Here is a 57,671-nt window from a genome sequence, read left to right on the forward strand (position 1 = left end):
CTCAGGATGACAAATTATGGGTTAAGTTGACGCCTATGATTTCACTGTTTGAATAAGGGGAGGTAGAGCTTTTATGAAAATAACAGGAGCACAGGCGATAGTAACCTGTCTAAAGGAAAATAATGTAGAAGTCGTCTTCGGGTATCCGGGAGGGGCAATCCTCCCTGTATATGACAGTTTGATCACATCCGGAATCCGTCATGTATTGGTAAGAAATGAGCAGGGTGCTGCCCACAATGCCAGTGGATACGCCAGGGCCACAGGAAAGGTAGGGGTGTGCATTGCCACCTCCGGCCCTGGTGCCACCAATCTGATAACGGGAATTGCCACCGCCTATATGGATTCCATACCCATTATCGCCATTACCGGGCAGGTGCCTTTGCAGATGATCGGCAGAGATGTTTTTCAAGAGGTAGATATTACTGGCGCCATAGAACCATTCTGCAAACACAGCTATCTGGTAAAGGATGCCGGGGAGATTCCACGGATCATGGCAGAGGCCTTCTATATTGCTAAAAGCGGAAGACCGGGACCGGTGCTAATAGACATACCGAAGGATGTAGCCCAGCAGTCCATCCAATATAAATATCCTGAGAAAGTAGAGTTAAGGGGTTATAAGCCTACGATTGCAGGTCATCCTCTTCAAATAAAAAAGGTAGTGCAGGCTATTAGCGAATGTACAAGACCGGTGATCTGCGTAGGCGGCGGAGTGATTTCTGCCAATGCAGGGGAAGAGGTATTAACACTGTCTGAGATGATTCAAGCGCCTGTTGTAAATACCTTGATGGGCAAAGGCGCTTTTCCGGAAAATCATTTTCTGTATAGCGGAATGGTAGGGCAACATGGCAGTGCAGCAGCCAACAAGGCGGTTAGTCAGTCGGATCTGCTGATTATTTTAGGAGCACGATTGGGTGACCGGGCTACGGGGAATGTGGATCATTTTGCTACCAAAGCAAAGATTATTCACATTGATGTAGATCCTGCAGAAATCGGAAAGAATGTATCCACAAAAATCCCTATCGTAGGTGATATTAAGCATACCCTGGGTCTGTTAATCAGGCATCAGCCGACCCGCATGGAGAATGATTGGGGAAATCAGGTCAACCAGTGGAAGAAAAAGTGGGCATATCCTTATGCGAAGGGACTGTCTTTAAATCCAAGAGATATACTTCATAGATTGTCTGCCATGATTGATTCGCAAAACAGCATATTGGCAACTGATGTAGGTCAGCACCAGATGTGGGCAGGGGGTCACTATCGTGTAGAGCGGCCTAGATCCTTCATCACTTCTGGGGGGTTGGGGACAATGGGATATGGATTGCCTGCAGCAATAGGTGCAAAGCTGGGGGATCCGGAAAAAGAGGTAATTCTTTTAACAGGAGATGGCAGCTTTCAAATGAGTCTTCAAGAATTGGCGGTTCTGGTTCAGGAGGATATTGCTGTTAAGATCATACTGTTTAACAATAACGCCCTGGGCATGGTTCGAGAGCTGCAGCGGCATTACTGCGAAGGAAGGTATTATCAAGTGCATATGAAAGGGAATCCTGATTTCGGCATCCTAGTCAGTGCTTATGGCATTCCCTATTTAAAGGTTGACAGTCCAGAGGCATTGGAAAAGGGCCTAAAAGGACTGCTGGAGAGCAGTACTTCAATGCTGTTGGAAATAGCTGTTGATGCTGAGGATTATGTAGTAGCCCCTAGTAACAAATAGTCCTTGAAAGGAGAAATGAGCGATGCGCCATACCATATCTGTGTTGGTAGAAAATCATCCCGGTGTATTATCCAGAGTGTCTGGACTTTTCAGCCGCCGGGGATTTAATATAGAAAGTCTGGCAGTAAGCACCACCGAGGACCCTACGATCTCCCGCATGACCATTATGGTAGATGGAGATGATGCGGTGGTAGAGCAGGTGACAAAACAATTGAACAAACTGATAGATGTCATTAAGGTTTTCGATATATCTAAGGATTCTGTGATGCGGGAATTGGCTTTGATCAAAGTAAGTGCCGGCCCCGCAGACAGAAATGAAATCATTCAAATTATGAATATCTTCCGGGCAAAGGTAGTAGATTTGAGCAAAAGCTCTATTACCATTGAAATCACGGGAGACAGTGAAAAAATATCAGCCCTGGAGGAGCTGCTCAGACCCTTCGGCATCAAGGAAATGGTCCGGACGGGAGCCATTGGTATTGAGAGAGGAAACAAAAACGGCAAGCAGCAAAACGGCAGCTCCGAGGATTCGAATAAATTGGAGGGATAAGGATGGCAGGTAAAATTCATATATTTGATACAACCCTAAGAGATGGAGAGCAGTCCCCAGGGGTCAGCCTCAATATCCAGGAAAAACTTCAGATTGCAGCCCAACTGGCAAAATTAAACGTAGACGTAATAGAGGCAGGCTTTCCCATTGCCTCTAAAGGTGACTTTGAAGCAGTTAGAGCAATCGCCCAGAAAATAGAGGGCCCTATTATTGCGGGTTTGGCGCGGGCGGAAAAAAAGGATATTGACCGAGCCTGGGAAGCACTGCAGTATGCAAAAAGGCCTAGGATTCATACCTTTATAGCTACTTCTGAAATTCACATGCAGCACAAATTAAGGATGTCCAGAGAAGAGGTTCTGAATCGGGCCATCGAGATGGTTAAGTATGCACGGAGTCTATGTGAGGATATCGAATTTTCAGCAGAGGATGCCTTCCGCAGTGACCCAGCCTTTTTATATCAGGTTTTCGAAGGGGTTATTGCTGCAGGGGCCAGGGTCATCAACATCCCGGATACTGTAGGCTATGCAACCCCTGTGGAGTTCGGAAGATTGATCAGGAATATCAAAGAAAATGTAAGCAATATAGATCAGGCCATGGTCAGCGTACACTGTCACAATGATTTAGGGATGGCAGTGGCCAATACCTTAGCTGCCTTAGAAAATGGGGCCCAACAGCTGGAGTGTACTATTAACGGCTTGGGAGAGCGGGCAGGCAATGCGGCCCTAGAAGAGATTGTGATGGCACTGCATACCAGAAAGGACTGGTTCAACGGAGCCACTGGAATCATCACGGAACAAATTCACCGAACCAGTACCCTCGTCAGCAAGCTGACAGGGGTTTCTGTACAGCCCAATAAGGCTATTGTAGGAAACAATGCCTTTGCCCATGAATCAGGCATCCACCAGCACGGGGTATTGAATGAAAGGACCACCTATGAGATTATGACACCTGAATCTGTGGGGTTGAAGGAAAACCAAATGGTTCTTGGAAAGCACTCCGGTCGGCATGCCTTTGAAGAGCGGCTGAAGGAGTTGGGCTTCTCTTTGAACAAAGAGGAAATTGAAGAGTGTTTTGTAAAGTTTAAAGACTTGGCAGATAAGAAGAAAATAGTTTCCGATCAGGATTTGGAAGCCTTGCTGTCGGAAAAAATTACGGAGATTCCGGAGACCTATGTGATGGATTACTTTCACATCTCCAGTGGAAACAAGACCGTATCCACCTCAACCGTCAAGCTGCTGAAGGAGGATATACTGATTGAGGAAGCCTCCACTGGGGACGGGCCTGTAGATGCAATCTTTAAGGCTATAGAAAAGGCCGTGGGCATGGAAATCATTCTGGCCGAGTATTTCTTAAAGGCGGTTACCAGCGGAAAGGATGCACTAGGGGAAGTGACCGTGAAGATACGGAAGAATGGTACCCTGTATCTGGGCAGAGGAATTAGCACCGATATTATTGAGGCCAGTGCCAAGGCCTATATCAATGCAATCAATAAGATGATCTATACGGAGCAAGAAAATTAGCAAAGTGAAATTAAGGATTCCTTCCAGGAAAGGTAAGAAGATGGAATATTTATGGAGGTACAGGAAATGAAAAAGATAGCCATCTATGATACAACCTTGAGGGATGGAGCACAAGCAGAAGGAATTTCTTTCTCTGTAAAAGACAAAATAAAAATCGTCGAAAAGTTGGATGCTTTAGGAGTAGATTATATCGAAGCAGGAAATCCAGGCTCCAATCCAAAGGATTTAGAATTCTTCAAGTCAATTGCCCCCATGGAATTGAAGCATTCAAAATTGGCGGCCTTTGGCAGCACCAGGCGCACCAATAAGCCTGTGGAAGAGGATGCAAACATACAGGCCTTACTGAGAGCAAATACGCCTGTAGTAGCCATATTCGGAAAAAGTTGGGACTTTCATGTTACTGAGATCATCCACACCACCCTTCAGGAAAATCTCAATATGATCCAAGATACCCTTCAATATCTGAAGGATAAAGGGAAAGAAGTGATCTATGATGCGGAGCACTTCTTCGATGGGTATAAGCATAATCCGGACTATGCAGTGGAAACTTTGAGAGCAGCCGCAGCCGGAGGTGCATCCTGGCTGGTACTCTGTGATACGAATGGAGGGACCCTGCCCCTTGAGATCAAAGAGATTACAAGGAAAATAGTTAAGGAATTTCAGGTTCCTATCGGCATTCACTGTCACAATGACACGGGGATGGCGGTTGCCAATTCCTTTATTGCTATACAGGAGGGGGCACGACAGCTGCAGGGAACCCTCAACGGCTATGGAGAGCGCTGCGGAAATGCGAATCTGTGTGTATTGATCCCAAATTTACAATTAAAAGCCGATTATTACTGTATTGAGGATAAAAAGCTGAAAGAGCTTACGGGAATTTCAAGATGGGTTAGTGAGCTTGCCAATATGGCCCATGATGAAAAAATGCCTTATGTAGGAAACAGTGCCTTCGCCCATAAAGGAGGAATGCATATTGATGCAGTTCATAAGAATCCACTTTCCTTCGAGCATATACCTCCTGAAGTTGTAGGAAATGAACGGAGAGTGCTGATGTCAGAAGTGGCGGGTAGGAGTACGATTCTATCCAAGATCAGAGGAATAGATGGCCGCATTCATAAGGAGTCACCGGAAACAAAAGAAATTATAGAACGATTAAAAAGTTTGGAGAATGAAGGATATCAGTTTGAGGGAGCAGAGAGCTCTGTTGAGTTGATGATACGAAGAAAAATTGGAGCCCATAAGCGCTTTTTTGAGATTAAGGATTTCCGGGTACTCTCTGAAAAGCCTTGGAAGGACGATAATAGTGCCACTGCTATGATTAAGGTGGCAGTGGGAGATCAAGAAGCAGTAACAGCAGCAGAAGGAAACGGCCCGGTAAATGCGCTGGATAAAGCCATTCGAAAGGCATTGGAAGTTTTTTACCCCCAATTAAAAAACAACCGTCTAACGGACTATAAGGTACGGGTGCTCGATACAAATGCTGCTACAGGTGCAAAGGTAAGAGTTCATATCGAATCCACTGACGGAGAAAATGTTTGGGGAACAGTAGGCGTATCTACAGATATTATTGAAGCAAGCTTTGAAGCTCTGGTGGATTCAATCGAATACTTTTTATTTAGAGAAATGGAACAGGAGGAATAGGAAATGGGTATGACAATGACGCAAAAAATACTGGCGCAACATGCCGGTTTGAAAGAAGTAAAACCAGGACAGCTGATTCAGGCAGATTTGGATATGGTGCTGGGAAATGATATTACTGCTCCGGTAGCAGTTGAGGAGTTTAATAAGATTGGATGGGACAGCGTATTTCATAAGGAAAAGATTGCAATTGTACCGGATCACTTTACGCCTAATAAGGATATAAAATCAGCAGAGCAGTGTAAAACAATTCGGGAATTTGCCAGAAAGCATGAGATTAAGCATTACTTTGAAATCGGACAGATGGGTATTGAGCATGCGCTGCTTCCGGAGAAAGGTTTGGTAGTACCGGGTGATCTGGTGATTGGTGCAGACTCACATACCTGTACCTACGGTGCACTGGGAGCATTTTCCACAGGTATTGGCAGTACCGATATGGCAGCGGGTATGGCTACCGGTAAGGCCTGGTTTAAAGTACCGGAGGCTATTAAATTTGAACTGACGGGAACCTTGGGTGAATGGGTAAGCGGCAAGGATGTGATTCTTCATATTATTGGAAAAATCGGCGTTGAAGGAGCCCTGTACAAATCCATGGAATTCACAGGAGAAGGATTGAAGGCATTATCCATAGATGACCGCTTTGCCATGGCCAATATGGCTATCGAAGCGGGTGCAAAAAATGGAATTTTTGATGTAGATGAAGTCACACTGCAGTATGTAAAGGAACATTCCACAAAACCTTACACAGTATATCAGGCTGATGAAGATGCAGTCTACAGTGAGGTTTATCCCATCGATCTATCTCAGATTAAGCCGACAGTAGCATTTCCCCACTTGCCGGAGAACACAAGAACCATCGACGAGGTAGGGGATGTTGCTATCGATCAGGTGGTAATCGGTTCCTGTACGAATGGACGTATAGAAGACATGCGCATTGCAGCAAAAATATTGGAAGGAAAACAAGTACATCCTCATGTAAGAACCATTATTTTTCCCGCAACTCAGAAGATTTACCTACAGGCTATGGAGGAAGGCTTGCTGAAAATATTCGTGGAAGCGGGAGCGGTCGTGAGTACACCTACTTGCGGACCATGCCTGGGCGGCCATATGGGTATTCTTGCAAAAGGGGAAAGAGCAGTTGCTACCACCAATAGAAACTTTGTGGGAAGAATGGGTCATCCAGAAAGTGAAGTGTATTTAGCCAGTCCAGCCATAGCTGCAGCATCAGCCATAACAGGTAAAATATCATCACCAAAGGAGGTAATAGGATGTTAATAGGAAAAGTCATCAAATATGGAGATAATGTAGATACAGATGTGATCATACCGGCAAGATACCTAAACACCTCGAATCCACTGGAGCTGGCAAAGCATTGTATGGAAGATATTGATGCCAGCTTTATAGAAAGAGTTGAAAAGGGAGATGTGATGGTAGCAGGACGCAACTTTGGCTGTGGTTCCTCTAGAGAGCACGCCCCTATTGCTATCAAAGCATCTGGAATCAGCTGTATTATCGCTGTCAGCTTTGCGCGTATTTTTTATCGCAACGCCATCAACATTGGATTACCAATATTGGAGTGTGAAGATGCGGCAAGAGCAATTGAAGAAGGTCAGCAGGTGGAAGTTGACTTAGCCAACGGAAGGATTGTAAATCGTACTACAGGAGAAAGCTATAAGGCAGCACCCTTCCCAGAGTTTATGCAAGAGTTGATCAAGGCGGAGGGACTAATCAATTACGTAAAAAAAGGGAGGGCACAGGGATGAAGATAGCACTGATACCCGGTGATGGAATCGGACCGGATATTATTGAAGAAGCAGTAAAGGTAATTAATGCTGTTGGGGAAAAGAAACAAATTTCCTTTGAATTTATCACTTATCTGGCGGGGGGAGCTGCCATTGATCAAACCGGTATACCCTTGCCGGAAGCTACGCTGGAGGGCTGTAAAAAAAGTGATGCAGTACTGCTAGGGGCTGTAGGTGGACCTCAATGGGACACACTGCCGGGACATCTGCGCCCGGAAAGAGGACTCTTGGGATTGAGGAAGGGAATGGAGTTGTTTGCCAACCTAAGACCAGCACTACTGTTTCCTCAGTTAAAGGCTGCATCTACCTTGAAGGAAGAAGTTATCGGCGATGGTATTGACATCATGGTTGTGCGGGAGTTAACAGGAGGCATTTACTTTGGAGACAGAGGAAGAAATGAAGAAGGGACAAGAAGTGCTTATGATATGGAAACCTATTCAGAGCCTGAAATTGACAGAATTACAAGAATCGGTTTTGAAATTGCAAAAAAAAGAAAAAAGAAACTTACTTCTATTGACAAAGCCAATATTTTAGAAACCTCTCGGCTTTGGAGAGAGGTGGCAGAGAGAGTTGCCAAGGAATACCCGGAAGTAGAACTGCATCACATGTATGTAGATAATTGCGCTATGCAGCTGATCCGAAACCCCCATCAGTTTGATGTAATGGTTACCAGCAACATGTTTGGAGATATATTGAGTGACGAGGCTTCTATGCTGACGGGCTCCTTAGGGATGCTTCCTTCTGCCAGCCTAGGCAGTGGAAAGCTAGGGATGTATGAGCCGATCCATGGCTCTGCACCGGATATTGCGGGACAGGATATCGCCAATCCGATTGCTGCGATTCTCTCGGCAGCTATGATGTTTAGATACTCTTTCGAGATGGAAGCAGAAGCAGTGATGATTGAAGAGGCTGTTGCCCGCGTGTTGGAAGCCGGCTATCGAACAAAGGATATCATGGAAAAGGATATGAAGCTGGTGGGAACAAAGGAAATGGGAAGTTTGATTGCAGAGGAAATAAAAAAGATGTAGCTTTGAAGCTGCATCTTTTTTCTGCAGTGTGCCGAATTACGTATCGTGATCTATTAAGGATGTTGTAGGGTTGGACCCAAAGGCGTCAACTTAATCCAAATATTTCTAAATAAACCTTAGAAGCATGTCATTCTGAGCGTTAGCAAAGAATCTTATAGAACATAAGCAAGATTACTTTTGATTATCAGAATATATCATCTAGCTTAAAGATCCTTCGACTCCGTTTTACTCCGCTCAGGATGACAAATGATGGGTTAAGTTGACGCCTATGGGGTTGGGCCTCTGTGTCCAACCGCATTACGATCCTAATAGCGGGAATGGAAACCTTGATGGCGGGAATGGAAACCTTGATGGCGGGAATGGAAACCCGCCACTACATTAGTTTTTATGGGCAGTATGCTTTGCAACGGATCTCTTGCCAGTGAAAAATCTTATATTATAGAAGGAAAATGAATGGATATATAGAAATCAATCATATAGTCTATTTTCACCTAGACTTGGGTATAAATAGTATAAAAACCAGAGAATTGGTGCAAAAATGATTGGGAGGGAATGACATGATGAAACTAGTACCTGAGAAGACAGCACTTTTAGTAATCGATGTACAGTGGGATTATTGGAAGTTGAAATTGCCCCAAGTACCCCCTGCTTCTTTACTGTTCAAGCTGAAAACTCTGATTCATTTTTGTAGAAGCCGCAAAGTAAAAGTAGTCTATATTAAACACATCAGTCACAACACAAGAAGCATGTTTTTCCAGGAGGGAACAGAGGGTACGGAGATTATGGAAGAAATAAAGCCTTTAGCGGAAGAGACGGTGATTACAAAACATACTCCAGGTTCTTTTTTTAATACAAATCTCAACGACCTCTTACGCGAAGCAGGTATTGAGAACCTGATTCTTACAGGAATGCGTACGGAGCATTGCTGCGACACCACTACAAGGGAGGCTCATGCCCTAGGGTATCGAAACTACTTTATATCTGACTGTACCGCTACTTTTGATATTGTAGAGAAAAATGGAGAGGTTATTCCTAGAGAGGAAATTCAAAAAATGACGCAAGCTGTTCTAAATAACGGTTTTGCTACAGTATTGAGTGCAGATGAAATCATGGAGCTTTTTTAGAGAATCCTGATCAGCGTGGCAATGCCTGTTGCCTGAGAGGAAGGAGAAATAGGAGTAAGCATGAGAAATATACGATTGACGATTGAATATGACGGAACAAAATATAATGGATGGCAGAGGTTGGGAAACACGGAAAATACCATACAGCATAAGCTGGAGAATGTATTGAGCCTGATGTCTGGAGAAAATATTGAGGTCATTGGATCGGGAAGAACCGATGCGGGGGTTCATGCCTTAGGACAGGTGGCCAACTTCCATACCCGCAGCCCAATGACCACAAGGGAGATTTTAGATTACTGCAATCACTATTTGCCCCAGGATATTGTGGTGAAAAAAGCGGCAGAGGTGGAGGAACGGTTTCATGCCCGGTACAATGCTGTCAGCAAAAAATATATGTATCGTATTTGGAACAGCCATATTCCCACCGCCTTTTACCGAAAATACTCCTACCATGTACCTGAGCCTCTCAGCATAGAAAAAATGAGAAAAGGCACAGCCTATTTAGTGGGAAAACATGACTTTCAGGCCTTCTCTTCAGTAAAGTCTAAAAAGAAATCCACAGAACGGGAGATATACAGCATAGAAATCCTTAAGGAAAGAGAAAGGATAGATATCCTCTTCCATGGAAACGGATTTTTGCATAATATGGTCAGAATTATGACAGGAACCTTGCTGGAGATTGGGCTGGGAAAGCGAAAAGCAGAGGAGATCCCCCTGATATTAGAGGGAAAAATAAGAGAAAAGGCAGGTGTCACAGCACCTGCCCAGGGATTGTTTCTCTATGAGGTATATTATTAAAGATTAGTGTCTTTAAATGGTTTAATGATGATGTGGGGTTTAGGAGGGTACAGAGACCCTCTCCTTCTTTTTTATATTGAAAGATTTTGTAGTGGCGGGTTTCCCTGCCCGCCATTGTTATTTGGATTAGCCTAACATTACTTTTAAGTCTTCCTGTGCATTGCCGCTGATGAGCTGTAGATTGAAGGTATCTTGCAGCACCTTTAATACGCCGGGGCTTACAAACTTTGGTGCACTTGGACCAACGTAAATGTTCTTTACACCTAAGCTGAATAAACCTAAAAGAATCGCTACAGCTTTTTGCTCGAACCAGGATAGTACGATGGACAGCGGTAGATCATTTACACCGCATCCAAAGGCTTCTGCTAATGCAAGGGCGATTTTTACTGCAGATCCGGAGTTGTTGCACTGACCTAAGTCGATATATCTTGGAATATCTGTTCCAGGAACTGTACCAAGGTCTAAATCATTAAATCTGAATTTACCACAGGAAGTTGTTAACAATACAGCACCTGCCGGTAAAGCAGCAACCAATTCTCTATAGTAGTCTCTTCCTTTTGTAGGAGCATCACAGCCTGCCACAACAAAGAAGCGGGTGATTTTTCCACTTTTAACTGCATCAATGATTTCTGGAGCAATGCTTAATACTGTATTGTGGTGGAAGCCTGTTGTTAATGTCTTATCGGATTCAATATTTGCAGCCGGTAAAGACAATGCTTTTTCAATAATTGGCGTAAAGTCGTTGTTCTCAATCTTTGCTACGCCTTCTAATCCTGCAGTCCCATAAGTCCACATTCTATCAGAGTAGCTGCCTTTGATAGGCATCAAACAGTTGGTTGTTCCAAGGATGGCTCCTGGGAATTGTTCAAATAACTGTCTTTGATCAAACCATGCTTTACCTACATTACCTTTTAGATGACTATATTTTTTAAGCTCAGGATATCCATGAGCAGGAAGCATTTCTGAGTGGGTATATATATTAATACCTTTTCCTTCTGTTTGCTTCAGCAGTTCCTCCAGGGCATACAAATTGTGTCCTGTTACCAGGATTGCATGACCTTCTACCTTATCCTGGGAAACCTTTACAGGTTGAGGTACTCCTAATCTTGAAGTATGAGCACGATCCAACAGATCCATTACGCGTACTGTAGCTTCTCCTACCTTCATCGCCATGCCGATATGTTCAGCTAGATTAAAATTTGAATTCGTCAGTGTTGTATAAAGGGCCTCATGCATGATCCCATCTACTTCCGGATCTCTCATTCCTAATTCTTTTGCATGCGTAGCATAGGCAGCTACACCCTTCAGACCAAAGATGATGGTATCTTGCAGACTTGAAATGTCAGGGTTTTTACCACATACACCAAATTTTACACAACCGGTTTGGGGTGTTTGCTCACATTGGTAACAAAACATTGGATTAGGCTCACTTTGTTCATTCTTTTTGAAAAACATTGGACATCCTCCTTTAGTATATTGTAATTTTTTTGAAGTCATTTGGAAGCTTAAGTACAATACTATCTTAACCGATAGGGAAATCATACTCTGTGACATGTGTCACGAAATAATGTGATGATTATCAATCTTTAGGAGACTCATTACAAAAAGTTAAAGACTTATCCACAGCCAGATTCCCTAGTTTTGCTATATAATCATGCTGTGGGAATATTCAGAAACTATAGAGTTTGTCCCAGGGGGGGATTAAAATGCTGGTAAAAATGAAGGATTGGAAATTTGTTCTGCTGATTTCATTCTTCGCACTTTATTTTTTGTTTTTTTCTGTGCTGTATATGGATGAGGTTAAGCTGCCCTCAGAAGAATGGAGCAGAGAAATATTTATAAAAGAATTTAACGCAACCAATGTAGCACAGATCATGAACAGCAGAAATGTTACGACGCTGCATTTGCCGGAGGAGAATGGTTTTTTGACCATTTATCATGAAAATGGGCGGCTGCATACCCTGCAAATGGATTATGGCGGGAGAATCGTTTCAGAAAAAACTTTAGAGCCGGAGATTTTGGAAAGCTACAAGATAAAGGCGTGGAGAGATCAGGACAGAATCTATCTCTACAGTTTAGAAAACAGAACCCTGCAGGGATATGTCTTGGACTGGAAAAGGGGAGAAATCATCCGCCAGAAGACAATGGGCGAAGGTATTCGAGATATGGAGTTAGAAGAGAATCTATTATTCTTTGCCGGGGATCAGGGACTGCAGTGGACCGATGGGGGCGAGATTCATCGGGCTTTAGAAAATCAAGTCATTGAAAAGCTGGAAGTGGCGAAAACAGACAATCTTTATCATATTGCCTTTGTGGAAAGAAAGGCAGACAGCAGTAAGATTGTAAATTATGGACTCTATAATTCTGAAGAGAATTCTCTTACAGCTCAGGAAATCGGAAACATTCCCAGCGGGACCAGCATGTCCTTAAGTCATATTGATATTGGAGCCGGAGATAAAGATTTGTATATTATTGCTGTAAGTATAGATAATAAGTTTAGCAGTAGTACAGTAGAGTATTTTCAATTTTCCAAGGGTCGCCCGGAGCATGTAATCAGAGGGAACATGAATATTAATGGTTACGCGCCCAATCCTGTAATTCTGGCTGTTGACCAGAGGGATCTGACTTTTATTGCAACTGCGGAGACTACAAAGGGCAATAATAAAAAGGTAAACAATCTGGTGGAGTTTACCTTTAGAGATGGTGAAATAACCGATAGAAAGCTGCTGTCTAAAACTGACGGACTGTCAGTGAGTCCCCGATGGTTTACCGTAGGAGAAGACAGATACCTTCAGTGGATTGATGTAGTAGGCAACAAAAAGCGCGTTATGCTGGCCGGTGACAGCCCCCAACTAATGGAGGCCGCAGGAAGCCTGAGAAAAGACCAGTGGATGAAGCTGTTTATGGATACTACCCTGGGATTAGTACCCATCACCTATATTGCAAGTATCCCCTTGGTATATACCTTTGTGCCTGTTGTGATTCTCATGTTTTTGGGGTCTATGGCACGGTTGAGCTGGATGGAGCAGAACACGATGAAGGTTCTATTTGCTGCTGTGGTCATGCACACCTTAGCGAAATTATCCTTTACCAATAGTGCTATTTTCAACAATGAAAGTTTAGGAAATGTGTTGCCCCAATTTATAAAGAATCCCCTTGTATTCGGGATATTATTTCTGCTAACCACGGCCATTGCCTCTTACTGTGTGTTGGACTATACCAGCAAAAAAGGAAAACCACACTTTTTCTCCAGCTATGCTTTTTTCGCTATTATAGACATTTTTCTCTATAGTTTATTAGTACTTCCTTATTATTACACATACATTACATTAGCCTATTTTACAAAGCTGTAGATCCATTAGATTATATATCTGAAAAACGGAGATGGCAGATCTATAGAACAAATAAAAACGAGTCACTTAGATAAATCTATGGTGACTCGTTTTTAATATGAATAGAATCGGAAGTAACTGTAGCAGCCCTTATAGGACTTTGGTGGACTATCTTTTATCAATCTTTCAACCTTCCTTCTAAATACTTTTTTTCTAGCACAGGCTTTTATTCTTCTTTCGGAGATATGATTAATCTTTCTGTATTTTTGGGTATTGCTAATTATTTGGCTGCTAGGGAATTACCGGATTCTACTCTAAGAAGGATGTCCTTCTTGTTTTATTTATACCACAGGAGACCGTATTTAAACAAAAAATCTAAAAAAATTTTTCTTTATAGTGTAAATATTGACAAAAAGGCATAAAAAAAATATAATAAATTGAATTTAGTTTTAGTAAACTTTAAGTTTACTAAAACTAAATAACTACATAGGCTTTATTGAATATTATGAATCAGAATGGGTAGCTAGTCTATAAGCGCATCATGAGGAGGGATAAGATAGAGATGAACATCATCGAGCTAAAGGGTGTATCAAAGCGGTTTGCAGAAAAGGATGCTTTAGTAGACATTAACCTTAGTATTCGGCCAAAGGAATTTGTAACACTGTTGGGTCCCAGCGGCTGCGGCAAGACGACGACACTGAGAATTATTGGGGGATTTGAACAGCCTACCAATGGAGACGTTTATTTTGAAGGCCGTAGAATCAACCATCTTCCCCCTTATCAGAGACAGTTGAATACGGTTTTTCAGAAGTATGCATTATTTCCTCATCTCAATGTCTATGAAAATATCGCCTTTGGTTTAAATATAAAAAAGGCAGCGCAGAAGGATATTGCAAAAAAGGTTGCCTATATGCTTCAGCTGGTTAACCTTGAAGGTTTTGAGAAGAGAAAGATTCACTCTCTAAGCGGCGGTCAGCAGCAGCGGATTGCCATAGCAAGAGCATTGGTCTGTGAGCCGAAGGTGCTCCTCTTGGATGAGCCCCTGGGAGCTTTGGATTTAAAGCTGAGAAAAGAGATGCAGTTGGAATTGAAAAAAATGCAGCAGCAGCTGGGGATTACCTTTATTTATGTAACCCATGATCAGGAGGAAGCCCTGACAATGTCAGACCGGGTTGTGGTGATGAGTGACGGAGAGATACAGCAGATTGGTACGCCCGAAGACATTTACAATGAACCGGTAAACCAATTTGTAGCCGATTTTATTGGAGAAGGCAATATATTAAAGGGAATTATGCTGGAAGACTATCGTGTGAAATTTGAAGAGCAGATTTTTCCTTGCATTGATAAGGGTTTTGGAAATAATGAGGCTGTTGAGGTATTGGTAAGGCCTGAGGATATACAGATAGTAGATCCGGAAAGAGGCATGCTTCGGGGAATTGTAGAGTCTGTGGTTTTTAAGGGTGTTCACTATGAAATTATGGTCAGAGATGAAAGTGGTACCCACTGGATGATCCACAGTATCCATATGGCAAAAAATGGAGAGGCAGTAGGGCTAAAAATCCTTCCCGATGCCATCCATATTATGAAAAAGGCGGTGTAGCCATGAGAAAGAAATGGCTGGCCATTCCCTATGCCCTATGGGCTTTGATTTTTAGTGTCATACCAATTTTATTGATTGCCATATACAGCTTTTGCAGTCGGTCTCCCTACGGAAACATCGTATATACATTTACCTGGGACAACTATCGGCGATTTTTAGAGCCCATCTATTTAAATGTATTGTGGCGCTCAGTGGTATTGGCGGTACAGAGTACCATCATCTGCTTCTTGCTGGGATATCCCATGGCCTTGCTCATTGCCCGAAGCGATATAAAAAAAAGAAGCCTGATGATTCTGTTGTTTATTCTCCCTTTGTGGACAAATTTTCTGCTGAGAACCTATGCATGGATGGTGCTCCTGCGGGATCAGGGTGTTATCAATCAATTTTTAATAGCCCTTGGGATCATTGAGGAACCTTTAAAGCTGCTCTATACAAATGGTGCCGTATTGCTGGGAATGGTATATAACTTTTTGCCCTTTATGGTACTGCCCATTTATGCTGTACTCTCCAAGCTGGATCACAGCCTTATTGAAGCAGCGGAAGATTTAGGTGCTACTTCTCTGGAGGTTTTTATGAAGGTGATTTTTCCCTTGAGCATACCCGGTGTTATATCCGGTACTATTATGGTCTTTATGCCTGCTGTTAGTACTTTCATTATTTCAGATCTGCTTGGGGGCGGACAAACGATTCTACTGGGAAATTTAATTCAGAATCAATTTCTAGTGGCTAGAAATTGGCAGTTTGGATCCTCCATTTCTATTATTATGATCTCCATGATTTTGGTTTGTATGGCTATCATGGGACGATATAGGGAAGAGGGGGGAGAGCTGTGGTAAAGAAAGCCCTCAAGGGAACTTACATAACCCTGATGTACCTGTTCTTATATTTGCCGATTTTTTTGTTGATCGTGTATTCTTTTAATGATTCTAGATACCGGGGCAGCTGGAGCGGATTTACTTTCCGATGGTATAGGGAGCTGTTTCAAGACCGAACCATTGTTGCTGCGCTGTACAATACCTTTACCATCGCTCTGTTGGCTGCATTGATCGCTACGGTTATTGGCACCGTCAGCGCTGTTGCCATCCATAATATGTCACCGAAAGCCAAGGTTTTCTTTATGAATGTTACTTATTTGCCTGTACTCAATCCAGATATTGTCATTGGAATATCCCTTTTAGCCCTCTTTGTGTGGATGCAGCTAAAATTAGGGTTTATTACATTGCTGTTAGCCCATATTACCTTTAATATTCCCTATGTGATTTTAGCAGTACTGCCAAAGCTAAAGCAATTAAATCCTCATTTAGAAGAAGCAGCCCTGGATTTAGGGGCAACACCCTTACAGGCATTTTTTAAGGTAATTCTTCCGGAAATTATGCCCGGAGTGATTACGGGAGCACTGCTGGCCTTTACCTTATCTTTGGATGATTTTATGGTGAGCTTTTTTACTACAGGTTCAGGGATAAATACCTTATCGATCAAAATATACTCAATGACCAAGCTGGGGGTAAGTCCGAAGATAAACGCACTGTCTGCATTGCTCTTTATTGGCGTCATCGGCCTGTTGGGTGTGCTGCAGGCAAGAATTCGAAAAATATATGATTAAAGGGGTGATCCATTTGAAAAAAGTAGTAAGCTGGATAGGAATTTTCCTATTGTGTATTGCACTGACAGCCTGTGGATCAGGCAAAACCAATGAACAGGGGTATTATAACCGGTTGAATGTCTACAACTGGGGAGATTATATCGATCCTCAGGTATTAGCGGATTTTGAGGAAGAATACGGCATTAAAATCAATTATGAAAACTATGCCAACAATGAAGAAATGCTGGCAAAGATTCAAGCCGGCGGGACAGACTACGATGTGATCTTTCCTTCGGAGTATATGGTGGAAGCTATGATCACTCAAGGGCTGCTGCAAGAATTGGATATGGCGAACTTGTCTAACTTTAAGAATATCGGGGATCAATTTAAGGACCTACCCTATGATCCGGGCAACAAATATTCTGTACCTTATTTCTGGGGAACCATGGGGATCATTTACAATACCAAATTGGTTGATGAGGAGATTGATAGCTGGGATGCTCTATGGAATCCTAAATATAGCCGCAGTATCGTCATGATTGACAGTGCACGGGACACGATTGGTATTACTTTGAAAAAGCTGGGATATTCGCTTAATACCAGAAGTATTGAAGAATTGGAAAAAGCTAAAGCAGAATTGATACGCCAGAAAGAATTGGTAAAGGCCTATGAGGTAGATGCTTATAAGGACATGATGATTGCTGGAGAAGCAGCTATGGCCCTGGCCTGGTCCGGTGATGCCATGCTCCTCCTTGAGGAAAATCCTGACTTAGCTTACGTAATTCCAAAGGAAGGCACCAATCTATGGTTTGATGCCATGGCGATTCCTACCACCAGCAAGCATAAGAGAGAGGCAGAGCTGTTTATCGATTATATGATGCGTCCTGAGGTTGCTGCAAAGTGTGCCGCCTATGTGATGTATGCTACGGCCAATGTGGAAGCCATGAAGCTGCTGCCGGAAGAACTGACAGAGGACGAACTGGCCTATCCGAAGGGCAATATCTTTGAAAAGGGTGAGGTATTTATCGATCTGGGTGAATTTACCACAGAATATGATCGGGTCTGGACAGAAATCAAGGCTTATTAAAAGAGAGATTTTTTTCTCTCTTTTTTTGTACCTTGACGAAACTCTGGGCATAATATAAAATGAAATCGTTAGAATATGAATAAAACCATACACTGAAAGGAGTGTTGAAATATGCGAAAAGTTGAGATTGTGATTGAGGTGAAGGATGTATAACTAAATAATGCCGGAAATAATGGTACAGTAAACCCGCTGCAACGGGTGTTTTTGTATTGTTCTTTTTCCGGAAGTCTTGCAGAAAGCTGATGTCATGTCCATAAGGGCCTTGAGGGGCGGAGAAAATGGTACACGGTTTGCTTATCGTGTTTTTTTATTGTCCTTTTTCTCTTAGTGAAATTCTGTGGATCAATGAAGAACTGCGGAATTTTTTCAGTTTTTTGCTAAATATTAGAGGAGGAAAAGCATGGATTTAAAAGTATTAGGTTGGAATTCAGATTATGAAACCTATTTTCAACAACACTATGGCCAGGGATATGTCCCGGGCAGGGTTACCGTTGAGCATAAGAGGATCTATAGGGTATTAACAGAGCAAGGGGAGATTCTGGCAGAGTTAAAAGGAAAGCTGAGATATGCTGCCACAGGGAGAGAAGATTTCCCAGCAGTGGGGGATTGGGCGGCCCTTTCATTGAGGGAGGAGAACCGGGGACTTATTCACGGCATTCTCCCAAGAAAAAGTAAATTCTCCAGGAAGGCAGCAGGTAATACCACAGAAGAGCAGATGGTAGCAGTAAATATCGATACGGTGCTCATTTTGAATGCCCTTAATGGAGACTTTAATATACGCAGATTGGAAAGGTACCTAACGATGGCGTGCGAAAGCGGTGCTTATCCTGTAATTGTTTTGAGTAAGGCGGATCTGTGTGAGGATATTGAAGAAAAGCTGCTGCAGGTAGAAGCCGTGGCTTGCGGGGTACCGGTCCACGTCATAAGCTCTATTAAAGGGGAAGGACTGCAAAGGATTGAACAATATATGGGAATAGGAAAAACCATAGCCCTCTTAGGGTCCTCCGGCGTGGGAAAATCTACATTGGTGAATACGCTGACAGGCAGGGAAGCGGTAAGGACTCAGGAAGTAAGAGCTGGGGACGACCGGGGAAAGCATACCACCACCTACCGTGAACTCCACGTATTGCCCGGCAGAGGTGTGATTATTGATACCCCTGGAATGCGTGAGCTGCAGCTTTGGTGCAGTGAGGAGGGAATACAGGATGCCTTCGATGACATTGAGGAAATTGCCACAGGCTGCCGATTTAAAGACTGTAGCCATGATAAAGAACCGGGCTGTGCCATTCAACAGGCCTTGGTGGAAGGGTTGCTGGAGGAAAGCCGATGGCTGAGCTATAAAAAGCTGCAGAGGGAACTTCTCTTTTTACAGGGGAAACAGGACCAGCAGGCAAGAATAGCTGTAAAGAAGCATCATAAGGCAATTAGCAAGAGCATAAAGCAAGTCTCTAAGAATAAATACTAGACCTATTGCACTGCGGCTAAGGGTCTGGTAAGAGATGTATAAGATGTAGGGGACGACGATTCTGTCGTCCCTCATTCATGTAAGATTTAACATTTATATATCAAGACTATTCTTTGGGATAGACATTTTGTAACACTGCATAGCCTCTGAAAACCTTGATCTCAGCCAGAAGCTCCCCTTTCGCGGAGGCTTCCTCCAACGCAGTACCTGTATTCTCAGGAACAAAGAACTTATCCAGCTGATAATCTACCCGTAGGATGGGGTTGGGACCCATGGCATTATGATACAGGTAAGCGGCCTTCATATAGATTCCGCTCTTCGGCCTTTTTAAGGATGCTCCTTGAACTTCATAGATACCTGCCTCATTGGGAGCCAGGGTCACATAAATGGATTGATTTCTGAATCTTGAATAAGCATTATCTCCGCTGAGTTCATTCTGATCCCCTTGAGAAAACTTATCCAAGGGGATTTCCTCTATAAGATAGCTTAGAATGACATAGTCGCCCCGAAATAAATCCCTAGGATCAACAGGCCTGGTTTCCAGCAGGATGGTTTCCCCTGCAAAAGAGGTCATGATGGGGAGGACTACCATGGATAATAGAATAATCAATGGAATGCTGACTGCGATTAGGGCGCGGCGATGAAAATTAATTTTCATGGAAGATTCCTCCTTTCTTTCTGCGGGAGCGTTCAAACCAGTAGCCAAATCCCGATAATAACAGGCCGCTAAGGATGAAGAATAGGGATTTGGGCATAAAGTCGTACATAGTGTCTACATAATAACGGAAGATTAGCATACAGATAAAAATCAAACTGAGCAAATCCTGTTTTCGCGTCAGATAGAAAAGAAAGACAGCATATCCAATGGCGAAAAAGATGCTTGCAAGGTCAGAAGCGTTAAAAGACAATGCTGATTTCCATATATCTGAGATGGTTAGCAGCAGGCCCAGGATTCCGAAAAGCAATCCGCCCTGCAGCTTAAATACACTTCTGCCAAAGGGAACAGGAGCAAAATACATGATTATGCCAATCACAAAGAAAAATAAAAGGATATATAGGTCTGTAAGGCCTGTATAATCGGTAAGGCGCCAGATACTGTTCAATACCAGCAGGTTGGCAAAGAAAACGGCAGTCTGATGATAGTCAAAGTAACGGATACTGTAATAATAAGCCGGAACTAATATAAACAGCAGTACGGGAAGACTGTCTAATATAAAGGAGCCATTGACATAAACCATTAAAAGAATTCCCGAAAAGATGAACAGCAGCTTATCCTTATAGAGCAGTGCCATAGGAAGGGTACCGACGGCCCAAAGCAGAAAGGCCTGGGAAAAGTGACCCCCATAGTGAAAGATCTGTCCCACCAGAAAAATACCTGCACCGAAGGTGAGAATGCCTAGATAGGTAAGGCTGCGGCTGGTTTTAGGGTATAAATTTGCTGTTCGGAAGCTGGTATAATTTACACCAATATATATGGTAAGAATCAATAGATATTTTTCAGCTTTGCCCATGTAAGCCCAGTTGCTTGCGATAAAGCTTAGGATTCCCAGCCCGATGAGAACAGAACCAATGGTTAGCAGAATTCGAATAAAGCTCATTTTTTCTTTTATTTCATAAAGGGCAGTTACATCCTTCATTTGTTTCTCTGTGATGATCTGTGCATCGGTCCAATGCTGCAGTTCATCCTTAAGGAATTGATATTGCTTTGCTTCGATTTTCTTTTTCATCTCTTCACCCCTTTCTGTTGCTTATTCTCATTATACCACTTTCCTTAGGGGTTCTAACAAGGAGGAATGCAGGAAGATTTATGAAAGGTCTAAATATTCCATTGAATTGTATGAGTATTCATAATATAATGGACATAAATAGGACTGTATGGAAGATCAAAGGGAGTGGGGAAGATGGCAGAAGAGAAACAAAGGATTATACAAGAATATGTACCTGGGAAGCAGATTACATTAGCACATTTGATTGCAAATCCAGATGCCAGCATCTATAAAAAACTAGGGTTGACAGAGGAGTATCGGGAGGCAATTGGGATATTGACCATTACACCCAGTGAAGCGGCCATTATAGCGGCCGATGTTGCAAAAAAGGCAGCGGGAGTAGAAATCGGATTTATCGACAGGTTTAGTGGTTCACTAATCATTACCGGAAATGTGTCCAGCGTAGAATCTGCCCTTCGTGAAGTTATACATATGCTTCAAACGGTGCTGGCCTTTACACCTACCAAGGTTACAAGGTCCTAGGAGTGTATATTGTATATGACGAAAATTATGCTGATCGGACGCACGGGGTGTGGAAAAACTACTTTGTCTCAGGCCATTCATGGGTTGCCCCGGCAAGACAAGAAGACCCAAACCATTGAATACTATCCTCTGGTAGTAGACACCCCGGGAGAATATATAGAAAAAAGATTTTACTATCATGCACTGATCCAATCGGCAGCTGATTGCCAGCTGGTTGCCTTTGTACAGGATAGTCAGGACGACACCTGTGTATTTCCTCCGGGCTTCGCCGCATTGCTGGGGAAGCCGACTATTGGGATTATAACAAAAATCGATAAGGACGTAAGATCTCTGGAGCACATCCGAAGGATGCTCGAAAACGCAGGGGTTGATCAGATCTTTGAAGTTTGCGCTTTGGACGGAAGAGGACTTGAAGATATTTGTGCATTGTTGATGGAATAATTATAGGACAACAGAGCATATATTTATACAAAGTACAAAGCAATATTCAGAATAGTTTAAAAAATATTTCGGAAATAGTTGTAATATGAAAAAATTTGTATTATACTTTATTTTAGGGATAAGGTTTTTACAATTTAAGAATGGTTGCACAAGGGCGTGCAATGGAGCGAGCGATGTGGCTTCTGAGGGATAGAATATCCTTAGGGAGCTTTTTGTTTATTTGTAGAGCATTTGACATAAATAAGTGGAACAAGCATATATTCAAATAATAATGTAAGCACATTTATATAAGGAACAAAATTACAATTCATATCCAAGGAGGGAAAGCCATGTATAAAAAGGTAGTAATAGCCGATGATGAACCTATTACGCGCATGGATCTGAGTGAACTGCTTAGAGAGGCTGGATACACTGTAGTAGGAGAGGCCTCTGATGGATTTGATGCAGTGGAGCTTTGTCGGAAGCTAAAGCCGGATTTGGTATTGATGGATGTGAAAATGCCGCTGTTGGATGGACTGAAGGCTACAAAAGTTATCGTCCATGAAAACCTGGCCAATTCTGTAGTACTGCTTACCGCCTACAGCGGTAGAGAATTCATTGAACAAGCTAAGGAAGTCGGTGTAATGGGCTATGTGGTAAAGCCCATTGATGAAAAATCTCTTATGCCTGCCATTGAGGTTGCCATTAGCAAGGGTAGAGAAATTGAAAAAATGAAGAATGATATTCAGGAGGTCAAGGAACAGCTGGAGACACGCAAATTGGTAGAGAAGGCTAAAGGCATATTGATGAACAAGCATGACCTGTCGGAAAGCGAAGCCTACAACCAGATCAGAAAGCTCAGTATGGATAAGCGCTGTCCAATGAAGCAGATCGCAGCAACCATTGTGATTAATGAATAGCTGTAATTCAGGACAATAGAGAAATACTCCTTTTTTCGAGGAAGAAAAAGGTTAGGAGCGATGTGCATGCTCAGGGAATTATGTTATATGCATACGAATTTAACAGATTCTGATATTCATAGATTAGAAAATATAGCAGCAAATCTGCCGATTATTGCAGATCTGGTTAAGGCAGATGTATTCATTGACTGCATGACTAGAGATCCTAATGCAGCAATCGTAGTAGCAGAGGCAAAGCCTTCTACCTACCCGTCTATGTATAAGTATACGGTAGTGGGAGAACTGGCCTTGCGGGAAAACGAACCGGCTGCCTTAAGAACCCTGGAAATTGGTATGGCCACCCGGGATTTGAAAGCCATCACCCAAGAAAATATGAGTGTAAAACAAAATGTAGTTCCTATCAAAAACGATGAAGGAAAAACCATTGGCGTACTCATTATGGAGCAGGACATCACTGAGCACGTGAATCAGAACAAGCATATGGAAATATTGGCGGAAACGGCGGAACAGCTGACGGAGACCTTAATTTCTTTTATGGATAAAGAAAACAATATTACCTACCATGTGAATGACGCCATTGTTATGTTTGATAAGCAGGGTATTGCAACCTTTGCAAATCCCATGGCCGATGAGCTGTACCGGAAGCTGGGATACCGGGATAACATTATCGGTATGAATTTTAACAACCTGGTATTCGACGGCAGTGTCTTTGATAAGGTTATCGGAGAACAGTCCTTTAATATTCGAGAAATTGACGTAGGTAAGCTTTCATTACAGGTTAAGTATGCTGTAGTAAAGCAAAAGAATAGACTAGTAGGAGTTATTATGCTGATTAGAGACATCACTGAGGTGAAAGAGAAGGAAAAGGAATTGATCCTGAAATCTGTGGCCATCCGAGAGATTCATCATCGGGTAAAAAACAATCTTCAAACCATTGCCAGTCTGCTGCGCCTCCAATCCAGAAGGATTGACGACGAGCTGGCAAAGAAATCCTTTCACGAGAGCATTAGCAGGATTCTTAGCATTGCTGTGACCCATGAAATCCTTGCGCAAAACGGTGTAGATGATGTGGATATCAAAACCATTTTATCCCGTATTAAGGACAGCACCTTAGATTATGGTCTTGCACCCCACAAGCGCATCCAAATTGAAATTCAGGGAGACAGCTTTACCGTCGATTCTGATAAAGCCACATCGATTGCATTGGTGGTCAACGAGTTGCTGCAAAACTGTCTGGAGTATGCATTCCCTGATCGGGACAGCGGCTCCATAGAGGTATGGATCCGGAAAGGAAGCATGTATTCCAGCATATCGATTATAGATAACGGTGTAGGTTTTAATGTCTATGAGGTAAGGCAGGGCAGCCTGGGATTAAAGATTGTCAACAGCATCGTACGGGATAAGCTTTCCGGAGATCTGCATATCGATTCAACACCTGCAGGAACGAAAATTATTTTTGATTTTAAAAATGAATAAAAAACACAAGGTTGTGTTTGAAGGCAAAGAGGCCATAGGAAAATAATGAATATTTCCTTATGGCCTCTTTTTGTGAGTCAAGAGAAAGGAGTGATGGGCTGTGCGAGAGGAAATTTTAAGCGTAGGAATCGATATCGGCACCTCTACAACCCAACTGGTTTTTAGCAGGATAACCCTGGAGAATACGGCTTCAGCAGCATCTGTTCCCCGGATTAGTATTGTAGACAAAGCCCTTATCTATAGAAGCAGCATTTATTTTACCCCTTTACTGTCACAAAATGAGATTGACGGGGGAAAGGTGCGGGAGATTATTGTAAAAGAATATCAGAAGGCTGGCATCCGCCCATCGGATATTCACACGGGAGCAGTGATTATTACGGGAGAAACAGCTCGGAAGGAAAATGCCGCCCTTGTGTTGGAGACCCTCAGTGACCTGGCAGGAGAGTTTGTGGTGGCTACTGCCGGCCCGGATCTGGAGGCCATTATAGCCGGAAGGGGGGCCGGTGCCGATCGGTGGTCAAAACATCAAAAGGGTACCGTGATAAATCTGGATATCGGGGGAGGGACTACCAATATTGCTGTCTTTCAGGATGGTCAGGTGATAGATACTGCCTGCCTGGATATTGGGGGAAGACTCATCCGCTTCCAGGAATACAGCACCCGGATCGCTTATGCTGCTCCAAAGCTGAAGCTGTTGGCAGCAGAGCTTGGGATTCACCTGGAGGAAGGGATGGAAATCTCCTTTGAGGAGCTTGAAAAAGTCACAGGGAGAATGGCCGGCATTCTGGAGGAAGTTTTGGGTCTGCGTCCAGCGACACCGATGCTTTCTGTAATGCTGACAGGAAAAGACTTAAAGAGAAACTATCCTATGGACAGTATCTCCTTTTCGGGAGGGGTTGCAGATTATGTATATGCCCACAAGCAGGAGGGTTTTTTCAAATATGGCGATATTGGAATCCTTCTGGGGAAAGCCATTGGAGAGTCATCGATGATGGACCGTTTTCAGGTGTATCAGCCCAGTGAAACCATCCGGGCTACTGTGGTGGGAGCTGGAGCTCATACCGTTGAAATCAGCGGCAGCACCATCACCTATACAGAGGATTTATTTCCTCTAAAAAATATCCCCATTTTAAAAATGCTGCTCAAAGAAGAGCAGCTGCAGGATAAGGATTTTTCAGAAAGGATTAAGCAAAAGGTTAAGTGGTTTGGATTGGAGAGAGAAATACAGCAGCTGGCATTGGCCATAAGGGGGGTGAAAAATCCGAGTTTTTTGCAGGTACAGCGCATAGCATCCAGTATCATAGCGGGAATGGATTCTCTCATAGAACAAAAGCTGCCCCTTGTGGTTGTGGTAGAGAATGACATGGCTAAGGTGCTGGGACAGACACTGCACAGACAGCTGGAGTATAAGAAAGAAGTGGTTTGCATCGACGGGGTCAGGGTAGACAACGGAGACTATATCGACATTGGAAGACCCCTTGCCAATGGCAGGGTTGTACCTGTTGTAATCAAAACATTGGTTTTTAATGCTGAATAGGAGAGGTGAGTAATGATGAGACTCAAAACCAAGCTTTTCGGTCATGTGTTTCAGTTTCAATCGGTAAAGGAGGTATTGGCCAAGGCCAACGAAGAAAAGTCGGGAGACAAGCTGGCAGGAATTGCTGCTGCCACCGTTACAGAAAGGATTGCAGCCAAAGAGGTATTAAGTAATTTAACCTTAGCAGATCTGCGGAATAACCCTGTGGTTCCCTATGAGGAAGATGAGGTAACAAGGGTGATTCAAGACAGTGTTAATGAAAGAATCTACAACGAGATTAAAAACTGGAGTGTGTCGGAGCTTCGGGAATGGATCCTAAGCGACAGCACTTCCTCAGAAGCCATCAAACGGGTCAGCAGGGGCCTAACCAGTGAGATGGTTGCTGCTGTAGCTAAGCTTATGTCCAACCTGGATCTCATTTATGGCGCAGGAAAAATCAGAATCAGCGCCCACTGCAATACTACTATTGGTCTTCCGGGAACCCTTTCTGCCAGGCTCCAGCCCAATCACCCCACCGATCATATCGAAGGAGTTATGGTATCGGTAATGGAGGGCTTAAGCTATGGTGTGGGGGATGCAGTCATTGGCCTTAATCCAGTAGAGGATACGGTAGACAATGTGGCAAAAATTCTGAAGACCTTTGATGAGTTTAAGAGAAAGTGGGAAATACCTACTCAGATTTGTGTTTTAGCCCACGTGACCACACAAATGGAGGCCATCCGAAGGGGTGCACCTACAGATTTGATATTCCAGAGTGTAGCCGGCTCACAAAAAGGAAATGAAGCCTTTGGCATCTCTGCTGCACTGTTGGATGAAGCGAGAGAATTGGCCTTGAAGGAAGGTACTGCAATGGGTCCAAATGTGATGTACTTTGAGACCGGTCAGGGCTCAGAATTATCCTCCGAAGCCCACCATGATGCAGACCAGGTGACCATGGAGGCAAGATGCTACGGATTCGCCAAGCGATACAGTCCTTTCCTGGTAAATACAGTGGTGGGATTCATCGGGCCGGAATATCTCTATGACAGCAAACAGGTTATCCGGGCAGGCTTAGAAGATCATTTCATGGGCAAGCTGACAGGAATCCCAATGGGTGTGGATGCCTGTTATACCAACCACATGCGTGCAGATCAAAATGACATTGAAAATCTCGCTGTGCTGTTGACCACTGCTGGCTGCAACTACTTCATGGGTATACCGGCAGGGGATGATGTCATGCTGAACTATCAGTGTACAGGATATCATGAAACCCAGACTTTAAGGGAGCTGTTAAAGCTCAAACCCATTGGAGAATTCGAGGGCTGGCTGGAGAAGATGGACTTGATGCATCAGGGAAAGATGACAGCCAGAGCAGGAGACGCCTCAATCTTTATGAAGTAGGGAGGTTCATCCATGAAACTGAAAACAAAGCTTTTTGGAAGTACCTATAGTTTTAAGGATGTAAAAGAGGTTCTAGGGAAGGCAAATGAAGAAAAATCCGGGGATCAGCTGCTGGGAATCGCAGCCGGTTCAGTATCTGAGCGGGTTGCCGCCAAAGTTGTACTCAGCGAATTAACCTTAGAAGAGCTTAGAAAAAACCCAGTGATTCCTTATGAAGCAGATGAAGTCACAAGGGTCATTGATGACCTTGTAAATGAATCCATCTATAAGGAAATCAAAAACTGGACTGTAGGCTATTTTCGTGAGTATATTTTGAATCATAAAACAACAGGGGCAGATATTTTAAGGGTAAGCAAAGCTCTGACAGGAGAAATGGTGGCTGCTGTAGCGAAGCTGATGTCCAATATGGATTTGGTCTATGGTGCCAGCAAAATCCGTGTTACAGGAAAGGCCAATTATGAAATCGGGAAACCGGGGACATTATCCTTTCGCTTGCAGCCCAACCACCCGACGGATAGTATAGACGGTATCCTGGCCTCGATGATGGAAGGACTATCCTATGGCTGCGGAGATGCCATCATTGGGATTAATCCGGTGGAGGACACGGTTGAGAATACAAAGCGGATTATGGACGCTATCCATGGTTTTATGGAAAAATGGCAGATTCCTACCCAAACCTGCGTGTTGTCCCATATATCCACCCAGATGCAGGCATTGCGGGAAGGAGCTCCAGTTTCAGTTTTCTTCCAGAGTGTAGCCGGTACGGAGGATGCCAATAAAGCCTTTGGTATTGACTATGTTTTAATTGACGAAGCTTTTCAACTGATTCAACGCCATGGAACAGCGCCGGGCCCCAATCTGATGTATTTTGAAACCGGTCAAGGCTCTGAAATGTCCCTTAACACCGACCACGGTGCCGATGAGATGACACTGGAAGCAAGAACCTATGGATTTGCAAAACGGTATAAGCCCTTCATGGTAAATAATGTTTCCGGGTTTATCGGGCCGGAGACTTTGTTCGATGGGAAACAGATTCTACGGGCCAATTTAGAAGATCATTTTATGGGGAAGCTGACGGGGCTCCCTATGGGGATGGCTCCCTGCTATACCAATCATGTGAATACAGACCAGAATGATCAGGAAACTGCCACCATGCTGCTGGCTATGGCAGGAGCAAACTACTACATGGGTGTACCGGTAGGGGACGACGTAATGCTCAGCTATCAGGATACCAGCTACCACGATGATGCTACCCTCAGAGAACTATTAAATCTGAAGCCCGCTGAGGAATTCTTTCAATGGCTGATGGCGATGGGCATCATGGATCAGCGGGGAAGACTTACAGACCGAGCGGGGGATGCTTCCCTATTCTTAAAATAATAAAGGGGTGAAATATATGATTTCTGAGAAAGACTTAAAGAAAGTCATTGAGCAAGTTTTATTAGAACTTGGAGCTTCCGGGGCGAAGGAGACCTGCAGTATATCAGAGGAAGCTGCAGAGCAGGTGCAGGCTATAGAAGAAGCACTGCCGGATATTACGGCAGTGGATTTGAAGAAGCAGGTACTGGTACCCCAGCCTGAGAATCTGGAAGGACTGCTGAAAATGAAAGAAACCACACCGGCGAGAATCGGGGTTTGGCGGGCAGGCCCAAGATACAAAACAGAGACACTGTTGCGGTTCAGAGCCGATCATGCAGTTGCCATGGATGCAGTATTTAGTGATGTATCGGAGGAGTTTTTACAGGAGATGAACCTGTTTCCCATCAAGACCAAGTGCAGAAACAAAGACGAGTATCTGACAAGACCAGACTTAGGGAGAAAATTTGAAGAAGAAGAACTGGAAGTGCTCCGCAAAAACTGTGTGAAAAAGCCTCAGGTACAGATCTATGTGTCCGACGGTCTCAGCTCTACAGCTATCGAAGCCAATATACGGGATATTCTTCCGGCTATTCAGCAGGGCCTGGAGGGCTACGGTGTGAAAATGGGAACCCCTTTCTTTGTGAAATACGGCAGAGTACCGGCTATGGATGTAATCTCAGAAACTCTGGAAGCAGAGGTAACCTGTGTATTGATCGGAGAGCGTCCCGGATTGGCTACTGGAGAAAGCATGAGTGCCTATATGGCCTACAAGGCAGAGGTAAATATGCCGGAGGCCAGAAGAACAGTAGTTTCCAATATTCATAAGGGGGGTACGCCAGCGGTTGAAGCCGGAGCCCATATTGCACATATTTTAAAGCTTATGCTGGACAAAAAAGCCAGCGGCCTAGATCTAAAACTATAAATTAGGTATGAAGTGGAGGGAGTATTATGAGAAATGATCCGATTCGTGCAAAGGTTCTAAGCGCAAAGCTGATTTCGAATGTGAGCCCAGATTTGGCAGCATCCTTTAACCTGCAGCCTCAGCACAGAGCCATAGGCTTGCTCACTACTGACATTGATGATGTATCCTACACTGCATTAGATGAAGCAACCAAGAAGGCAGATGTACAGGTGGTCTATGCCAAGTCCTTCTATGGCGGTGCCGCCAACGCCAACACAAAGCTGGCCGGTGAATTTATAGGCATCCTGGCAGGCCCTAATCCGGCAGAGGTTCGAAGCGGCCTAAACGCTGCCATAGAATTTATTGAAAATGAAGCCTGCTTCTATAGTGCCAATGACGAGGATACTATTGCCTATTACGCTCAGTGCATATCCAGAACCGGTTCCTATCTGTCTTCCGTAGCTGGGATCGAAGAAGGGGGAGCACTGGCCTACCTGATTGCTCCGCCCATGGAAGCGATGTATGCTTTAGATGCAGCATTGAAGGCCGCAGACGTGAAATTGGCCGCCTTTTATGGACCGCCTTCTGAGACCAACTTTGGCGGGGGATTGCTAACCGGCAGTCAATCAGCCTGTAAAGCAGCCTGTGATGCTTTTGCTTCAGCGGTTCAATTTGTAGCAGATAATCCTACCAAATTCTAATAAAGTACCCCGGACTGGGTGGTGAAAATGATGAAGGGTTACGCGCTGGGTTTGGTAGAGAGCCTGGGTTATGTGGGGGCTGTAGAGGCCGCAGATGTATGCATGAAGGCAGCAAATGTTTCTTTGATCGACTGTGAAATAGTGACCGGGGGCCTGGTGACCATTAAGATATCAGGGGAAGTTGGGGCTGTTAAAGCAGCCATCGATGCAGCGGAGGCGGCGGTCAGGAAAGTAGGAACACTTGTATCTACGCATGTAATCCCCAGACCATCTACAGAATTGTATAAAATACTGAACAGACAGGAGGAAAGTCCTGTTGATGCAATACAAAAACCGGAAGAATTGCAGGATAGGCAGGAGCAGGAAGAGGCACCGGTGGAAGCGGTACAGGGGTCGGGAAACACCGAGTATACAGGTAGTTCAACTGAATATGAGCAGAAGTCAGAAGAGGTTTTGAGAGCCATGAAGGTGGTAGAATTGCGAACCCTGGCCCGGCAAATTCCACATATGCCGATAGATCGAAATGATATTAAGTTCGCCAAAAAAGAAGAATTGATTGATGCCATATTATCCTGCTATAGAAAGGAGGAGTGCTAATGGAACAGCTTCGTGACAGAGACCTTCGATCCATACAGCAGGCCAGAGACTTAGTGTTGGCTTCTAAGGCTGCACAGAGAAGCTTTGCAGAATTTGATCAGGTGAGCATTGACAGGATTGTAGGTGCTATGGCTGCTGCTGCAGAAAAGGCCTCAGACAGACTGGCAAAAATGGCAGCAGAAGAAACGGGCTTTGGCAGATATGAAGATAAAATTATTAAAAACCTATTTGCCAGCAAGGCGGTTTATGAATATATCAAGGATATGAAAACCATCGGGATCATTCGGGAGGACAAAGAGGAGAAAATCGTAGAAATCGGATCACCCGTAGGGGTGATTGCAGCCATGATTCCCTCCACCAATCCTACCTCTACTACCATCTATAAGGCACTGATTGCCTTAAAAGCAGGGAATGGAATTGTATTTAGCCCCCATCCTGCAGCTGTAAAGTGTACCATGGAGGCAGCGGCTTTACTCCATGAGGCAGCGCTACAGGCTGGCGCGCCGGAAGGATTGATCGGATGCATGGATCTGCCTACTATGGAGGGAAGCAGAGAGTTGATGGCCCATCAGGACGTGGCTTTAATACTGGCTACAGGTGGTTCTGCCTTGGTAAAAGCCGCTTATAGTTCCGGGACCCCTGCATTAGGGGTTGGACCGGGGAACGTACCCGCTTACATTGAGGGCTCTGCAGACATCCCCATGGCAGTAAAACGAATTTTTGAAAGTAAAACCTTTGACAATGGAACCATCTGTGCATCGGAGCAGGCGGTCATCACCGAGAAGGGGATCGAGGAGCGAGTACGGGAAGAAATCATAAAGCAGGGAGGCTATTTTCTGCGGGGAGAAGAGATTTCGAGGGTAGCTGCTGTGATTCAGAAGCCCGGCGGCGGCCTAAATTCCAAAATCGTAGGCCAGTCGGCAAAGACTATAGCAGCTATGGCAGGAATCAGCGTACCGGAGGAAACCCGGGTATTGCTCTGTGAGCAAAAAGGTGTGGGAAAGGACTATCCTTTCTCTATGGAAAAACTCTCGCCTATCCTGGCCTTTTATGTAGAGGAGGATTGGCATAGGGCCTGTGAGCGGTGTATTGAGCTCTTAAACTATGGGGGGTTGGGCCATTCCCTTGTGATTCATTCTAATAACGAAGCCATCATCAGAGAATTTGCACTAAAAAAGCCGGTCTATAGGATTTTGGTGAACACTTCCTCCTCCCACGGAGCCATAGGTGCTACCACCAGCTTAGCTCCGTCTTTGACGCTGGGCTGCGGTACCATTGGCGGCAGTGCTACTTCAGACAATGTAAGCCCTATGCACTTGATTAACAAAAAAAGGATGGTATACGGGATCAGAGAGGTCGAAGACCTAAAATCCAAAGCCAAGGGTTTGGATGAGAGGGACCTGGAATATATCACCAGGCTTGTCTTGGAACAACTAAAAAAAATGTAAAAGGAGGCAGTTCAAATGGCAAATATGAATGCATTAGGTATGATTGAAACGAAAGGTCTAGTAGGCTCCATTGAGGCAGCAGATGCAATGGTAAAGGCAGCCAACGTTACACTGCTTGGAAAGGTGCATGTAGGCGGGGGCTTGGTAACCGTCATGGTAAGAGGAGACGTAGGGGCAGTAAAGGCTGCTACCGATGCAGGGGCAGCAGCAGCGGAAAGAGTTGGAGAGCTGGTTTCGGTGCACGTAATTCCAAGACCTCACAATGAGGTAGAAGTAATCCTGCCGAAGGTTGAAGGGTAGCTCTCATCCCGGGCTAGTATTCGCCCGGGAGCCAAACCTTCTGAAAAGGAAGTGATGAAATGAGCGTATTAACAGAATCTGCTTTGAGGAGCCAGCTGAAACATCAAAAAACAGATCGTTATGTAGTGAGTCCCGATATATTGATTACCCCCTCCGCACGCCAATATCTGAAGGATAAAAACATTGAACTGGTGGTAGAAGCTGCATCAAAGGAAGGGATCCAAGAACATCAGCAAAGGCAGGAAGTGGAGAAGGGATTTCAACCTAAGTATATCTGTGGCACTACAGGAGGCTACTTTGAAAAAAAACCGGAGTATATGACGCAGCTTTACGGCAATAAGCTGGTATATAAGGATCATCCGCGTATTATCTTAAGGGGCAGGCTGGACAGCCTGCAGTCCAAAACATTAGAGCTTCAGTGCCTGGCCCATAAGAGTAAGGTCGATCAGCTCCGCAAAGATCTGGAGGAGGTACTGCAGCTGCTGCGAAACATTTTGCGGGCAGAGGTTTTAGAAGAGGCTCTGCCAACAGTTTCCCTTTTTGGCTATCAGGAGGATATGCTGAGAGAAATTTCTCATCATCCCCAGAAGTTCTTTGACTTTGGACATATCGTGCCCAGATATGATATGGGAGAATTGGTGATTGGCCTCAACAGCCTGCGGAGCGCGGTACGGGAGGTAGAGCTGGCAGCCATTCAGGCTTTTAAAAAAGAAGAAACTGTAGAGAGGCAGGATATTCTTCAGGCATTAAACCGACTGAGCAGCGGGGTGTACATCCTGATGTGCCGATGTGTCGGCGGCTTTTATAAATAGGGGGATCGCTTCATGGATGAAAGAAAAATGCGGATGATTATTGAAAAGGTAATAGAAAAAATGGAAGAGCAGAGCAGTATTCCGGTAGAGGCCTCGGGAAGACATGTACATTTAAGCAAAGAACATGTGCGGCAGCTCTTTGGCGATGATCGTCATTTAAGTATCAAAAAAGAGCTGTCGCAGCCAAAACAAGTTCAATATAACCAACGGGTGACCCTGATAGGACCCAAAGGAATTATTCAAGGAGTGACCCTGTTAGGGCCGGCTAGAGGAAATACACAGATTGAATTGACGAAAACCGATGCCCTGAAGCTGGGAATCGATCCGCCGGTCCGTGAATCCGGAGATTTACAGGGGAGTGCTTCTTTATGGATTGCTGGGGAAAGAGGAGTTGTTTTAGCAGAAGAAAGCACCATCCTTGCCAAGAGGCATATCCATATGGAGCCGGCAGATGCCCAGCGCCTTCAGGTAGAGGATCGACAAAAAGTAGCGGTCAGAATCATGACCAACCGGCCTGTGATCTTTGAGGATGTTACAGTACGAGTACATGAGAACTATCGGCTGAGTATGCACATTGACTATGACGAGGCAAATGCATGCAATTATGTACCGGGAACCCGGGGAAAAATTATTTCAATAGATTAGGAAGTGTTGATAGATAAGGATGTGAGTCCTATGGAGCTTGCGAAATTGATAGAAAGAATTACTACAGAAGTATTAAAGCAGTTAAAAGAGGAAAAAGAAGGGCTGCGTACGAAAAAAAGGATTCTGTTATGGACAGAAAGACTGGAGGTCAAGGAGCAGGCAGCTGAAAAATTAAAGCTTCCATTGGAACTGTTGGAGGATCGGATACAGTTTAAGGGGCTGGAGGATTTAGAAACCTATGATGCAATCATCCTTCCGAAGCTTGAAGCTGGGGAAATGGTGCATATTGCTTTAGGGATACAGTTGGGGGAAACGGAGGCTTTGGCGGCTAAGGCACTGCTGCTGGGTAAGCGGATTTATGTGCTGCAGGAAGGCCTGGTCTTTAAGGCGCATAAGGCAACTACAGCACCAGGCTACTATAAGCTGCTTCAGGATTATGAGGAGAGACTGGGAGCCTACGGCATTTCTGTAGTTTCCTGGGAGGGACTGCAGCTGGATGCTAAGAGTAGCCAATGTGCTGTACAGGCGACCCGGGAAAAAGCATTGGATTTAAAAGAGCGCCTCATCACAGAGTCTCGCATAGCAGAGCTTTTTTCCATGGGTTATCGGGAGATTCGGGTTACAAAAAATGCCATGATCACTCCCCTGGCAGTGGACTTTATAAAATCAAAGCAATTAAAAATCCTTCGGGGAATGGAAGGATTGGAGAAAGGAAGCGGCCTATGATTATCGGAAAAGTCATCGGAAATGTTTGGGCAACCCGAAAAGAAGAAGCTTTGAGAGGATTGAAGTTTCTTGTCGTTCAACCGCTGGACCGCTTCGGGAGCGATGGAGGCAGTACCCTGGTTGCGGTGGATATGATCGGAGCCGGTGTAGGGGAGCGGGTGCTGGTGGTTCAAGGCAGTTCAGCAAGAAGGATAGAAGGTAAGGCAGAAGTACCGGTGGATGCTGCAGTTGTAGGAATTATTGACTCGGTGGAAATAGAATCACAGTAAAGGGAAGGAAGGTGCCCCGATGAACTTGTTGGAAAAAATCAAGGATGCAGGTGTTATTGGTGCAGGCGGCGCCGGTTTCCCTACCCACATCAAGCTGAAGTGTAAGGTAGAGGTACTGATTATAAACGGTGCTGAATGTGAACCCCTCCTGAAGACGGATCAGTATCTGATGCGGGAAAGAACGGAAGAGCTGGTTGAGGCTATTGAAATGGCAGGGAAAGAAGTCGGTGCAGAAAAGATCTATCTGGCAGTCAAGAAAAAATATGGAAAAGAGATTGAGGCATTGAAGAGTACCATAGCAAGGAGAGACAGTCCAATCCAGTTGTTTTTTCTGGATAATTTCTTTCCGGCAGGAGATGAGCAGGTATTGGTTTATGAGGTTACAGGGCGCACAGTTCCCCCGGGAGGTATTCCGCTGCAAAGTAAGGCATTAGTATCCAATGTAGGGACGATGATCAACATCTATGAAGCTCTGCAGGGAAAGCCTGTGACCCATAAATACATAGCTGTCTTAGGAGAAGTAAAGGACCCAAAGCTTCTGAAGGTACCGGTAGGAACCTCAGCAGCCCGCTGTATAGCAGCAGCGGGGGGACCCCTGACAGAGGATTATTGTGTCATCATGGGAGGGCCAATGATGGGGCAAATCATCGATGATGTGGATATTCACCATAAGGTGATTAAGAAAACCGACAGTGCATTGATTGTGTTGGACAAAGATCACTATATCGTGAAAAGAAACAGGACCCCAATGGCCCACATCATCAATCAGAGCAAATCTGCCTGTATCCAATGCCGCTTCTGCACGGATCTATGTCCACGATATCTGATCGGTCATCCCCTACGGCCTCACAAAATCATGGGTGCCATTGCAACCAAAACCATAGAGGATGAAGCTTTTCGTGAAGCATTGATCTGCTGTGACTGCGGCATCTGTGAACTATACGCCTGTCCTATGGGTTTATCTCCAAGACTGGTCAATGGCTATCTCAAGGGAGAACTTCGAAAACGGGGGATTGCCTTTCACTCTCCCGGCACGGCGGTTATACCCAGCGAATCAAGAGATTATAGGAAAATCCCCGTAAATCGCTTAATTGCCAGAATTGGTCTGGAGAAGTATACCTATCAGATGGTAGATAGTGTGGAGGAAATACAGGCGGATCAGGTTTCTATTCCACTGCGGCAGCATATTGGTGTGGCTGCAGAGGCAATGGTTGCTGTGGGAGATTGGGTAGAAAGAGGGCAATGCATTGGGAAAATAGAGGACGGCAAGCTGGGAGCCAATATCCATGCCAGCATAGGGGGACGTGTTACGGCAGTAGGTCAGGCAATTGATATTAAACAGGAAGAGGGGGTGATGGAATGATCAGAACAATAGGCATGATTGAACTGAATAGTATCGCCAAGGGTATAGAGGCAACGGATTTTATGATCAAGGCAGCGGCAGTGGAGCTACTGTTTTCGAAGGCTATTTGTCCGGGGAAGTTCATTATTCTCATTACGGGGGATGTGGCAGCAGTAGAGGCTGCCATGGATATCGGCCTTTCCAATGGCGGGGTTTTTGTGGTAGATCATTTGATGCTGCCCAGAATACACCCCCAGGTTATCTATGCAATCAATGCAACCACTGCTGTAGAGCAGATGAATGCCCTGGGGGTGATGGAGTTTTTCAGTGTGGCGGCTGCAGTGACTGCTGCGGATATTGCCGTAAAAACGGCCCAGGTAGAACTAATTGAAATTCGGTTGGGGGTAGGGATCGGCGGTAAGTCCTTTGTGACCTTGACAGGAGACGTCAGTGCTGTGACAGAGGCGGTAGAAGGCGGCGTAAGATTCGCCCAGGAACAGGGCATGCTGATATATCGTGCAGTGATTCCATCCCCACGGAAGGAGCTATTTCAGAGCCTACTTTAAAACAAAGGGGTGAGTACATGGGCAAGAAACTAATCACATTAAGGGAAATCAATAGAATGTATGCAGAGGGAATTCGTGAGCTCTATGTAAATGATAAGGTGATCATTACGCCAGGAGCCCGGGATTTCGCTCACGATAAGGGATTTCGGGTTATCTATGGCGTTGGGGAGGATGCGCCTAAAGAGGACGTGAAAAGCAAAATTGACTTGCTTTTACAACAGCAATATCAGGTTCTCGACCAGGAACTGAGAAGGCTTTTGGTTGAGAAAATATTAGAAAAATTAAAGAATCATTCATAAGGAGGAGATTGTATGGCAATTGCAAATGCATTGGGAATGATTGAAACGAAAGGCTTGGTAGGTGCTATCGAGGCAGCAGATGCCATGGTAAAGGCAGCCAATGTGACTTTGGTAGGCAAGGAGCATGTGGGGGGCGGACTGGTGACCGTTATGGTTAGAGGAGATGTAGGGGCCGTAAAGGCTGCTACCGATGCAGGTGCAGCAGCAGCGGAGCGTGTAGGGCAGTTAATCTCTGTACATGTGATCCCAAGACCTCATGGAGAGGTAGATACCATCCTGCTAAAAACCAAGTAAGGAATATTTGTTTAGATAGGTCAGTAAGAAGAAGGGGGAGTTGAAATGAGTATCAATGAGATTATTGTCTACATTATGGTGGGCTTTATGGTCCTCGGTGCACTGGATAAGATTATCGGGAACAAATATGGGTTAGGAGAGAAATTTGATGAAGGCTTTATGGCCATGGGTTCTTTGGCCATTGCCATGGTAGGGGTTGTATCCTTAGCACCTGTATTGGCAAATCTGTTAAAGCCAATTATTGTACCGGTATACACTGCTTTAGGTGCAGACCCGGCGATGTTTGCCACCACACTGCTGGCCAATGACATGGGCGGTTATCCGCTGGCGATGGAATTGGCACAGACCCAGGAAGCAGGATTGTTTGCAGGTCTAATCCTTGGAGCCATGATGGGTCCTACCATCGTATTCTCCATTCCTGTTGCACTGGGAATTATTGAAAAAGAAGATCACAAATATCTGGCAAAAGGAATTTTGGCCGGTATGATTACGATCCCCATCGGATGCTTGGCCGGTGGTTTAGTAGCAGGCTTTGATTTTGGCATGATTATTCGGAATCTAATTCCCATTATCATCGTAGCCCTATTGATTGCCCTTGGATTGTGGAAGATACCCGATAAAATGATTAAAGGATTTACTAACTTCGGTAAAGGTGTAGTCGTGGTGATTACTATAGGAACCGCAGCCATCGTAGTGGAAACCCTAACAGGTATTGTAGTGATTCCCGGTATGGCACCGGTTTGGGATGGGATTGAAATCGTTGGTGCCATCGCCATCATGTTGATCGGCGCATTCCCTATGGTATTCTTCATCACCAAGGTATTCCAAAAGCCTTTGATGCAAATGGGTAAGCTATTGGGAATGGGAGATGTGGCTGCAGCAGGTATGGTTGCGACTTTGGCCAACAATATTCCGATGTTTGGGTTAATGAAGGATATGGATGAACGTGGAAAGGTACTCAATGTAGCCTTTGCCGTCAGTGCAGCCTTTGTATTCGGTGACCACCTGGGCTTTACTGCAGGGGTAAACCGAGACATGATCTTCCCCATGGTGGTAGGAAAGCTGGTAGCCGGTGTGACCGCCGTAGCTTTGGCATCCATGATTACACCGAAGAACCCGGTGACAGAGAAAGAAGAGGCATAGTGGGGGGATGAATATGGAAACCTTTGATGCAGGGTTGATAGAAGAAATCGTCCGCAGAATATTGGAAGAGAAAATGAAAAACACTGCTTTACAGAAATTTGATAAGGCAGCAGATGAAAGCGGAGTCCTTCTCGTAAAGGGCAGTACTGTTAGATGCAATCCCTTCGATACGGGCAAGGCGGAAGACAAGGTGTTCCTAAGAGATATATTCACTTTGGAGGAGAGTCCAAGAATGGCCTGCGGTTTCATGGAAATGGAGGCCTCTGAATTTGACTGGACCCTTGTGTATGATGAGATTGATTATATTATCGAGGGGACTCTGGAAATTACTATTGACGGAAGGAAAATGACCGGAAAAGCCGGAGATGTGTTTTTGATTCCAAAGGATACTACCATCAAGTTTGGCTGTCCTGATAAGGTAAGGTTTCTTTATGTAACCTATCCTGCCAATTGGGAGCAGCTGGTGAAGGAAAGAGGATAGATAGATTCTGCATTGACAATTTCTGGGGTAGATATTATACTATAAATGAAAAACATAATAAAGCAAGTACTTAGGTGCCCTTCGGGGAGAATAGGGAATGAAGTGAAAATCTTCAGCGAACCCGTCACTGTGATGAGGAGCTGCTGTCAATACCACCGGAATGCCGGGAAGGGACAGTAAGTGTTGAATCGAGCCAGGAGACCTGCCTAAATGTGCTGCATCATGAATGATGGTAAAGTTCATGGTCTATTTGGATTACAGATAGGCTGTGGACTTTTTTTATTGTCTAGGAAAGTATAAATTTGCTGGAGCTTCAGTAAAAGTAATTTCAAGGCTTAAAGCATTTTATAACATTTTAAGACAATAAAAAAGCTGGGGTTGCAGGGGATGAAATCCCCTGCCCCAGTAAGAGGGGTGCTCAGACTGCCTTGCAGTCGTCGAAGGGGAACTAGGTTCCCCTAGCGAAGCACATCTAGTGGGCCTTTTTTATTTTTAAAACAAGGAGGAAGAAAAAATGCGTTCAAAAACTTTTAGACTTACCTTAATGGGGATGTTTGTTGCACTTAGCTTTGTGGGTTCCTACATAAAAATTCCCAGTCCTTTCCAGAGCATTGCCCTAGATTCTATGCCTGCTTTTTTAGCTGGCTTAATGCTGGGAGGCATAGAAGGAGCCGTTATTGGATTCTTAGGACATATGCTGACAGCTGCTAATGCAGGTTTTTACCTGACTCTGCCGATCCACTTACTGGTAGCAGTGATCATGGCCATCACGATTTATGCTTACCATTGGACCTATAAGAAGGCCAATTTAATTGTTGCAGGTATTGCAGGGATTGTACTAAATGGAGTTGGTGCACCTTTAGTACTGGCTCTTATGCCGCAGTTTGGCTGGGGATTTTTCATAGGGATTGCACCCTTTTTGATCTTAGCCAGTGCCGTAAATGTGGGCATATCCTTAGTAGTGTTTACTGCAGTTAAAAAGACCAAGTTTGTACAAAGTGCAGGATTGGACTATGGAAAGTAAGCATCGGGATGCAAGCTTAATTCCCCTTGAAGGAGAGCAGGTCATGGTGATTGCCTGTGATTCCTGCGGGGCATTTGGCAGCAAGTCGGGGGACCAGGTTAAGGTACCGCCGCAAATCGTAGGAAAATATACAGCGAGAGTAGCTATGATGGAGGTTCTGGCCCTTGGGGCGAAACCCATCGCTATGACCGTGAACATCTGCAATGAGCCTAGTCCTACGGGAGAAGGGATCATGGAGGGAATTAAGGAGGAACTGGAAGCGTGGCAGTTAGTCCTTCCCATTACGATCAGCACGGAGAAGAACATGCCTACAACGATGACCGCCATAGGGGTAACCCTTATGGGAATTGCTGAAAAGTCGGAACTTCTCCTTGGAAAGGTATCCTCAGGGGATTTGGTATATAGTGTAGGATTGCCAAAGGTAGGAGATGCTGTGGTTACTGATCAAGGTGAAATCGCCGATGCCACGGTAATGAAACAACTGCTTCATATGGGAGGAATTAAGGAAATTGTTCCGGTAGGATCTTCTGGGATTAAAGGGGAGTTGAATAAGCTGGCAGAAAGCTACCAGCTTAAGTTTGAAGTATTGAACAATGAAAGATTGGATTTGGAAAAGTCTGCAGGGCCTTGCACAGTAATCCTTGTGATTACCGATAAAGTGCTTCCCAATGTTTTTGAGGTTCCCTGCAACTTTATCGGCAAAATGGAATAGTTCCCAGAACCGGGTACTATTCCATTTTTGTTCAAATGTGATAAATATCGGAGAATTCTATATGAATTTTTTCTACGTTGCTGCGGCTTTCATCAGGGATGTAGTATAGAGGCTGTTCTTCTAATAGCATTACGGGAAGATTGATAATAAAGATACTTCCTTTTCCAACTTCACTCTGAAGGGTAATGGTACCCTGATGCATCTCCACCAATGATTTGACTAGGGATAGGCCGATACCGCTTCCTTCATGATTTCTTGTAAGGAGAGGGTCAACCTGACGGAAACGTTCAAAAATAACGGATTGTTTCTCTTCCGGGATTCCAATGCCTGTATCTTGAACTACAACTTCTACCTGTGTACCATGGTCAATGAAGTTAACGGAAATGGTGCCTCCTGGGTTTGTAAATTTAATAGCATTGGACAGTAGATTTAGAATAATCCTCTCTATCTTATCAGGGTCACAGGACATCTCTTTTTGTTCGGTAGTGCTGGAAAAAGTAAAGGTTATTTCTTTATTCTGTACATAGTCCGCCACAGATAAAGTAATCTCTTTGAGCAAGGATACCATATCACAGTTACATCGATGGATTTGAAAATAACCGGAATCTATTTTTGTGATATCCAACAGATTATTGATTAATCTTAGAAGCCGATAGCAGTTTTGTTTCAGAATATTTTTATAGCGGATAATAGGATGCAGATCCGGAAGAATGCTGGCAGATTTAAGATGCAGATCGCAAAGTTGGAGGGTGCCTAATATCACGTTGAGTGGGGTTTTGAATTCATGGGATATGTTGGAGAAAAACTCTGTTTTCAACCGGTCATATTCTCGGGCTTCTTGCAGCAGCTTTAGATTGGATGCTGCTTTTTTCCTCTCCTCTTCAACCTTTTTACGAGAGGATAAATCTCTGCAGATATGCTGAATGGCCGGCCTGTCATTATAAACGAATGGAATCGATGCCATCTCTATGTCTAAAACTTCCCCATCATGACGAGTAAATTGAAAGGCTTCAAAACAGGATGGTCCGCCATCTTTAAAAATGCCATTGATTTGCTCTACAAAACGGTCCCGCTGGTCATTTGCCAGTGTTAGGAAGTCAGCAGCAGGCCTGCCCAATATTTCTTCAATTGAATCTGCCCCTAGCATAGGGACAGTAGCTGGATTGGCAAAAACAATCTTATAATCCTGTTCTACGGTAATCATATCAGGGGATAAGTCAACAAGGCTGCGATAGCGCTGCTCACTTTCTAACAATGCTGCTTCAACCCGCTTCCGGTCTGATAAGTCTCTTGTGATTGTAAGCGCATACTTTTTGCCTTGAAGCATGTATAAGTGTGCATTTATTTCAACAGGAATTAAATGATTTTCCTTACTGATCAGGGTACTTTCAAAGGTTGAAAAACCTATCTTAAGCACATCTTCTACAGCCATACGAATTTTAGATGAATCAACGGCTATCAAATAGGGTGATATCTCCAGTAATTCTTCTCTAGTATATCCCAGCAGCTTACAGGCAAAGTCATTGACCTCGTGAAATACCAATTCTTGACCATCGACCAATTCTATAATAGCGATGGCGTCATAGGCCCCATTAAAGAGCTGACGATATTTATACTCACTTTCTGATAAAGCTACCTCCGAAAGAATCCGCTCCGTAATATCAATAGTGATGGTCATAACCCCTTCAGAAACAGGATAGATGCGGATCTCAAGCCATCTTTTTTCTTTTTCTCCATAGGGCAATGACTCTACCAGCACATCGGCCTCCCTGGTCTGCATAACATTATGGAGGGCTTCATACATTTTAGTTTCTTGGAAGCATGGAAAGTACTCCAGGATATTGAGTCCAATAAAATCTTCCCTGGGTGCCTTAAAAATTGACTGACAGGCGGTTTCATTTGCCAGCAGTATTTTCCAATCGTGACTAATGACAATCACGGTATCGGCAATGGATTCCAGAAGCAGCTTATGTTTTCTTTTTGCTTCAAAGAGGGTACGGATTAATTCTATATTTTCATGATCCCTATCATTTAATTTTTTTGCAAGTCCTCTGTAGCGGCAGAGCATGACGGCAAAAACCAATAAAAGGACTGCTATCGCAGAATTGATTATTTTAAGGTCGTTAATACCTATTGCATAGACAAGGTTTACGAAGAAAGCGGATAAATCAAGTGAATAGAAGATGGAGAATAAGGCGATAGAAAACAAAAATATAGCAAATCCGGATGTCCATACAGATTTCTTACGTCCCCTGCTCCCTAGGGTGGGAGCATTGGCTCGTGTTATATTTTCCATATAAGTTAACGACCTTTCCTGTAAAAAATTATAAAATCCTTCTTATAACAAAATCAATGCCTGTGTTTAATTTCTCAACAGAACCTTAAAATCCTCCATGGATTTGCAGGTTTTGATCGACAAATTCATATAAAAAACAACAAAAACATTGTTAACGAATAAGGTTAACCAAAATAACAAATAATGTTGACAAAAATACAAAACCAATATATGATAAAAAAGTAACCTACATAATGAAAGGAAGATATGAAATGAAACTGAAAACAAGAGATATGATTTTAGTAGGATTGTTTGCTGCACTTACAGCAATCGGTGCATTTTTAAAAATCCCAACGCCCATAGTACCCTTTACACTGCAGTTTTTGTTTTGTGCTTTTGCCGGTGTATTTTTAGGATCTAAACTAGGACTTTATTCACAGCTGCTTTATGTTGGAATCGGCTTGGCCGGTATTCCTATTTTTACAAAGGGCGGCGGAATCTCATATATTTTTCAACCGACTTTTGGCTACTTAATAGGTTTTATCCTATGTGCTTATATCGTGGGTAAGATGACAGAAAACCTTAGAGAAATAAAGTTTATGAATGTTTTTTTGCCGGTAGTGACCGGTTTAGCAGCAGTATATGCGGTAGGAGTGCCTTATCTGTATGTGATTATTAATCAGTATATAGGAAAAGAAATGTCCTTTATGGCTGCAGTTAAGGTTGGATTGGTACCCTATGTAGTTCAGGATGTTTTATTAAGTGCATTGGTTGCATTTACTGCAACAAAGGTGGTGCCTACATTGAGAAGAGCAGGATACGTGGGAATAAGACAAAACTAGGAGCGAAGGCTGATGAAAAAGTATATTGAGAATATAAAGGAAAAAATTCTAGCAGGCGGAGCCATCACCTATGAGGAAGCCCTCGAGCTAATGGAAATTGATGAGCAGGATGAAGAGCTGTTGGCATGTTTCTACAATGCAGCCAATGAAATAAGAAAGAAGTACGCCGGAAATAAAGTTGATTTATGTACTATCATGAATGCCAAATCCGGCAGATGTTCTGAGGACTGTAAGTATTGTGCACAATCTGTACATTACACTACGGGCGTAGATGAATATGACCTGCTGGATTACGATAAGGTCTTAGCGAGAGCACTAGAGATGGAAAAGGAAGGTGCCCATCGTTTTTCTTTGGTAACTAGCGGAAGAGGTGTAGATGGGGAAGATTTTGAAAAACTTTTAGAAATCTATAGTAAATTGAAACAGGATACGAACCTGAAAATTTGCGCTTCCCATGGGATCATTTCTTATGAACAGGCCATGAAACTGAAGGCAGCAGGTGTAAGTATGTACCACCATAATGTAGAAACCAGCAGTGCTTATTACGGGGAGATCTGTACAACCCACAGCTATCAGGACCGGATCGACACCATACAAAATGTGCAAAGGGCGGGAATGGAACTTTGCTGCGGCGGAATCATCGGCATGGGAGAAAGTGTAGAGGACCGTGTGAAAATGGCCTTCGAAATTAAGGAATTGGGAGTCAAATCCATCCCTGTAAATATATTGAACCCGATTAAAGGAACTCCTCTGGAAGATACAGAAACCATGATACCGATGGAAGCATTAAAGACCATGGTTTTATATCGTTTTGTTATTCCAGACTGCTATATCCGCTATGCCGGCGGAAGAATGCTACTGGGAGATTTGCAGGAGGTAGGCTTCAGAGCCGGTGTAAATGCTGCTTTAGTAGGGAATTATCTTACTACCATCGGCAGTAAAATAGAAGACGATATTCGAATGATTCGATGTGAAGGATTAGAAGTATAAAAAGCCCCTCGCATATGGTTATGCAGCTTATACACAGCAAACCATATGCTTATTTTTTAGGAGGGATTCTATCTGAAAGGAAGCGTATACATATGACGAAAGGAACTTTTATTTTAGGAACCGACACGGATGTAGGAAAGACCGTAGTCACTGCCGGGCTGGTATATGTATTAAGGTCACAGGGATATAATGCCTGCAGCTTCAAATCTATTCAAAGCGGCGGAATTGAGAAAAATGGAAGCTTGATCTCTGCTGATACCCACTTTGTAAAAAAAGCAGCAGATTTACAGGAGGAAGACAGCTTGCTGAATCCCTATTGTTTAAAAACGCCCGTATCACCCCATCTTGCAGCAAGGCTTGAAGGGATAGAGATAAAAAAAGAAAGAATATTTAGTGCATATAATACACTAAGCCGCAAATATGATTATATCATTGCAGAAGGAAGCGGAGGCTTGATGGTGCCAATGCTGGACAAGGACTATATGCTCTACCATATGATTCAGGAGCTGCAACTTCCCGTGGTGGTGGTAGCAAAGGCTGGAGTGGGGACGATTAACCATACCTGTTTAACCGTCCAAGCAGCCCGACACTTCTGTATAGAAGTGAAGGGAATCATTATCAATGGCTACAGCGGAACGATAGCAGAGAGAGATAATGTAGACATCATTCAAAGCCTTACGGGAGTACCGGTACTGGCGGTGATCAGGAGACTAGAGGGCCTGGATGTAGAAGCCGGACGCATGGGAGGATTGCAAGAGGAATTTAGAGAAAAAATACCCGTAGAAGGTCTCCTAAAAATGATGGCGGAAGCAAAGGAAGTGAACAGCCATGCGTGATTTGCAGAAAAAGGACTTGCAGTATATTTGGCATCCCTGCTCTCAGATGAAGGATTATGAGGCTTTTCCCCCTATTGTGATTGACCGGGGAGAAGGGGCCTATCTATATGATATGGATGGAAAAAGCTATTTGGATGCAGTGTCTTCCTGGTGGGTCAATTTATTTGGACACAGCAATAAAAAAATTAACCGCGCCATAGCAGAGCAGGTGGACAAGCTTGAGCATGTAATTTTTGCAAACTTCTCCCATCGGCCAGCAATCGAACTGGCTGAGCAAATCGTAAAAATTACACCAGAGGGACTGAATAAGGTTTTCTTTGCAGATAACGGCTCTTCAGCAGTAGAGGTGGCTCTAAAGCTCAGCTTCCAGTATTATCAGCAGATTGGAAAAACAAAAAAGACACGGTTTGTAGCCATATCGGAAAGCTATCATGGAGAAACCCTGGGGGCTTTGTCCGTGGGAGATATTGATTTATACAACGAGATCTATAAGCCCCTACTGTTACAAACTCTCAAAGCGGAGGGGCCTGACTGTTATCGCTGCAAATATGGAAAAACTCGTGAAACCTGCAATGCAGAATGCTTTGAATCAATGAAAGCCACTGTTGAAACCCATCATGAAGAGATTGCCGGAATTATCATTGAACCCATGATTCAAGGAGCGGCGGGTATGAAAATTTATTCGCCGGTTTACCTGAAAAAGCTTCGGGAATTATGCACCCAATATGATGTGCATATGATCGCCGACGAAATCGCCGTCGGCTTTGGAAGAACGGGCAAAATGTTTGCCTGCGAACATGCAGGGGTTTCACCGGATATTATGACTTTATCAAAGGGGCTGACTGCAGGGTATATTCCCTTATCCCTGACCCTTATGACAGATACAATCTACGAAGCCTTCTATGACGATTATCTAAGCCTAAAGGCTTTCATGCACAGCCACAGCTATACAGGCAACCCTATAGGCTGTGCTGTCGCCTGTGCATCTCTGAAAATCTTTGAAGAGGAAAGGGTTTTAGAAAATAATCTAGCCAAGTCTGCTCTTATCCGTGAGAAAGCCGAAAAGCTTTTAAAATACCCTAATGTAGGGGAATTCAGACAGCTGGGGATGGTGGGAGCTATTGAACTGGTAGAAGACAAGGCGATGAAAAGAGGGTTTGATTGGCAGAAAAGAATAGGCTATCAGCTCTACAAAATGGCATTAAAGGAAGGGGTTTTGCTGAGACCTCTGGGTAATGTCATCTACTTTATGCCTCCTTATGTAGTAGAAGAGAAGGATATTGATCTGATGATCGGAACTACTGAAAAAGTGATCAGGGAATTCTTCAGAGCTTATTAGCATATAGAAACCTCTAAAGATATTCTATTTATAAAAAATACCAGGCATGGAATCAAAATGCGTTCCATGCCTGATCATATTATCCCTATACCCCTTTGAACTTAAAACAAAATGAATATATCCTAAATACTTTTAGTCTAGGATTCTTTTCTCGAGAATCTGATTCATGCTAAAGTTTTCAATCTGCAGATAATATTTTGCGCAGTCAATTAAGGATTTCATCGGTACAAGCCCAATGACTTCACTGCCGATGACAGGAACGCCGTAACGTTTTGCTTCCATTTTGATCATTTCAAAGGCTGCATAAACAGCAGTTTTCTCATAATTAACAAGATTCATAGATACCTGGACGATATTTCTTTTCTCAAGTTTGCCCCCCATGGCTTTTACGTATCGAAGGCCTCCGCTTAAAATTTCATTTAACTATTTTAATAAATTTATGAACCATACGATATTTGGCAGGGCAATTAAGTCAATCAGGAATGCCCCCACCAGCGGTACAATCATAAAAGCTCTAGGAGATGGCCCATACTTTTCTGTTACAGCGCCCATGTTGGCGATGGCATTTGGAGTAGCGCCTAAGCCGTGGCCAGCCATGCCCGCAGACATGATGGCAGCATCAAAGTTTTTACCCAAGAGCCTAAAGCAGATAAATATGGTAAATAGTATCATAAATGCTACCTGGGCTACTAGAATGACAAACATTGGGATAGCGAGGCCCAACAGCTCCCACAGTTTTAGCGTCATTAGTGCCATCGATAGGAAAATACCAAGGGATACATTTCCAATTAGATCAATGGTATATTGGTCCAGGTGAACAAGATGAATTCTATCGTTTAGGTTTCTAAATAGTACAGCCACAAACATAGCCCCCACATAGCCAGGAAGAACCTGACCTGTTACCTTCGCAAACCATCCGGCAGCCATGGCGCCAATGGTCATACAAACGGTGATTACAGCCATATGAATCATCATGGAATGGGAAGTTATTTTCGAAGTTTCCAAAGTTCCTGCGATTTGCTCAAATGTTTCAATGTTTTCCATGTCGGCGGTATCTGGTTTCAGCTGATGCTTATCGATTAGATAGCGGGCTATAGGACCACCGATAAGACCGCCTGAAATTAAACCAAAGGTAGCAGCTGCAACTGCCACAGTAGTTGCTCCTTGAACGCCTAGTGCTTCAACTGTAGGGCCAAAGGCTGCGGCGGCGCCATGACCGCCTTCCATGGATACAGCACCGGCCATGATTCCTAATAGAGGATGAATGCCTGTTAATTTAGCAAAGGCAACACCGATTACGTTTTGGGAAACAGCCAGGAAACCACATAAAAGCCAATAGATAATTAAAGGCAGACCGCCTTTTTTTACCAGTCCAAAGCTGGCGCCTAATCCAACAGTTGTAAAGAATGCAATCATAAAAGGGGATTGAAAAGTTGTTTCCATTTTGATCGTAACAATATTTCCCTGCTTCAGCACCAGTGCTAATACAGCAAATAAGAGGCCGCCAATTACCGGTGCGGGGATACAGAACTTTTCAAAAAAGCTGATCTTTTTTCTTAAGGAATAACCTAATAATAGCAATAGGATGGCAATGGCCAGGGTTGCGACCATGTCCATACTTAAGGTAAAAATGCCGTCAATCATTTCTGTTTTCAATGTAAACCCTCCTATATTTCGTGTATACCTGCCATGGCTATATCTAATAATAGCAAGGGTCATGCCAAAGGGTGAAAACATTTTCTTTTGAAAGGAAACATTGCAATTATGTCTCTAAGAACAAAGAAAGACTTATTTTTAAACTGCAGGGACTTTTAAAAATAAAAAAATGCCCTGCAAATTTTTACACAGTGGCAAATTTTGCAGGGTTAATGAATAGAATATTCTTTAATTTTATAACGCAGCGCTCTCTCGCTGATGCCTAGAATTTCCGCAGTTTTCTTCCGATTACCATCGTATTTTTTTAAGGTGGCAGCAAGGACCTTCCGCTCGATATTTTTCATGGAATCTCCCACTGGAATGGGAATGATATCATCATTAGGATTAAATGTATTTTCAGGCAATAGAAGCTCCTCAGGCAAATCTTCTAGGTCAATAAAATTATGATTGGCTAAGGCTACTGCACGTTCAATAATATTTTGAAGTTCCCGCACATTGCCGTCAAATTTATATTTTTCTATAATGTCCAAGGCTTTATGGGTGATTCCTTTGATGGTTTTGTCAAAGGCTACATTGTATTTTCTGATAAAAAAGTCTGCTAACTTTGGAATATCTTCCCGTCTTTCGCGGAGTGGAGGGATGTGAATATGAATTACGTTTAGCCGATAGAACAAGTCCATGCGAAAGGTATTTAACTTAATTTCCTCACGTAAATCCTTATTTGTAGCGGCAATCAGACGAACATCCACCTGTATTTCTTTACTGGTACCGATAGGACGAATTTTTTTATCTTGTATGACACGTAAAAGCTTTGTTTGCAGGTTTAAATCCATATCGCCAATTTCGTCGAGAAAAAGTGTGCCGCCATTAGATAACTCAATGATCCCTTTTTGATCTTCGAAAGCTCCTGTGAAGGCTCCTTTTTTAAAGCCAAATAATTCACTTTCCAATAGGGGACCGGGAATTGCAGAACAATTGATGATATGAAAAGGCTTATGCTGCCGTTTGCCACAGGTATGAATAGCCCTTGCCACCAATTCCTTACCCGTACCGCTTTCACCTGTAATGAGTACATTGCTGTCAATATCTTTGACCCGTTCAATCAGATCAAATATATGGGTTATCTTTTTCGAGGTGCCGATAATATTATAGCGGCCTTGGTTTAGATTTATCTGATCGGTGAGATACTTTATTCTGCTGTTTAGCGACATATATTCTTTTGCCTTTAGCAGCAGCAGATGCAGTTCATCGATATTGATCGGTTTAGATATATAGTAAAAAGCACCAGCCTTTATGGCTTCTACAGAGGACTCGATGGTTCCATAGGCTGTCATCATAATCACCATAATGTCAGGCTTTTGCGCTTTTATTTGCCTGAGCAACTGAATACCATCGCAATTACCCAGCCTAAGGTCTAATAATAGAATAGAAATATCCTGTTTTTGTAAAATCTGAAGTGCTTCTGTTTCGTTCTCTGCTGTAAAAATTTGATATTCATCCTCTAAGGCAAAGCTTAGGGAGGTGCAGATAGATGTTTCATCATCAATAATTAACAGCTTCTCCAAATTGATCCTCCTCCGGTCTTTTGAACTGAATCGTAAAGGTAGTTCCTTCATTTTTCATACTGTGAACCATAATTTCTGCTTCATTTTCAACCAGAAGCTGATAACACACAAACAAACCCAGACCTGTTCCTGTAGGCTTTGTTGTGAAGAAAGGATTATAGATTTTGCTGAAACTTTCGGGATCTATCCCGCAGCCATTATCCCGGATAGACAACAGTATATGCTGGGGTGTCTCCTTTAGGTCTAAAACAATTCTTTTTTCATTTTTATCAATACTCTCTATAGCATTTAATAGAACGTTAATCAGCACTTGGCGCAGATGATGCTTATCCATATAAATATGTATGTCCTGGGGGATGTTGTTGACGATTTGTATGTTTTCCTTTTCCATCTTATTTTGAAGTAATTGAATGACACCCTTTACAGCAGCAGGTAAGCAGAGTTTTTCTTTGAAAGGCTTTCGTGGCCGGGAATATTCTAAAAGATCATTAATCAATGTGTTAAGCCGGTCGATTTCCAGAGGAATATCCTTTGAAATCATTGCTCTAAACTTAGGATTGTCGTATTTTTTAGGGATAAGCTCAGCATAGGTTTTAATAGCGGTTAGAGGATTTCTGATTTCATGAGCGATACCTGAGATAAGATTTCCTAGAGACTGGAGCTTATCCTTTGTTTTAATATTATCCTGCATCCAACGTTCCTCTGTAACATCCCGGAAGGTTAAAATAACTTCTTCCTGCTCCGGATCAATACTGTGAAGCAAACTAATTTTGTAATTGAGGATGACTCTCATACCTTCAATCTGGAGCTCCTTTTCCTGATTTTTATCGGGAAAAGATTCAATATTCAGGATTTCCTGGATAGGAGTATTTATATATTGTTTATTGATCAGAGAGCCTTCTTCTAAGTGAAGAATATGGTGTGCCTGTTGATTTGCAAAAGTAATAAAGCCCTCTTGATTGATTGTTACAATGCCGCTAAAAATTTCGTTTAGAATTTTACTGCGGAAATCCCTTTCTTCCTGGATAAGCATATTTTTCCTGATAAGATTTTCATTTGCTTCTTGAATGTGACGGGTTTGTCGGTATACTTCTTTTTTTAGCAGGTGGTTCCAGCGATAAAAAATTGCTAGTGCAATAAGTGCGCATAATGCTGCAATCGCTGCACCTAATAGAAATCTGCGTACATACCAGCTGGGAAGCTGTGTGGGTTGGCCAAACCATTTTCTATAAATCCTATCATAGGTTCCATTGTTTTTAATTTCGCCAAGACTTTTGTTAAGTAGTTGAAGCGTGACAGCATCCCCTTTTTTTACTGCCATAGCATACTTCGTAGGGTTAAGGGTTTCGCTTGTCATTTTAATTTTATTTCTTACGCCCATTTGGTTCATTAGAAAGACGCCGGCTAATGTATTTCCGATGTATGCGTCTACTTCCTGATTAAGCAAGCGCTGCATTGCGTGCTGTTGATTATTGCAAAGAAAAATATTAATACCGTTAAGCTCCCTTAAATGGGACAGTACGACATCCCCCTGCTGTACGGCTACCTTTGACCCTGATAAGCTTTTAAAGCTATCTATGATTTCATTATCAATATTTACAAATATGGACTGCGAGTTTTCCAAATACTCTCTTGAAAAATCATAATATGTTTCACGGTCTTTTGTAATTTTCATGCCCTCGATCACATCCACCGTACCAAGCTTCAATGCCTCACAGGCTTCATGCCAATTCATAGGATAAAACTGCAATTCTACTCCGGCTTGCAGGGCAATGGCCCGCATAATATCTACGTTGAATCCGGTATAGTTGCCATTCTCATCTATATATTCATAAGGTGGGAAATTGTTATCTCCAGCGACCCTTAATATGTGGGTTTCAGATAAGGCCGATGTGGTATTGGTTTCTAGTGCAGGGAAGGATATAAAACCTGAAAGTACCACAGCGATAAAGAGTAATCCTATAAGGATCCCTTTCTTCATAGGAATAGCACCTCCTTTATGAAATACCGGATCTTGGAATACGTACAAAGTGCAAAATGAATAATCTTCTTTCATTTTACAATAGATCTAATGACTTTGCATCTCCGATTAAGCAAATAGGGCAGCAGCAGAGTAATAATTTAAAAACCCTCCGGATATATTGAGAAGGGAGGGATGCAGCATGGGAAAAAATAGAGCACAAATTGCATGGATTGCAGCAGCACTGATATTTGGCAATCTTTTGGGTTCTGTACTTACAGTGAGCTGGCTTAACTATAAATTGCGAAAGGATTCTGCAGTCATTGTCAGAGAAATTCTTATCAAAGAGAAGGATACGATTCTGTTCGAACTGAGACAGGGATTAGAAGATGAAGTGAATCGCATCATACAGCAGAAGAAGGATGAAATTACCAATGAAGTTCGAAGAATCATTGAAGCTACCCTGGAGAGCAAACAAAAGGAACTAAACAGACAGCTGGAGAAGGCTGTAGATGAGTATATTAAGCGAAAGCTGAAAAGCATTATCCCTATTGGGTGATAGACCCGGATAAAAAAATCATTTTTAAAAAGGAAATCATCTTTTTTCATAGAAGAATAATGAAAAGAACTGTAGAGAAGAGGGAGGAAACAGATATGTATTTTGCGACCTATCTGGAGAATGGAACAGAAAAAATTGGGGTTTTAAATAGGGCCAAAACAAGAATCATGGCATTGGAGAATACGGGACTGGAAAAAATATTGAACCCTTGTCCAAAGACGATGCTTGAATTTGTAGAGAATTTTAATGAGGAAGTTTTAGCCCATTTACAGGGGCTTACAGAGAAGGATTTTAACGGAAGCAGCGTAGAAGTGGATAAAATAAAGCTTTGCGCACCGATTCCTTATCCTAGGCGCAATATATTCTGCCTTGGGAAAAATTATTTGGATCATGCCAGGGAAGTAGGGACAGTTTTAGGAGATCAAAATGATATTCCAAAGGACCCGATTTATTTTAGCAAAGTGGCTTCGCCGGCTACAGGCCATGGGGATGTGATTGAATATACTGATGTGGTGACGCGTCTGGATTATGAAGTAGAACTGGCCCTTATCATCGGGAAAGAAGGCAAAAATATCCCTAGGGAAAAGGCAGAGGAATATATTTTTGGGTATACTATTTTAAATGATGTAAGTGAGCGGGGACTGCAAAAAAGACATGGACAGTGGCATAAAGGGAAAAGCCTGGACAGCTTTAGCCCAATGGGACCTTATCTTGTACATAAAAGTATGATACCTTTTCCCGTTGAACTGGAAATTTCCTGCAGCGTAAACGGAGAAGTCCGCCAGCAATCGAATACCAATAATTTGATCTTTGATATTCCCACCATTCTTTCAGACTTGTCTTTAGGAATGACCTTAAGGCCTGGGGATATCATTGCCACAGGAACACCTGCAGGTGTGGGAATGGGATTTACACCTTTTAAGTTCTTAAATCCCGGGGATGTGGTGTCTTGTACCATTGAAAAAATTGGAACCCTTACAAACCCGGTAAAATAAAAATATCTGGGATAAACTCCGGGCCACGTCTGCATACTATTAATGAAAAATAATAGAGGAGGAAATCGATTATGATTCATGCAGAAGTGGCCTTATATCCGCTGAAGACCAGTCATGCCAGTGAGGTCATTAACAGTTCTATTGATACTTTACGCAATCAGGGAGTACAGTATTCTGTAGGATCTATGGATACCCATATTCACGGATCTGAGGAACAGGTTTGGAGCAGTTTAAGAACCTTATTCGATACAGCCCAGCGTGCAGGAGAAGTCAGCATGGTGGTAACCATCACCAATGCGGCAGGACACTAAAATATGAGAGATGCTCAATGATTGAGCATCTTTTTTTCTTTATGAAAAAAATTCTTCCAATATTTTCAAAAAATAATTTTGAAAACTTTACATAGAACATATGTTCGTGATATAATAATAAAAACATATGTTCGAGAAAGCGGAGGGATATTTATGATTTCTCACGTCTTAAATTACAGCATGGACAGCGGGCTGCCCATTACCATTATCTATCAGGGTAAAGATGAGATCACAAAAAGAAAGATTAAGGTGTTGTCCTGGCAGGGAGATAGGATTCGCGCCTATTGCTGTCTTCGAAAGGAATGCAGAGTTTTTAGTATACAGGGGATTTTGGCTGCAGTGATCTATGATAGGAAGAGGGATTCTGGGTACAGCCAAGGATATCATTAAAGAGATTTGCCATTATTTCCGTAGGGACGACGACTCTGTCGTCCCGATAAACCAGCGGATGGACACGCAGGTCCATCCCTACGATAGGAAAAAAAGATAGATTTGAATATTTATTTAAATTTAGAAGCAGTGGCGGGTTTCCATGCCCGCCAGCCTAGGTGTATCGTGTAACGAGGGATAACAATATTACTTTTAGGATCCAGTATCTTGGATAGGAAAGTTAAATTTTTCAGTCACATATCAATAAATATCAGGAAAGGTGGAGATTCCTATGGAACTGCTGGAGAAGCTGGAGATATTGGGCACTGCTGCCAAATTTGATGTATGTGCCGCCTCCAGCTCCAATAAAAGATTTCAGGGTGCATCATTTGGTGCTGTTTCGCCTTCTGGAGTATGCCATTCCTTTACTCCTGACGGGCGGTGTATTTCTTTATTCAAGGTGCTGATGACCAATGAATGTGAACAGGACTGCGGTTACTGCCAAAACAATTGTTACCGGGATATTCCTAGAGCACGATTTACCCCTGATGAACTGGTCCAGCTTTTTGTACAGTTCTATACCAGAAACTATGTTGAAGGATTATTCTTGAGTTCGGGCATTCGTGCCTCTTCCAACAGAACCATGGAAGACATGCTGCAGGTGGTAGAACGTCTTAGAATCAAGCATCGGTTTGGAGGCTATATTCATCTGAAAATACTCCCAGGCTGTGAAGAAAGCATGATAGAAAAAGCGGTTGCCCTCTGTAACCGGGTATCGGTAAACATTGAAGTACCCAGTGACCGGCATATGGAAAAACTGAGCCGGAAAAAAGATTTTCAGCGGGATATTTTAGGGACCATTGGAAAAATCAGCAAACAGCTAAAGCATGACCGGCAGGTAACCCAAACCACACAATACGTAGTGGGCGCTGCAGGAGAAACAGACCGTGAGATTTTCGATTCCGTCAGCCAATTGTACCATACATATAATCTAAAAAGGGCCTATTATAGTGCTTATCAACCGATTGCACATCATTCAGCTGTTAAGAGGGACAATCTCTTAGTACGGGAAAACAGACTGTACCAAATGGACTTTTTAATGCGTCAGTACCAATTTAGAAGCGATGAGTTTATCTTCGAAAAAGACGGCAATCTAAATTATAAGGTAGATCCAAAGATGGCTTATGCCGTCAACAATATGCATCTTTTTCCCATAGATCTTCAGAGGGCTACAGAGGCTCAGCTTCTGAGAACCCCAGGGATTGGCCCTGCCTCCTGCAGGCGGATTTTGCAGATTAGAAAAAGTGTAAAGCTTACGGACTTGAAGCAGCTAAAGCATATGGGGGTGGTAGTGAAACGGGCGGCGCCTTTTATCCTGTTGAATGGCAAATCCTTTGGCAGGCTTGAGGATTTAACCAAAGGAGAAAGACCTCTGTATGAGCAGCTGACCATTGAGCAATTTATGAAGGAGACAATCCATTATGATTCGATACCATAACAATATGGGAAGTTTTTTTAAGGCATGTGTAGTGGCATGGCTCCTAGGGGACAGTCTCTGCAGTGAGGAAGAATGGAATACTACTTTGCTGCAATTTGCCCCGGCGACAGATGTTGCACAGTATTCATGGGAGGAAATACAGCATATGCTGCGGAAGCGGAACAGGGGCCAATGGATTTTTGACGGTCGGGGAAGTCGGCTAAAGCATTTACTGCTCTATGCACTTCGTCATCGGGAGGATAAAAAATACAGTATTTGCAAAAATGCTATTGATTATGGATTGCAGCATGGGATTGAAGGAATCCTTTACAAGACCACTGAGGAAGGAAAAGAACTCTATAGGCTTTACCGCAATGTATTTGGAGAGATCCACGCTATGTGCGGGCTTGTCCGGTTCGTGCCTTCGGGAAAAAATACACTGGCGGCTAAGGTGCAGCTGGAGCATGATACCATCGATTTCCTCATGGCTTACTTTCGACAGCGGTATCCCGACCAGGTGCTCATACTGGTAAGTGGAGGGATAGCCTATATTTGTGATGAAAGCGATGAAATCTATGAAGAAGAGGGGAGTCCCTTTGAAGAAGCCATTAAAAGCGATGATTTCGGGCAGTTTTGGGAGATTTATTACAAAGCTCAGTACATACAGGAACGGAAAAACCTGCGTCTTACTGCAAAGGTGATCCGAAAAAAATATTGGAATTGGCTCCAGGAAGGAAAACTGATCTTGGAAGAGGAGCAAAAGGATACCAGAAAATAGTAATATTTGCGTGGAATAAATTGTAGGAGTCTGTCGATGCCTCGTGATATAATGGAGATAAATTAGGGAAAGAGTGAGGTGTCTAAATGGACAAGAAAAAGATTTGGCTGATTGCAGTAATGGTCGTAATTGCCATTGGAAGCATCGTGATGTTTGGCAAGAATCTGGCGCCAACCACAAAGGCTGACCAAGCCAACAACGGGCAGCAACCTCAAGAACAGGGCGAGGCACCTGCTACCGATGAAGAACCGCAGGAGGAGCAACCGCCTCAGGAAGAACAAAATAGTGATGTGGTTTATATTAGTGCGAGTAAACTCAACATCCGGAAGGAAGCCGTAAAGAACGGTGAAATCGTTGACAGCCTGATGAAGGGAAGCGCTGTAAAGGTCATAGAGGAAAAGACCGATGAAAACAGCAGCCTGTGGTATAAGATCAGCTATGAGACTCCAAAGGGTGAGGTGAATGGCTGGATTGCCGCAGAGTTCACGGTGAAAGATCGTACGGAGCTGTTAAGTGAAAGCTTGAGAAAGCTGGATTATACGCCGCAGCAGAAAACCTTTGAGTATCCGAATAACCCAAGGGTAGAGGTAAGAGGTATTTACTTAACGAAGTATTCCGCATCCAACAGCCGATTGGATGAACTGATTGAAATGAGCAAGCGAACAAAAATCAATACCTTCGTCATTGATGTAAAAGATGATAAAGGACATATGCTTTTCAAGACGAAGGCCGCTGAGAAATATGCACCGGAGGCCAATGCAAAAGCCACCGTAAAGGATATTGAAGCCTTGGTGAAAAAATTGAAAGAGAACAATATCTATCTAATTGCTAGGATTGTATCTTTCAAGGATCCTACTTACACGACGCTTCATCCCGATAGA

General features: G+C 43.4%; 58 protein-coding genes and 1 riboswitch (1 of these 59 running past the window's edge). Of the genes, 50 read left to right on the top strand and 8 right to left on the bottom strand.

What is annotated here, in order from left to right; all coding sequences use genetic code 11:
- Positions 1–73: 73 nt before the first annotated feature.
- The 9 genes from ilvB to truA all read left to right on the top strand — a co-directional run bounded on the left by ilvB (position 74) and on the right by truA (position 10,171).
- Complete coding sequence (gene ilvB, locus BUB56_RS10715) at positions 74–1,711, top strand: biosynthetic-type acetolactate synthase large subunit (RefSeq protein WP_110941315.1); 1,638 nt, start codon at positions 74–76, stop codon at positions 1,709–1,711.
- Positions 1,712–1,733: 22 nt separating this feature from the next.
- Complete coding sequence (ilvN, locus tag BUB56_RS10720; protein ID WP_110941316.1) at positions 1,734–2,261, top strand: acetolactate synthase small subunit; 528 nt, start codon at positions 1,734–1,736, stop codon at positions 2,259–2,261.
- 2 nt (positions 2,262–2,263) lie between these two features.
- On the top strand, positions 2,264–3,781 hold the full coding sequence (locus BUB56_RS10725; RefSeq protein ID WP_110941317.1) for a 2-isopropylmalate synthase: 1,518 nt from the start codon (positions 2,264–2,266) through the stop codon (positions 3,779–3,781).
- A gap of 66 nt (positions 3,782–3,847) precedes the next feature.
- A complete protein-coding gene (cimA, locus tag BUB56_RS10730; RefSeq protein ID WP_110941318.1) occupies positions 3,848–5,422 on the top strand; it encodes a citramalate synthase in 1,575 nt (524 codons plus the stop codon).
- Between the two features lie 3 nt (positions 5,423–5,425).
- On the top strand, positions 5,426–6,694 hold the full coding sequence (gene leuC, locus BUB56_RS10735; RefSeq protein WP_110941319.1) for a 3-isopropylmalate dehydratase large subunit: 1,269 nt from the start codon (positions 5,426–5,428) through the stop codon (positions 6,692–6,694).
- Entirely contained in the window at positions 6,688–7,182 is a 495-nt protein-coding gene (leuD, locus tag BUB56_RS10740; protein WP_110941320.1) for a 3-isopropylmalate dehydratase small subunit, read from the top strand. Before leuC ends, leuD begins: the two co-directional genes overlap by 7 nt.
- Entirely contained in the window at positions 7,179–8,249 is a 1,071-nt protein-coding gene (gene leuB, locus BUB56_RS10745; protein WP_110941321.1) for a 3-isopropylmalate dehydrogenase, read from the top strand. Before leuD ends, leuB begins: the two co-directional genes overlap by 4 nt.
- 557 nt (positions 8,250–8,806) lie before the next feature.
- Positions 8,807–9,373: a cysteine hydrolase family protein gene (locus tag BUB56_RS10750; protein WP_110941322.1), complete on the top strand. Its 567-nt coding sequence runs from the start codon at positions 8,807–8,809 to the stop codon at positions 9,371–9,373.
- 60 nt (positions 9,374–9,433) lie between these two features.
- Positions 9,434–10,171: a tRNA pseudouridine(38-40) synthase TruA gene (gene truA, locus BUB56_RS10755; RefSeq protein ID WP_110941323.1), complete on the top strand. Its 738-nt coding sequence runs from the start codon at positions 9,434–9,436 to the stop codon at positions 10,169–10,171.
- Between the two features lie 126 nt (positions 10,172–10,297).
- Here the strand turns inward: truA and hcp are convergent, their stop codons facing one another.
- A complete protein-coding gene (hcp, locus tag BUB56_RS10760) occupies positions 10,298–11,626 on the bottom strand; it encodes a hydroxylamine reductase (protein WP_330392617.1) in 1,329 nt (442 codons plus the stop codon).
- 251 nt (positions 11,627–11,877) lie between these two features.
- Here hcp and BUB56_RS10765 point away from each other — a divergent pair, with 251 nt between their 5' ends.
- The 6 genes from BUB56_RS10765 to rsgA all read left to right on the top strand — a co-directional run bounded on the left by BUB56_RS10765 (position 11,878) and on the right by rsgA (position 19,237).
- Positions 11,878–13,524, top strand: coding sequence for a hypothetical protein (locus BUB56_RS10765; RefSeq protein ID WP_110941324.1), 1,647 nt, complete (start codon positions 11,878–11,880; stop codon positions 13,522–13,524).
- Positions 13,525–14,059: 535 nt separating this feature from the next.
- On the top strand, positions 14,060–15,103 hold the full coding sequence (potA, locus tag BUB56_RS10770; protein ID WP_110941367.1) for a spermidine/putrescine ABC transporter ATP-binding protein: 1,044 nt from the start codon (positions 14,060–14,062) through the stop codon (positions 15,101–15,103).
- A gap of 2 nt (positions 15,104–15,105) precedes the next feature.
- Positions 15,106–15,939: an ABC transporter permease gene (locus BUB56_RS10775; RefSeq protein ID WP_110941325.1), complete on the top strand. Its 834-nt coding sequence runs from the start codon at positions 15,106–15,108 to the stop codon at positions 15,937–15,939.
- Positions 15,933–16,706 carry an ABC transporter permease gene (locus BUB56_RS10780; protein WP_110941326.1) on the top strand — a complete coding sequence of 258 codons (774 nt, stop codon included), beginning with the start codon at positions 15,933–15,935 and terminating at the stop codon, positions 16,704–16,706. Before BUB56_RS10775 ends, BUB56_RS10780 begins: the two co-directional genes overlap by 7 nt.
- 4 nt (positions 16,707–16,710) lie before the next feature.
- Entirely contained in the window at positions 16,711–17,772 is a 1,062-nt protein-coding gene (locus BUB56_RS10785; RefSeq protein WP_408606956.1) for an ABC transporter substrate-binding protein, read from the top strand.
- A 400-nt stretch (positions 17,773–18,172) separates the two neighbouring features.
- Positions 18,173–19,237 carry a ribosome small subunit-dependent GTPase A gene (gene rsgA / locus BUB56_RS10790; protein ID WP_110941328.1) on the top strand — a complete coding sequence of 355 codons (1,065 nt, stop codon included), beginning with the start codon at positions 18,173–18,175 and terminating at the stop codon, positions 19,235–19,237.
- 106 nt (positions 19,238–19,343) lie between these two features.
- On the opposite strand, the gene BUB56_RS10795 is transcribed toward rsgA, so the two are convergent.
- Together BUB56_RS10795 and BUB56_RS10800 are read right to left on the bottom strand one after the other, a co-directional pair.
- Positions 19,344–19,895, bottom strand: a complete 552-nt coding sequence (locus BUB56_RS10795; protein WP_110941329.1) for a GDYXXLXY domain-containing protein — start codon at positions 19,893–19,895, stop codon at positions 19,344–19,346.
- Positions 19,885–20,964, bottom strand: coding sequence for a DUF2157 domain-containing protein (locus BUB56_RS10800; RefSeq protein ID WP_110941330.1), 1,080 nt, complete (start codon positions 20,962–20,964; stop codon positions 19,885–19,887). Before BUB56_RS10800 ends, BUB56_RS10795 begins: the two co-directional genes overlap by 11 nt.
- 174 nt (positions 20,965–21,138) lie before the next feature.
- On the opposite strand from BUB56_RS10800, the gene eutS reads away from it, so the two are divergent.
- The 24 genes from eutS to BUB56_RS10920 all read left to right on the top strand — a co-directional run bounded on the left by eutS (position 21,139) and on the right by BUB56_RS10920 (position 40,838).
- The gene (eutS, locus tag BUB56_RS10805; RefSeq protein WP_110941331.1) at positions 21,139–21,486 is read left to right on the top strand and encodes an ethanolamine utilization microcompartment protein EutS; all 348 of its coding nucleotides are present in this window, start codon (positions 21,139–21,141) and stop codon (positions 21,484–21,486) included.
- A 15-nt stretch (positions 21,487–21,501) separates the two neighbouring features.
- Positions 21,502–21,927 (top strand): EutP/PduV family microcompartment system protein, encoded by a 426-nt coding sequence (locus BUB56_RS10810; RefSeq protein WP_110941332.1) that lies wholly within the window; start codon positions 21,502–21,504, stop codon positions 21,925–21,927.
- 329 nt (positions 21,928–22,256) lie between these two features.
- Entirely contained in the window at positions 22,257–22,826 is a 570-nt protein-coding gene (locus BUB56_RS10815) for an ANTAR domain-containing response regulator (RefSeq protein ID WP_110941333.1), read from the top strand.
- Positions 22,827–22,892: 66 nt separating this feature from the next.
- Positions 22,893–24,302 (top strand): sensor histidine kinase, encoded by a 1,410-nt coding sequence (locus BUB56_RS10820; RefSeq protein ID WP_110941334.1) that lies wholly within the window; start codon positions 22,893–22,895, stop codon positions 24,300–24,302.
- Positions 24,303–24,402: 100 nt separating this feature from the next.
- Positions 24,403–25,839: an ethanolamine ammonia-lyase reactivating factor EutA gene (gene eutA / locus BUB56_RS10825; RefSeq protein WP_110941335.1), complete on the top strand. Its 1,437-nt coding sequence runs from the start codon at positions 24,403–24,405 to the stop codon at positions 25,837–25,839.
- A gap of 12 nt (positions 25,840–25,851) precedes the next feature.
- Complete coding sequence (locus BUB56_RS10830; RefSeq protein WP_330392619.1) at positions 25,852–27,219, top strand: ethanolamine ammonia-lyase subunit EutB; 1,368 nt, start codon at positions 25,852–25,854, stop codon at positions 27,217–27,219.
- Between the two features lie 12 nt (positions 27,220–27,231).
- Positions 27,232–28,599: an ethanolamine ammonia-lyase subunit EutB gene (locus BUB56_RS10835; protein ID WP_110941336.1), complete on the top strand. Its 1,368-nt coding sequence runs from the start codon at positions 27,232–27,234 to the stop codon at positions 28,597–28,599.
- 16 nt (positions 28,600–28,615) lie between these two features.
- On the top strand, positions 28,616–29,500 hold the full coding sequence (gene eutC, locus BUB56_RS10840) for an ethanolamine ammonia-lyase subunit EutC (protein WP_110941337.1): 885 nt from the start codon (positions 28,616–28,618) through the stop codon (positions 29,498–29,500).
- 26 nt (positions 29,501–29,526) lie between these two features.
- Positions 29,527–30,180, top strand: coding sequence for an ethanolamine utilization microcompartment protein EutL (eutL, locus tag BUB56_RS10845; protein WP_110941338.1), 654 nt, complete (start codon positions 29,527–29,529; stop codon positions 30,178–30,180).
- 30 nt (positions 30,181–30,210) lie between these two features.
- Positions 30,211–30,777 carry a BMC domain-containing protein gene (locus tag BUB56_RS20385; RefSeq protein WP_110941339.1) on the top strand — a complete coding sequence of 189 codons (567 nt, stop codon included), beginning with the start codon at positions 30,211–30,213 and terminating at the stop codon, positions 30,775–30,777.
- On the top strand, positions 30,777–32,225 hold the full coding sequence (locus tag BUB56_RS10855; protein WP_110941340.1) for an acetaldehyde dehydrogenase (acetylating): 1,449 nt from the start codon (positions 30,777–30,779) through the stop codon (positions 32,223–32,225). The genes BUB56_RS20385 and BUB56_RS10855 overlap by 1 nt, the downstream gene beginning before the upstream one ends.
- Before the next feature lie 15 nt (positions 32,226–32,240).
- Positions 32,241–32,525: a BMC domain-containing protein gene (locus tag BUB56_RS10860; protein ID WP_110941341.1), complete on the top strand. Its 285-nt coding sequence runs from the start codon at positions 32,241–32,243 to the stop codon at positions 32,523–32,525.
- A 59-nt stretch (positions 32,526–32,584) separates the two neighbouring features.
- Positions 32,585–33,337, top strand: a complete 753-nt coding sequence (locus BUB56_RS10865) for a cobalamin adenosyltransferase (RefSeq protein WP_110941342.1) — start codon at positions 32,585–32,587, stop codon at positions 33,335–33,337.
- 12 nt (positions 33,338–33,349) lie between these two features.
- Positions 33,350–33,982 (top strand): phosphate propanoyltransferase, encoded by a 633-nt coding sequence (pduL, locus tag BUB56_RS10870; protein WP_110941343.1) that lies wholly within the window; start codon positions 33,350–33,352, stop codon positions 33,980–33,982.
- 30 nt (positions 33,983–34,012) lie between these two features.
- Complete coding sequence (locus BUB56_RS10875; RefSeq protein WP_110941344.1) at positions 34,013–34,708, top strand: hypothetical protein; 696 nt, start codon at positions 34,013–34,015, stop codon at positions 34,706–34,708.
- Positions 34,705–34,977 (top strand): EutN/CcmL family microcompartment protein, encoded by a 273-nt coding sequence (locus BUB56_RS10880; protein WP_110941345.1) that lies wholly within the window; start codon positions 34,705–34,707, stop codon positions 34,975–34,977. Before BUB56_RS10875 ends, BUB56_RS10880 begins: the two co-directional genes overlap by 4 nt.
- A gap of 19 nt (positions 34,978–34,996) precedes the next feature.
- Complete coding sequence (locus tag BUB56_RS10885; protein WP_110941346.1) at positions 34,997–36,340, top strand: 4Fe-4S dicluster domain-containing protein; 1,344 nt, start codon at positions 34,997–34,999, stop codon at positions 36,338–36,340.
- On the top strand, positions 36,337–36,885 hold the full coding sequence (locus BUB56_RS10890) for a BMC domain-containing protein (protein ID WP_110941347.1): 549 nt from the start codon (positions 36,337–36,339) through the stop codon (positions 36,883–36,885). Before BUB56_RS10885 ends, BUB56_RS10890 begins: the two co-directional genes overlap by 4 nt.
- A gap of 17 nt (positions 36,886–36,902) precedes the next feature.
- On the top strand, positions 36,903–37,184 hold the full coding sequence (locus BUB56_RS10895; RefSeq protein WP_110941348.1) for a hypothetical protein: 282 nt from the start codon (positions 36,903–36,905) through the stop codon (positions 37,182–37,184).
- 12 nt (positions 37,185–37,196) lie between these two features.
- Positions 37,197–37,478, top strand: coding sequence for a BMC domain-containing protein (locus BUB56_RS10900; protein WP_110941349.1), 282 nt, complete (start codon positions 37,197–37,199; stop codon positions 37,476–37,478).
- A 45-nt stretch (positions 37,479–37,523) separates the two neighbouring features.
- The gene (gene eutH, locus BUB56_RS10905; protein WP_110941350.1) at positions 37,524–38,621 is read left to right on the top strand and encodes an ethanolamine utilization protein EutH; all 1,098 of its coding nucleotides are present in this window, start codon (positions 37,524–37,526) and stop codon (positions 38,619–38,621) included.
- Positions 38,622–38,634: 13 nt separating this feature from the next.
- Entirely contained in the window at positions 38,635–39,102 is a 468-nt protein-coding gene (locus tag BUB56_RS10910) for a cupin domain-containing protein (protein WP_110941351.1), read from the top strand.
- 55 nt (positions 39,103–39,157) lie between these two features.
- Positions 39,158–39,326: riboswitch (cobalamin riboswitch) on the top strand.
- A 290-nt stretch (positions 39,327–39,616) separates the two neighbouring features.
- Positions 39,617–40,126 (top strand): ECF transporter S component, encoded by a 510-nt coding sequence (locus BUB56_RS10915; RefSeq protein ID WP_110941352.1) that lies wholly within the window; start codon positions 39,617–39,619, stop codon positions 40,124–40,126.
- Positions 40,116–40,838: an AIR synthase related protein gene (locus tag BUB56_RS10920; RefSeq protein WP_110941353.1), complete on the top strand. Its 723-nt coding sequence runs from the start codon at positions 40,116–40,118 to the stop codon at positions 40,836–40,838. The genes BUB56_RS10915 and BUB56_RS10920 overlap by 11 nt, the downstream gene beginning before the upstream one ends.
- Before the next feature lie 31 nt (positions 40,839–40,869).
- Here BUB56_RS10920 and BUB56_RS10925 read toward each other — a convergent pair whose 3' ends face one another.
- Complete coding sequence (locus BUB56_RS10925; RefSeq protein WP_110941354.1) at positions 40,870–43,134, bottom strand: PAS domain-containing sensor histidine kinase; 2,265 nt, start codon at positions 43,132–43,134, stop codon at positions 40,870–40,872.
- A 251-nt stretch (positions 43,135–43,385) separates the two neighbouring features.
- Between BUB56_RS10925 and BUB56_RS10930 the strand changes: the two genes are divergently transcribed.
- The 4 genes from BUB56_RS10930 to bioA all read left to right on the top strand — a co-directional run bounded on the left by BUB56_RS10930 (position 43,386) and on the right by bioA (position 47,120).
- Positions 43,386–43,955, top strand: coding sequence for a biotin transporter BioY (locus BUB56_RS10930; protein ID WP_110941355.1), 570 nt, complete (start codon positions 43,386–43,388; stop codon positions 43,953–43,955).
- A gap of 12 nt (positions 43,956–43,967) precedes the next feature.
- Positions 43,968–44,945, top strand: a complete 978-nt coding sequence (gene bioB / locus BUB56_RS10935; protein ID WP_110941356.1) for a biotin synthase BioB — start codon at positions 43,968–43,970, stop codon at positions 44,943–44,945.
- 92 nt (positions 44,946–45,037) lie between these two features.
- Positions 45,038–45,781 (top strand): dethiobiotin synthase, encoded by a 744-nt coding sequence (gene bioD / locus BUB56_RS10940; RefSeq protein ID WP_190014411.1) that lies wholly within the window; start codon positions 45,038–45,040, stop codon positions 45,779–45,781.
- Positions 45,774–47,120, top strand: a complete 1,347-nt coding sequence (gene bioA, locus BUB56_RS10945; RefSeq protein ID WP_110941358.1) for an adenosylmethionine--8-amino-7-oxononanoate transaminase — start codon at positions 45,774–45,776, stop codon at positions 47,118–47,120. The genes bioD and bioA overlap by 8 nt, the downstream gene beginning before the upstream one ends.
- Positions 47,121–47,252: 132 nt before the next feature.
- Here the strand turns inward: bioA and BUB56_RS10950 are convergent, their stop codons facing one another.
- From BUB56_RS10950 to BUB56_RS10965, 4 genes are all read right to left on the bottom strand, one after another.
- Positions 47,253–47,534 (bottom strand): hypothetical protein, encoded by a 282-nt coding sequence (locus BUB56_RS10950; RefSeq protein ID WP_330392622.1) that lies wholly within the window; start codon positions 47,532–47,534, stop codon positions 47,253–47,255.
- 9 nt (positions 47,535–47,543) lie between these two features.
- A complete protein-coding gene (gene gltS, locus BUB56_RS10955) occupies positions 47,544–48,776 on the bottom strand; it encodes a sodium/glutamate symporter (RefSeq protein WP_207650433.1) in 1,233 nt (410 codons plus the stop codon).
- 209 nt (positions 48,777–48,985) lie between these two features.
- Entirely contained in the window at positions 48,986–50,341 is a 1,356-nt protein-coding gene (locus tag BUB56_RS10960) for a sigma-54-dependent transcriptional regulator (protein WP_190014413.1), read from the bottom strand.
- The gene (locus tag BUB56_RS10965; RefSeq protein ID WP_190014416.1) at positions 50,319–52,322 is read right to left on the bottom strand and encodes a transporter substrate-binding domain-containing protein; all 2,004 of its coding nucleotides are present in this window, start codon (positions 52,320–52,322) and stop codon (positions 50,319–50,321) included. The genes BUB56_RS10960 and BUB56_RS10965 overlap by 23 nt, the downstream gene beginning before the upstream one ends.
- A 181-nt stretch (positions 52,323–52,503) precedes the next feature.
- Here BUB56_RS10965 and BUB56_RS10970 point away from each other — a divergent pair, with 181 nt between their 5' ends.
- From BUB56_RS10970 to BUB56_RS11000, 7 genes are all read left to right on the top strand, one after another.
- Positions 52,504–52,860, top strand: a complete 357-nt coding sequence (locus BUB56_RS10970; protein WP_110941361.1) for a hypothetical protein — start codon at positions 52,504–52,506, stop codon at positions 52,858–52,860.
- Between the two features lie 95 nt (positions 52,861–52,955).
- On the top strand, positions 52,956–53,855 hold the full coding sequence (locus tag BUB56_RS10975) for a fumarylacetoacetate hydrolase family protein (protein WP_110941370.1): 900 nt from the start codon (positions 52,956–52,958) through the stop codon (positions 53,853–53,855).
- Between the two features lie 71 nt (positions 53,856–53,926).
- The gene (locus BUB56_RS10980; RefSeq protein ID WP_110941362.1) at positions 53,927–54,166 is read left to right on the top strand and encodes a YkoF family thiamine/hydroxymethylpyrimidine-binding protein; all 240 of its coding nucleotides are present in this window, start codon (positions 53,927–53,929) and stop codon (positions 54,164–54,166) included.
- 153 nt (positions 54,167–54,319) lie between these two features.
- Positions 54,320–54,556, top strand: a complete 237-nt coding sequence (locus tag BUB56_RS10985) for a hypothetical protein (protein ID WP_110941363.1) — start codon at positions 54,320–54,322, stop codon at positions 54,554–54,556.
- Positions 54,557–54,827: 271 nt separating this feature from the next.
- Positions 54,828–56,033, top strand: coding sequence for a putative DNA modification/repair radical SAM protein (locus BUB56_RS10990; protein WP_110941364.1), 1,206 nt, complete (start codon positions 54,828–54,830; stop codon positions 56,031–56,033).
- Positions 56,017–56,790 (top strand): DUF4130 domain-containing protein, encoded by a 774-nt coding sequence (locus BUB56_RS10995; protein WP_110941365.1) that lies wholly within the window; start codon positions 56,017–56,019, stop codon positions 56,788–56,790. The genes BUB56_RS10990 and BUB56_RS10995 overlap by 17 nt, the downstream gene beginning before the upstream one ends.
- An 86-nt stretch (positions 56,791–56,876) precedes the next feature.
- Positions 56,877–57,671, top strand: partial view of a putative glycoside hydrolase gene (locus BUB56_RS11000; RefSeq protein ID WP_242946291.1) — the 5' portion only. The gene runs 690 nt beyond the window's last position; 795 of the gene's 1,485 nt are visible here — the first part of the coding sequence; it begins with the start codon at positions 56,877–56,879; the stop codon falls past the right edge of the window.

The organism is Geosporobacter subterraneus DSM 17957 (genome assembly GCF_900142145.1).
GTDB lineage: Bacteria > Bacillota > Clostridia > Peptostreptococcales > Thermotaleaceae > Geosporobacter > Geosporobacter subterraneus.

What these genes read in the sequence shown, in the direction of transcription:
- BUB56_RS10860 (WP_110941341.1), top strand. Translation starts at nt 32,241, where the DNA reads ATGGCAAATATGAATGCATTAGGTATGATTGAAACGAAAGGTCTAGTA.
- leuB (WP_110941321.1), top strand. Translation starts at nt 7,179, where the DNA reads ATGAAGATAGCACTGATACCCGGTGATGGAATCGGACCGGATATTATT.
- BUB56_RS10895 (WP_110941348.1), top strand. Translation starts at nt 36,903, where the DNA reads ATGGGCAAGAAACTAATCACATTAAGGGAAATCAATAGAATGTATGCA.
- cimA (WP_110941318.1), top strand. Translation starts at nt 3,848, where the DNA reads ATGAAAAAGATAGCCATCTATGATACAACCTTGAGGGATGGAGCACAA.
- leuD (WP_110941320.1), top strand. Translation starts at nt 6,688, where the DNA reads ATGTTAATAGGAAAAGTCATCAAATATGGAGATAATGTAGATACAGAT.
- BUB56_RS10835 (WP_110941336.1), top strand. Translation starts at nt 27,232, where the DNA reads ATGAAACTGAAAACAAAGCTTTTTGGAAGTACCTATAGTTTTAAGGAT.
- BUB56_RS10810 (WP_110941332.1), top strand. Translation starts at nt 21,502, where the DNA reads ATGACGAAAATTATGCTGATCGGACGCACGGGGTGTGGAAAAACTACT.
- BUB56_RS10970 (WP_110941361.1), top strand. Translation starts at nt 52,504, where the DNA reads ATGGGAAAAAATAGAGCACAAATTGCATGGATTGCAGCAGCACTGATA.
- pduL (WP_110941343.1), top strand. Translation starts at nt 33,350, where the DNA reads ATGGATGAAAGAAAAATGCGGATGATTATTGAAAAGGTAATAGAAAAA.
- BUB56_RS10765 (WP_110941324.1), top strand. Translation starts at nt 11,878, where the DNA reads ATGCTGGTAAAAATGAAGGATTGGAAATTTGTTCTGCTGATTTCATTC.
- bioD (WP_190014411.1), top strand. Translation starts at nt 45,038, where the DNA reads ATGACGAAAGGAACTTTTATTTTAGGAACCGACACGGATGTAGGAAAG.
- BUB56_RS10865 (WP_110941342.1), top strand. Translation starts at nt 32,585, where the DNA reads ATGAGCGTATTAACAGAATCTGCTTTGAGGAGCCAGCTGAAACATCAA.
- BUB56_RS10815 (WP_110941333.1), top strand. Translation starts at nt 22,257, where the DNA reads ATGTATAAAAAGGTAGTAATAGCCGATGATGAACCTATTACGCGCATG.
- BUB56_RS10930 (WP_110941355.1), top strand. Translation starts at nt 43,386, where the DNA reads ATGAAACTGAAAACAAGAGATATGATTTTAGTAGGATTGTTTGCTGCA.
- BUB56_RS10830 (WP_330392619.1), top strand. Translation starts at nt 25,852, where the DNA reads ATGATGAGACTCAAAACCAAGCTTTTCGGTCATGTGTTTCAGTTTCAA.
- BUB56_RS10920 (WP_110941353.1), top strand. Translation starts at nt 40,116, where the DNA reads ATGGAAAGTAAGCATCGGGATGCAAGCTTAATTCCCCTTGAAGGAGAG.
- BUB56_RS10985 (WP_110941363.1), top strand. Translation starts at nt 54,320, where the DNA reads ATGATTTCTCACGTCTTAAATTACAGCATGGACAGCGGGCTGCCCATT.
- eutC (WP_110941337.1), top strand. Translation starts at nt 28,616, where the DNA reads ATGATTTCTGAGAAAGACTTAAAGAAAGTCATTGAGCAAGTTTTATTA.
- ilvB (WP_110941315.1), top strand. Translation starts at nt 74, where the DNA reads ATGAAAATAACAGGAGCACAGGCGATAGTAACCTGTCTAAAGGAAAAT.
- BUB56_RS10725 (WP_110941317.1), top strand. Translation starts at nt 2,264, where the DNA reads ATGGCAGGTAAAATTCATATATTTGATACAACCCTAAGAGATGGAGAG.
- eutS (WP_110941331.1), top strand. Translation starts at nt 21,139, where the DNA reads ATGGCAGAAGAGAAACAAAGGATTATACAAGAATATGTACCTGGGAAG.
- BUB56_RS10795 (WP_110941329.1), bottom strand. Translation starts at nt 19,895, where the DNA reads ATGAAAATTAATTTTCATCGCCGCGCCCTAATCGCAGTCAGCATTCCA.
- BUB56_RS10750 (WP_110941322.1), top strand. Translation starts at nt 8,807, where the DNA reads ATGATGAAACTAGTACCTGAGAAGACAGCACTTTTAGTAATCGATGTA.
- BUB56_RS10885 (WP_110941346.1), top strand. Translation starts at nt 34,997, where the DNA reads ATGAACTTGTTGGAAAAAATCAAGGATGCAGGTGTTATTGGTGCAGGC.
- BUB56_RS10925 (WP_110941354.1), bottom strand. Translation starts at nt 43,134, where the DNA reads ATGGAAAATATAACACGAGCCAATGCTCCCACCCTAGGGAGCAGGGGA.
- BUB56_RS10890 (WP_110941347.1), top strand. Translation starts at nt 36,337, where the DNA reads ATGATCAGAACAATAGGCATGATTGAACTGAATAGTATCGCCAAGGGT.
- BUB56_RS10855 (WP_110941340.1), top strand. Translation starts at nt 30,777, where the DNA reads ATGGAACAGCTTCGTGACAGAGACCTTCGATCCATACAGCAGGCCAGA.
- ilvN (WP_110941316.1), top strand. Translation starts at nt 1,734, where the DNA reads ATGCGCCATACCATATCTGTGTTGGTAGAAAATCATCCCGGTGTATTA.
- leuC (WP_110941319.1), top strand. Translation starts at nt 5,426, where the DNA reads ATGGGTATGACAATGACGCAAAAAATACTGGCGCAACATGCCGGTTTG.
- bioA (WP_110941358.1), top strand. Translation starts at nt 45,774, where the DNA reads ATGCGTGATTTGCAGAAAAAGGACTTGCAGTATATTTGGCATCCCTGC.
- BUB56_RS10775 (WP_110941325.1), top strand. Translation starts at nt 15,106, where the DNA reads ATGAGAAAGAAATGGCTGGCCATTCCCTATGCCCTATGGGCTTTGATT.
- BUB56_RS10880 (WP_110941345.1), top strand. Translation starts at nt 34,705, where the DNA reads ATGATTATCGGAAAAGTCATCGGAAATGTTTGGGCAACCCGAAAAGAA.
- BUB56_RS10875 (WP_110941344.1), top strand. Translation starts at nt 34,013, where the DNA reads ATGGAGCTTGCGAAATTGATAGAAAGAATTACTACAGAAGTATTAAAG.
- BUB56_RS10910 (WP_110941351.1), top strand. Translation starts at nt 38,635, where the DNA reads ATGGAAACCTTTGATGCAGGGTTGATAGAAGAAATCGTCCGCAGAATA.
- truA (WP_110941323.1), top strand. Translation starts at nt 9,434, where the DNA reads ATGAGAAATATACGATTGACGATTGAATATGACGGAACAAAATATAAT.
- BUB56_RS10980 (WP_110941362.1), top strand. Translation starts at nt 53,927, where the DNA reads ATGATTCATGCAGAAGTGGCCTTATATCCGCTGAAGACCAGTCATGCC.
- hcp (WP_330392617.1), bottom strand. Translation starts at nt 11,626, where the DNA reads ATGTTTTTCAAAAAGAATGAACAAAGTGAGCCTAATCCAATGTTTTGT.
- BUB56_RS10995 (WP_110941365.1), top strand. Translation starts at nt 56,017, where the DNA reads ATGATTCGATACCATAACAATATGGGAAGTTTTTTTAAGGCATGTGTA.
- BUB56_RS10800 (WP_110941330.1), bottom strand. Translation starts at nt 20,964, where the DNA reads ATGAAAAAGAAAATCGAAGCAAAGCAATATCAATTCCTTAAGGATGAA.
- eutH (WP_110941350.1), top strand. Translation starts at nt 37,524, where the DNA reads ATGAGTATCAATGAGATTATTGTCTACATTATGGTGGGCTTTATGGTC.
- BUB56_RS10990 (WP_110941364.1), top strand. Translation starts at nt 54,828, where the DNA reads ATGGAACTGCTGGAGAAGCTGGAGATATTGGGCACTGCTGCCAAATTT.
- BUB56_RS20385 (WP_110941339.1), top strand. Translation starts at nt 30,211, where the DNA reads ATGAAGGGTTACGCGCTGGGTTTGGTAGAGAGCCTGGGTTATGTGGGG.
- BUB56_RS10820 (WP_110941334.1), top strand. Translation starts at nt 22,893, where the DNA reads ATGCTCAGGGAATTATGTTATATGCATACGAATTTAACAGATTCTGAT.
- BUB56_RS10975 (WP_110941370.1), top strand. Translation starts at nt 52,956, where the DNA reads ATGTATTTTGCGACCTATCTGGAGAATGGAACAGAAAAAATTGGGGTT.
- rsgA (WP_110941328.1), top strand. Translation starts at nt 18,173, where the DNA reads ATGGATTTAAAAGTATTAGGTTGGAATTCAGATTATGAAACCTATTTT.
- BUB56_RS10915 (WP_110941352.1), top strand. Translation starts at nt 39,617, where the DNA reads ATGCGTTCAAAAACTTTTAGACTTACCTTAATGGGGATGTTTGTTGCA.
- bioB (WP_110941356.1), top strand. Translation starts at nt 43,968, where the DNA reads ATGAAAAAGTATATTGAGAATATAAAGGAAAAAATTCTAGCAGGCGGA.
- eutL (WP_110941338.1), top strand. Translation starts at nt 29,527, where the DNA reads ATGAGAAATGATCCGATTCGTGCAAAGGTTCTAAGCGCAAAGCTGATT.
- BUB56_RS10900 (WP_110941349.1), top strand. Translation starts at nt 37,197, where the DNA reads ATGGCAATTGCAAATGCATTGGGAATGATTGAAACGAAAGGCTTGGTA.
- BUB56_RS10965 (WP_190014416.1), bottom strand. Translation starts at nt 52,322, where the DNA reads ATGAAGAAAGGGATCCTTATAGGATTACTCTTTATCGCTGTGGTACTT.